The organism is Colwellia sp., from assembly GCF_013214175.1.
In the GTDB taxonomy this organism is placed as follows: Bacteria; Pseudomonadota; Gammaproteobacteria; order Enterobacterales; family Alteromonadaceae; genus Colwellia.
Genome location: NZ_JABSPA010000011.1, coordinates 1 through 57671 on the forward strand (window position 1 = coordinate 1; position 57671 = coordinate 57671).

General features: G+C 38.9%; 44 protein-coding genes and 1 pseudogene (1 of these 45 running past the window's edge). 13 read left to right on the forward strand and 32 right to left on the reverse strand.

The window, feature by feature from the left end; translation table 11 throughout:
* The 9 genes from HRT55_RS19330 to lrp form a co-directional block, all read right to left on the reverse strand.
* On the reverse strand, window positions 1-365 hold a 365-nt coding region (locus HRT55_RS19330; RefSeq protein WP_291623907.1), incomplete at its 3' end, for a transposase zinc-binding domain-containing protein.
* Window positions 366-594: 229 nt separating this feature from the next.
* The gene (locus HRT55_RS19335) at window positions 595-1059 is read right to left on the reverse strand and encodes a GyrI-like domain-containing protein (protein WP_291623909.1); all 465 of its coding nucleotides are present in this window, start codon (window positions 1057-1059) and stop codon (window positions 595-597) included.
* A gap of 126 nt (window positions 1060-1185) precedes the next feature.
* A complete protein-coding gene (locus tag HRT55_RS19340; RefSeq protein WP_291623911.1) occupies window positions 1186-1470 on the reverse strand; it encodes a hypothetical protein in 285 nt (94 codons plus the stop codon).
* A gap of 377 nt (window positions 1471-1847) precedes the next feature.
* Complete coding sequence (serS, locus tag HRT55_RS19345; protein ID WP_291623913.1) at window positions 1848-3128, reverse strand: serine--tRNA ligase; 1281 nt, start codon at window positions 3126-3128, stop codon at window positions 1848-1850.
* Between the two features lie 136 nt (window positions 3129-3264).
* On the reverse strand, window positions 3265-3666 hold the full coding sequence (gene crcB / locus HRT55_RS19350; RefSeq protein WP_291623915.1) for a fluoride efflux transporter CrcB: 402 nt from the start codon (window positions 3664-3666) through the stop codon (window positions 3265-3267).
* A complete protein-coding gene (locus tag HRT55_RS19355) occupies window positions 3650-5029 on the reverse strand; it encodes a replication-associated recombination protein A (RefSeq protein WP_291624086.1) in 1380 nt (459 codons plus the stop codon). The genes crcB and HRT55_RS19355 overlap by 17 nt, the downstream gene beginning before the upstream one ends.
* A 157-nt stretch (window positions 5030-5186) precedes the next feature.
* Complete coding sequence (gene lolA, locus HRT55_RS19360; RefSeq protein ID WP_291623917.1) at window positions 5187-5990, reverse strand: outer membrane lipoprotein chaperone LolA; 804 nt, start codon at window positions 5988-5990, stop codon at window positions 5187-5189.
* A gap of 75 nt (window positions 5991-6065) precedes the next feature.
* Window positions 6066-8699 carry a DNA translocase FtsK gene (locus tag HRT55_RS19365; protein ID WP_291623919.1) on the reverse strand — a complete coding sequence of 878 codons (2634 nt, stop codon included), beginning with the start codon at window positions 8697-8699 and terminating at the stop codon, window positions 6066-6068.
* A 182-nt stretch (window positions 8700-8881) separates the two neighbouring features.
* Complete coding sequence (gene lrp, locus HRT55_RS19370; protein ID WP_291615966.1) at window positions 8882-9358, reverse strand: leucine-responsive transcriptional regulator Lrp; 477 nt, start codon at window positions 9356-9358, stop codon at window positions 8882-8884.
* 157 nt (window positions 9359-9515) lie between these two features.
* On the opposite strand from lrp, the gene ald reads away from it, so the two are divergent.
* The 5 genes from ald (at window position 9516) to infA (ending at window position 14073) form a co-directional block, all read left to right on the forward strand.
* Entirely contained in the window at window positions 9516-10634 is a 1119-nt protein-coding gene (gene ald / locus HRT55_RS19375; RefSeq protein ID WP_291615968.1) for an alanine dehydrogenase, read from the forward strand.
* A 260-nt stretch (window positions 10635-10894) separates the two neighbouring features.
* Window positions 10895-11845 carry a thioredoxin-disulfide reductase gene (gene trxB / locus HRT55_RS19380; protein ID WP_291623920.1) on the forward strand — a complete coding sequence of 317 codons (951 nt, stop codon included), beginning with the start codon at window positions 10895-10897 and terminating at the stop codon, window positions 11843-11845.
* Window positions 11846-12184: 339 nt separating this feature from the next.
* Window positions 12185-12910: a leucyl/phenylalanyl-tRNA--protein transferase gene (gene aat, locus HRT55_RS19385; RefSeq protein ID WP_291623922.1), complete on the forward strand. Its 726-nt coding sequence runs from the start codon at window positions 12185-12187 to the stop codon at window positions 12908-12910.
* A 52-nt stretch (window positions 12911-12962) separates the two neighbouring features.
* Window positions 12963-13724 (forward strand): arginyltransferase, encoded by a 762-nt coding sequence (locus HRT55_RS19390; RefSeq protein ID WP_291623924.1) that lies wholly within the window; start codon window positions 12963-12965, stop codon window positions 13722-13724.
* Window positions 13725-13854: 130 nt separating this feature from the next.
* Window positions 13855-14073 carry a translation initiation factor IF-1 gene (infA, locus tag HRT55_RS19395; RefSeq protein ID WP_291623926.1) on the forward strand — a complete coding sequence of 73 codons (219 nt, stop codon included), beginning with the start codon at window positions 13855-13857 and terminating at the stop codon, window positions 14071-14073.
* A 133-nt stretch (window positions 14074-14206) separates the two neighbouring features.
* Here the strand turns inward: infA and HRT55_RS19400 are convergent, their stop codons facing one another.
* From HRT55_RS19400 to recC, 5 genes are all read right to left on the reverse strand, one after another.
* Window positions 14207-14593: a VOC family protein gene (locus HRT55_RS19400; protein WP_291623928.1), complete on the reverse strand. Its 387-nt coding sequence runs from the start codon at window positions 14591-14593 to the stop codon at window positions 14207-14209.
* Window positions 14594-14717: 124 nt separating this feature from the next.
* Entirely contained in the window at window positions 14718-15287 is a 570-nt protein-coding gene (locus HRT55_RS19405; protein WP_291623929.1) for a DUF3087 family protein, read from the reverse strand.
* A gap of 85 nt (window positions 15288-15372) precedes the next feature.
* A complete protein-coding gene (gene recD / locus HRT55_RS19410; protein WP_291623932.1) occupies window positions 15373-17466 on the reverse strand; it encodes an exodeoxyribonuclease V subunit alpha in 2094 nt (697 codons plus the stop codon).
* A 25-nt stretch (window positions 17467-17491) separates the two neighbouring features.
* Window positions 17492-21544 carry a UvrD-helicase domain-containing protein gene (locus tag HRT55_RS19415; protein WP_291623934.1) on the reverse strand — a complete coding sequence of 1351 codons (4053 nt, stop codon included), beginning with the start codon at window positions 21542-21544 and terminating at the stop codon, window positions 17492-17494.
* The gene (recC, locus tag HRT55_RS19420; RefSeq protein WP_291623936.1) at window positions 21544-25179 is read right to left on the reverse strand and encodes an exodeoxyribonuclease V subunit gamma; all 3636 of its coding nucleotides are present in this window, start codon (window positions 25177-25179) and stop codon (window positions 21544-21546) included. Before recC ends, HRT55_RS19415 begins: the two co-directional genes overlap by 1 nt.
* 288 nt (window positions 25180-25467) lie before the next feature.
* On the opposite strand from recC, the gene HRT55_RS19425 reads away from it, so the two are divergent.
* The 4 genes from HRT55_RS19425 to msbA are packed head-to-tail and all read left to right on the forward strand — an operon-like array spanning window position 25468 to window position 30287.
* Window positions 25468-27303, forward strand: a complete 1836-nt coding sequence (locus HRT55_RS19425; RefSeq protein ID WP_291623938.1) for an AMP-binding protein — start codon at window positions 25468-25470, stop codon at window positions 27301-27303.
* Complete coding sequence (locus HRT55_RS19430; RefSeq protein WP_291611308.1) at window positions 27303-27533, forward strand: hypothetical protein; 231 nt, start codon at window positions 27303-27305, stop codon at window positions 27531-27533. The genes HRT55_RS19425 and HRT55_RS19430 overlap by 1 nt, the downstream gene beginning before the upstream one ends.
* On the forward strand, window positions 27523-28470 hold the full coding sequence (locus HRT55_RS19435; RefSeq protein ID WP_291623940.1) for a lysophospholipid acyltransferase family protein: 948 nt from the start codon (window positions 27523-27525) through the stop codon (window positions 28468-28470). Before HRT55_RS19430 ends, HRT55_RS19435 begins: the two co-directional genes overlap by 11 nt.
* Window positions 28467-30287 carry a lipid A export permease/ATP-binding protein MsbA gene (gene msbA / locus HRT55_RS19440; protein WP_291623942.1) on the forward strand — a complete coding sequence of 607 codons (1821 nt, stop codon included), beginning with the start codon at window positions 28467-28469 and terminating at the stop codon, window positions 30285-30287. Before HRT55_RS19435 ends, msbA begins: the two co-directional genes overlap by 4 nt.
* Window positions 30288-30818: 531 nt before the next feature.
* On the opposite strand, the gene HRT55_RS19445 is transcribed toward msbA, so the two are convergent.
* The 11 genes and pseudogenes from HRT55_RS19445 to HRT55_RS19495 form a co-directional block, all read right to left on the reverse strand.
* Window positions 30819-31844 (reverse strand): hypothetical protein, encoded by a 1026-nt coding sequence (locus HRT55_RS19445; protein WP_291623944.1) that lies wholly within the window; start codon window positions 31842-31844, stop codon window positions 30819-30821.
* 115 nt (window positions 31845-31959) lie between these two features.
* Window positions 31960-32865: a GyrI-like domain-containing protein gene (locus tag HRT55_RS19450; RefSeq protein WP_287205408.1), complete on the reverse strand. Its 906-nt coding sequence runs from the start codon at window positions 32863-32865 to the stop codon at window positions 31960-31962.
* A 510-nt stretch (window positions 32866-33375) separates the two neighbouring features.
* Window positions 33376-34386 (reverse strand): hypothetical protein, encoded by a 1011-nt coding sequence (locus HRT55_RS19455; RefSeq protein ID WP_287205410.1) that lies wholly within the window; start codon window positions 34384-34386, stop codon window positions 33376-33378.
* 108 nt (window positions 34387-34494) lie between these two features.
* Window positions 34495-35193: a hypothetical protein gene (locus tag HRT55_RS19460; protein ID WP_287205413.1), complete on the reverse strand. Its 699-nt coding sequence runs from the start codon at window positions 35191-35193 to the stop codon at window positions 34495-34497.
* 12 nt (window positions 35194-35205) lie between these two features.
* Window positions 35206-35814 (reverse strand): hypothetical protein, encoded by a 609-nt coding sequence (locus tag HRT55_RS19465; RefSeq protein ID WP_287205415.1) that lies wholly within the window; start codon window positions 35812-35814, stop codon window positions 35206-35208.
* Between the two features lie 123 nt (window positions 35815-35937).
* Window positions 35938-36816, reverse strand: a complete 879-nt coding sequence (locus HRT55_RS19470; RefSeq protein WP_287205418.1) for a hypothetical protein — start codon at window positions 36814-36816, stop codon at window positions 35938-35940.
* Between the two features lie 879 nt (window positions 36817-37695).
* On the reverse strand, window positions 37696-37854 hold the full coding sequence (locus HRT55_RS19475; RefSeq protein ID WP_287205419.1) for a hypothetical protein: 159 nt from the start codon (window positions 37852-37854) through the stop codon (window positions 37696-37698).
* Window positions 37855-37924: 70 nt separating this feature from the next.
* Window positions 37925-38494, reverse strand: coding sequence for a hypothetical protein (locus HRT55_RS19480; protein WP_287205420.1), 570 nt, complete (start codon window positions 38492-38494; stop codon window positions 37925-37927).
* A 363-nt stretch (window positions 38495-38857) separates the two neighbouring features.
* Window positions 38858-39655 (reverse strand): annotated as a pseudogene (locus tag HRT55_RS19485) (galactose mutarotase); the annotation flags it as partial.
* A gap of 361 nt (window positions 39656-40016) precedes the next feature.
* Window positions 40017-41297, reverse strand: a complete 1281-nt coding sequence (locus HRT55_RS19490; protein WP_291623949.1) for an FAD-binding oxidoreductase — start codon at window positions 41295-41297, stop codon at window positions 40017-40019.
* 272 nt (window positions 41298-41569) lie between these two features.
* Window positions 41570-42289: a FadR/GntR family transcriptional regulator gene (locus HRT55_RS19495; protein WP_291623951.1), complete on the reverse strand. Its 720-nt coding sequence runs from the start codon at window positions 42287-42289 to the stop codon at window positions 41570-41572.
* A 290-nt stretch (window positions 42290-42579) separates the two neighbouring features.
* On the opposite strand from HRT55_RS19495, the gene HRT55_RS19500 reads away from it, so the two are divergent.
* Both HRT55_RS19500 and HRT55_RS19505 read left to right on the forward strand, forming a co-directional pair.
* Entirely contained in the window at window positions 42580-43173 is a 594-nt protein-coding gene (locus HRT55_RS19500) for a sugar-binding domain-containing protein (RefSeq protein WP_291623954.1), read from the forward strand.
* A gap of 134 nt (window positions 43174-43307) precedes the next feature.
* Window positions 43308-45662 carry an aminotransferase class III-fold pyridoxal phosphate-dependent enzyme gene (locus HRT55_RS19505; protein WP_291623955.1) on the forward strand — a complete coding sequence of 785 codons (2355 nt, stop codon included), beginning with the start codon at window positions 43308-43310 and terminating at the stop codon, window positions 45660-45662.
* Window positions 45663-45746: 84 nt separating this feature from the next.
* On the opposite strand, the gene nhaC is transcribed toward HRT55_RS19505, so the two are convergent.
* The 3 genes from nhaC to HRT55_RS19520 form a co-directional block, all read right to left on the reverse strand.
* The gene (nhaC, locus tag HRT55_RS19510) at window positions 45747-47237 is read right to left on the reverse strand and encodes a Na+/H+ antiporter NhaC (RefSeq protein ID WP_291623957.1); all 1491 of its coding nucleotides are present in this window, start codon (window positions 47235-47237) and stop codon (window positions 45747-45749) included.
* A gap of 92 nt (window positions 47238-47329) precedes the next feature.
* Window positions 47330-48490 carry a saccharopine dehydrogenase family protein gene (locus HRT55_RS19515; RefSeq protein ID WP_291623960.1) on the reverse strand — a complete coding sequence of 387 codons (1161 nt, stop codon included), beginning with the start codon at window positions 48488-48490 and terminating at the stop codon, window positions 47330-47332.
* A gap of 10 nt (window positions 48491-48500) precedes the next feature.
* Entirely contained in the window at window positions 48501-49577 is a 1077-nt protein-coding gene (locus HRT55_RS19520; RefSeq protein WP_291623962.1) for a saccharopine dehydrogenase, read from the reverse strand.
* Window positions 49578-50004: 427 nt separating this feature from the next.
* On the opposite strand from HRT55_RS19520, the gene HRT55_RS19525 reads away from it, so the two are divergent.
* Window positions 50005-50847: a trehalase family glycosidase gene (locus tag HRT55_RS19525; RefSeq protein WP_291623964.1), complete on the forward strand. Its 843-nt coding sequence runs from the start codon at window positions 50005-50007 to the stop codon at window positions 50845-50847.
* Between the two features lie 381 nt (window positions 50848-51228).
* Here the strand turns inward: HRT55_RS19525 and HRT55_RS19530 are convergent, their stop codons facing one another.
* Window positions 51229-51612 carry an STAS/SEC14 domain-containing protein gene (locus tag HRT55_RS19530; RefSeq protein WP_291623966.1) on the reverse strand — a complete coding sequence of 128 codons (384 nt, stop codon included), beginning with the start codon at window positions 51610-51612 and terminating at the stop codon, window positions 51229-51231.
* 459 nt (window positions 51613-52071) lie between these two features.
* On the opposite strand from HRT55_RS19530, the gene HRT55_RS19535 reads away from it, so the two are divergent.
* Entirely contained in the window at window positions 52072-53550 is a 1479-nt protein-coding gene (locus HRT55_RS19535; RefSeq protein ID WP_291623968.1) for an NAD(P)/FAD-dependent oxidoreductase, read from the forward strand.
* A 607-nt stretch (window positions 53551-54157) separates the two neighbouring features.
* Here HRT55_RS19535 and HRT55_RS19540 read toward each other — a convergent pair.
* The 3 genes from HRT55_RS19540 to HRT55_RS19550 all read right to left on the reverse strand — a co-directional run.
* The gene (locus tag HRT55_RS19540) at window positions 54158-54517 is read right to left on the reverse strand and encodes a hypothetical protein (RefSeq protein WP_291623970.1); all 360 of its coding nucleotides are present in this window, start codon (window positions 54515-54517) and stop codon (window positions 54158-54160) included.
* A gap of 193 nt (window positions 54518-54710) precedes the next feature.
* Entirely contained in the window at window positions 54711-56987 is a 2277-nt protein-coding gene (locus HRT55_RS19545; protein WP_291623972.1) for a DUF3488 and transglutaminase-like domain-containing protein, read from the reverse strand.
* Window positions 56984-57671, reverse strand: partial view of a DUF58 domain-containing protein gene (locus tag HRT55_RS19550; RefSeq protein ID WP_291623977.1) — the 3' portion only. Its footprint extends 335 nt past the window's final position; only the last 688 of its 1023 coding nucleotides appear in the window; its start codon lies off the right edge, out of view; it ends in the stop codon at window positions 56984-56986. The genes HRT55_RS19545 and HRT55_RS19550 overlap by 4 nt, the downstream gene beginning before the upstream one ends.

The following is a 57671-nucleotide window of genomic DNA, read 5'->3' on the forward strand; positions in this document are numbered from 1 at the left end:
CTTACCGCCGTAAATAGCAGTTGTTGACAGAAGGCGCGGTTAAACCGCCAAATAGCATGTAAATCATGAGGTAAGGTGAAAACCCAGTGGTGATGTTTACTGTTGAGTAAGAGCGCTTCAACGCGTTGTTGCCATTGCTCTGCTTTGAGTGCGCTACATTGCGGGCAGCTACGGTGTTTACAACTGTTGTACCACACGCCATTTAAGTGACCATCTTCACAATAAACACTGTGACCACCTAAAGATTCGGTTCGACAACGCATTAATTGCTCTGCGGCTTTGATTTGATAAAGCGGTAGCGCATGATTTCTTTGGTAGTGAGTAAAACTCGCTTGTAGAAAGCCTTGCACTGTCGGTTTTTTCATGGAATTAACAGTAGGACGATAACGCTAAATTAGCTAATCAGATAAGAGGGATTGCTGTTAAATTTGAGTGCCAACAAGAGTAAATTGTGATTCTCCGAGCTTGCTCGGCAAATTTAACGCCTGCTTAAGCGGAAAAATTTAGTTGGCTAAAATATTGAACGGAGTGAAAATAGCCAACTGTATTTTTTCCGTTTAAAGCCCTTGTTAGGCTTTTGTACTCTAAACTAAATTACATAATTGGTAGATACACATCTGTGACCATTTCAGATTCTTTAACTTGAGGGCCTACATTAACATAGTGAAAAAAAATGGGAAAATCAGTTAGTTTTTCACCACTATTCGGTAGCCATGTTTTGTATAAATCTCTAGCTGTTGTCATATTTTCACGAGAGCCTATATAACGAACTTTTGCACAACGTAAAGCTGGAATTGTTTTAGCTAAAACATCATAGGTGTTTTCGGCAACCACATGTTCAATTGAAACACATAAATCTACGCGATAATCTGCTGGTAAAACCACATTAGGATCATTGTAATGAATTCCATAACTACGGTGTATATCCGAAGGTGGTAATTTATTTTCTTTACGCCATTCGATAAGTTTATTGATAGATTCATTTTCAAGCAAAGGTGAGCCGTGATGCTCAACAACCGCAACTTTTGTTTTAGGAAAATTGATTATTTCAACGTCCATTTACACTCCTAACTAAAGAAAAGCCTAACGCCTAATTAACAGGCAAAAAATTGTTGGCTAAAATAAGTGAACGTAGTGAACAAAAAGCCAACTGTTTTTTGTCCTTGTTGAATTTCCTTGTTAGGTTTAATCTTGGTCATAAATACAAGTAAAAGTAAGCTCGGCATTTAAAGGAGTCCAGCCACGAGCACCATGAGTTTCCCATTCTCCTTCTTTCATATAAGCTCCTTTAGTTTTACAGAACTCATTTGCTTTTTTTAGTGATAATCCCTTAACATCAGACCAACTTGGAAATTGTCCTCCCATCTCAGAACTGACCCTATAAGTGTCTTTACCAACAGGTGCAACGTTACTAACTGATGAACAGCCTACAAAAAATAGGCTACAAATTGAAATCGCAAGAATTCGCATAATACTCCTTAAACCTAACAGTTTATTAAGAGGCAAAATCCCTTCTTTCTACAAGATGAGATTAATCGTCCCTAATTTTATAATGCTAAGAGATTACTAGATTGTTATCGGTAGATCAATGAGTTAAAAATACTCACTTAACTGGTAGATGTGTGAAAGGCGGAAATATTCCCGCTTTCTTGTAGAAAGAAGGAATTAAGCCAGCACTAGATCTATATACAGTATTATTAATATATTTATTAAGATTATTTTGCTATTAAAACATTTTTAATAGAACTATATGAATAACTCATGGGCAAGATCAAAAAACGCGACTAAGTTTCCTAAGTCGCGCTTTGGCTTTATATCACTTACGTAAGTTACATACTAAAGGTGTATTAACCTATGTTAGTAACACCAGCCATATATGGTTGTAACACCGTTGGTATATTAATGCTGCCATCGGCTTGTTGATAGTTTTCTAAAATAGCAACTAAAGTACGCCCTACTGCTAAGCCTGAGCCGTTAAGTGTGTGCAACAATTCTGGTTTGTTGCTTTCACTATTTCTAAAACGTGCTTGCATACGACGAGCTTGGAAAGCGCCCATATTTGAACACGATGAAATTTCACGGTAAGTATCTTGTGCCGGTAACCAAACTTCTAAATCAAAGGTTTTCATGGCACTAAAACCAACATCACCACTACATAATTGTACTGTGCGGTAAGGCAGTTCAAGTTTCTCTAGAATAATTTCAGCATGACGCGTTAATTCATCAAGTGCTGACATTGAATTTTCTGGTTTAACTATTTGCACCATTTCAACTTTATCAAATTGATGTTGGCGAATAAGACCACGAATATCACGACCACCCGAGCCTGCTTCACTTCTGAAACATGGTGTATGTGCAGTCATTTTAATCGGTAATTCAGCTTCATCAACAATTTCGTCACGCACTAAGTTAGTCAGTGGCACTTCTGATGTTGGAATTAAAGAAAGCTTTTTGTTCGATAAGTCTGTGTGGAATAAGTCTTCACCAAACTTAGGCAATTGTCCGGTACCGAATAATGACGTGGGATTAACTAAATACGGCACGTACATTTCTAGGTAACCATGCTCTTCTGTATGTGTATCAAGCATGAACTGGGCAATAGCGCGGTGTAACTTAGCAATTTTGCCACGCATAACCACAAATCGTGTTCCCGCAAGTTTAGCGCCGCTTTCAAAATCTAAGCCTTTATCAACGGCAAAGCCTAAATCAACATGATCTTTAACGTCAAAATCAAACTCACGTGGTGTACCCCAACGCTTTATCTCAACATTATCATCTTCGTCTTTACCGTCTGGCACAGAGTCATCAAGTAGATTTGGCAGAGCACTAGCAATGGCCTCAATTTTAGCTAAAACTTCATCTTGCTCAGCCTTCGCGGCATCAAGTGAGTCACCCAGTTGGCTAACATGTGCAAGTAATGGAGCAATGTCTTCGCCACGCGCTTTCGCTTGACCAATAGACTTTGAACGAGAGTTACGTTCACTTTGAAACTCTTGAGTTTTCACTTGGATAGCTTTACGTTGCTCTTCTAACGCGCTTAACGCAGCGGTATCTAATACGAAGCCTCGTTTGGCAAGTTGTTGAGCGATATTATCTAAATCAGTTCTAAGCAGTTTTGCATCAAGCATAATTGTTCACATTCTTGTTTATAAAGTTATTAAAATTGTATTTTTTTGTTCAGTACAAAGTACGTTTATTCAATCTAAATTGCGCTTTCTATCTAAGCTTGCTTTATTCTACCTGCGTTACTGTCGTAATCAGCAGCTATTTTGCTAAAGCCGATACCATAAACATTCCCAGCGCTGCAGCACCAATACACAGTGAAACATTCAGTAAAATATTTATCGCGGCTTTTAACACTTCGCCTTGTTGCAATAATAACAAGGAGTCTAATGAAAATGTAGAAAAGGTGGTAAATGCACCTAAAAAACCTATGCCGATTAAGGTTCTATGAACATTAATATCGAGAATTTCATGTTCGATCAGCTGATATAGCAAACCCATAATAAATGAGCCGATGATATTAACCATCAACGTAGCAAAAGGGAAACCTTTTCCTAGCCAATTGAGAACTAATTGCGAAATATAAAAGCGTAAGCTTGCCCCACAGGCACCGCCGAGGGCAACAAAAGCATATAAAGTAACGTTACTAATAGCGCTGCTCATGGCTATTCCTATTAAGCTGGTTTAAGTAATCGAGTTTTTCTTTGAGTTTTTTCTCTAGTCCGCGTTCAGTTGGTTGATACAAACTGGTGTGTGAGCTATCTGCTTTGGCTAACGCTTCAGGGAAATAATTCTCTCCTGCGGCAAAGGCGTTTACTTCGTCATGAGCATAGCGATATTCGCTGCCATGACCAAGCTCTTTGGTGATGCTACTGGTGGCATTTTTCAAGTGCAAAGGTACATCTAAATCACAGGTTTGCTGCGCTAATACTTTTGCTTTATTAAAGGCTTGGTAAACAGCATTACTCTTTGGAGCAAGTGCCATATATACCGTAGCTTGAGCAATAGCCCGTTCGCCTTCACTTGGTCCAACACGATGGAATGTATCCCAAGCGTTAATAGCCAGTTGCATAGCGCGTGGGTCAGCATTACCAATATCTTCACTGGCAATGGCCAGTAAACGTCTGGCTACATAAAGCGCATCGCCACCAGCGGTCAGAATTCTGGCATACCAATATAAGGCAGCATCAGGGCTAGAACCACGCACTGATTTATGAAAAGCACTGATTAAATCGTAAAAAGCATCGCCACCTTTATCATAAAGGGCAATTTTGCTACCTGCGACTTGGGCTATAAGCTCAACGGTAATCGTTTTAACATTAACGTTAGCACCCTGTTCGTTTTGCTTATCTATCGGCTTGCTTACACGTATTGCGGTGGTACTATCAAGACAGTTTTCTAATAAATTAAGTAACCGTCTGGCGTCGCCATCACTGCGATTAAGTAAGCTTTGTTTAGCGTCATCACTCAGTTTAATCACAAGTGATTGTCCGTTTTCACCCTCACTTTCACATAGCGTAATAGCACGTTGTAATACTTGTGCTAAATCATCTCCCGTTAATTTCTTTAAGGTATACAAACGGGCGCGTGACAATAACGCTTGGTTTAATTCAAAAGCGGGATTTTCTGTGGTCGCGCCAATAAATATAATGGTGCCATCTTCAATATGCGGTAAAAACGCATCTTGCTGTGATTTATTAAAGCGATGCACTTCATCAACAAAAAGTACCGTACGACGCTTATTACTGCCCTCACCTTGCGCGCGTAATTTTGCTTTTTCAATGGCGCTACGAATTTCTTTTATACCCGAGGTAACCGCAGACACGCGCTCAATTTCAGCATTAGCATGCTGAGCAATAATTTCAGCCAAGGTAGTTTTACCACTACCAGGCGGGCCCCAAAAGATAAGCGAATGACAATGCCCTTGTGCAATTGCTTGCGCTAAGGGTGAGTTATTACCAAGAATATGCTCTTGTCCGACATAATCGGCTAAAGTTTTCGGGCGCATTTTAGCGGCCAACGGCATAAAGCTATTCGCGGCAGACAAAGTAGTATCCGCAGCGGCTAGACCACTCTCTTCCGGGGAAAGATCAAACAGTGAGCTTTGTTGCCCTTCGCTACCACTTTCACTATCACCTCCCTCTGAAGGTGCCTTGCCTGAAGGTAAGTTTCCTTTAGGTAAATTATCGCTGGTCTTCAAGTCTCACGCCCTGAGGTAAGGTAAAGGTAAATAAAGACGCGTCTGGTTTATCTTTACTATTAAAGTGACTTAAATTGATTTGGCTAATTTGTCCGGTGGCATCTTTAAATGAAAACTCAGTTAACTGGCTATCTATTGCACCGACATCAGCGCTTACAGAATTGCTATGAGAAAAACTTAATGTTAACTGCTTAATTTGGCTATTTTTATCTTTTGGCGTAACAATGAAGCGCATGCCTGCTTCAACATTACTCTCTTGAGAAACATCGTACTGCTGCCAAAGTTGTGGTTCATCACTGGTTAACAGCAAAATGGGTGTGTTATGAATTGATTTCGCTAGGCTATAAGCACTGGCTTGTTCAATGAAAGGGTCATAAAACCACAAGGTATTACCATCACTGACAATTAAGGTTTCATCCGGCGTGATGGTCTGCCAATTCACTAGATTGGGCTTACTAATAGCAAGCGTACCTGAGCCTTCTTGTAATACTTGACCTTGTCCATTAATAATTTTCTGAGTGAACTGAGCACTGAAAAAAGCCAGTTTACCCAGCTTAGTCATTAAGCGTTGTTTCGCTTCACTTACTTGCTCTGGTGCCGCTTTAGTGCTTACAGCGTTTACTTTAGCCATAGGCTCGACTGCATAAGCAGTAGCTTGGGAAAAGTGCAGTACCGGCAATAATAAACCGGTTAACGCGAGTGTACGGATAAAAGGCTTTGTAGTTTGCTTATTTGGCTTAGCTGGCTTATTTTTCATAACAATATTTGGCATTAAATTGATTTGCATAGTTTTACTTCTAATAAGATGAACTATGGCAGCGTTTAACTGCCACAGTGAAAATAGTAAGTGCTAAATGATAAGTTATAACGTATCACGTACAGGTGGTGGTGCTAATACTTCTCTTGCGCCATTATTACCTGGGGTTGAGACAATGCCTTGCACTTCCATCTGCTCTACAATACGCGCCGAGCGGTTGTAACCGATTCTGAATTGTCTTTGCACACTCGAAATCGACACACGACGCTTTTCAGTAACGAAATTTACCGCTTCATCAAATAGGATATCAACCTCTTCAGCATCGCTACCTTCGGCTTGTTCACCTGGTAATAAAATATCTTGTTCGTTTTCACCCGATAGAATTTCATCTACGTAGTTAGGCGCACCACGAGCTTTCCAATCTTTCACTACCGCATGAACTTCATGATCATCAACAAAAGCGCCATGCACACGTGTTGGTACAGCTGTACCCGGTGGTAAATAAAGCATATCACCCATACCGAGTAACTGCTCTGCCCCTTGTTGATCTAAAATAGTACGAGAGTTTAAACCTGACGATACCTGAAATGCCATACGCGTAGGTATATTGGCTTTAATCAATCCTGTAATAACATCAACCGATGGACGCTGTGTAGCCAATATCAAATGAATACCTGCCGCACGGGCTTTTTGTGCAATACGGGCAATCAACTCTTCAACTTTTTTACCGACAATCATCATCATATCGGCAAATTCATCAACGATAACAACAATGCTTGGTAATTTTTCTAACAGTGGTGGTGTTTGATCCATACCATCATTAGGCTGCCACGTAGGGTCAATTAACGGCTCACCAGCAGCAATAGCCTCAAGCACTTTCTTGTTGTACCCCTTTAAATTACGTACACCAACAGCAGACATTACTTTATAACGACGCTCCATTTCACCAACACACCAACGCAATGCATTAGCGGCATCTTTCATATCGGTAACCACTTCTGACAGTAAATGTGGAATGCCTTCATACACTGACAACTCAAGCATTTTTGGGTCAATCATAATCATACGCACATCTTCAGGCGTTGATTTATACAATAAGCTGACAATCATGGTATTTACACCAACAGACTTACCCGAGCCAGTAGTACCCGCAACCAGTAAGTGTGGCATTTTACCTAAATCGACTACCACAGGGTCGCCAGCAATATCCTTACCTAATACCATGGCAAGTGGCGATGTTGACTCTTCAAAAGCAGGACAGCCAATCACCTCACTTAAATAAACTATTTCTCTATGTTTGTTGGGTAATTCTAGGCCGATAACCGATTTACCTGGAATAACTTCAACCACACGCACGCTAATGGCTGATAAGGCACGGGCTAAATCTTTCGACAAGCTAGTAATTTTATTTACTTTAACCCCTGGCGCTAAGTCTAATTCAAAGCGAGTGATAACTGGGCCTGGGTATACCGAAACCACTTGCGCTTGTACACCAAAGTCCAGTAGTTTTGCTTCAACAAGGCGGCTAACTTGGTCTAATTCGTCTTGATTTATTGGGTTTTTCGCCTTATCAGGTCTATCAAGTAAATCGATAGACGGCATACCCTTAAAGTTACTATCAGCAACAGCAACTAAATTAACCTGGCCATTATCATCGCTTAAGGTTTGCTCAACAGCAGATAAACTTGCGGGTACCGGCATTAGCGCCTGTTTAGGTGATTGAATATCATCCGCAACATTAGGCTTATCTACCTCGGCAAAAGCCGCGGTAATTTCTTTCTCACTGACATGGTCTTGAATATTGCCAACACTGGGCTCACTCATTAACTCTGCAATATCAATGAAAGGTTCGCTTTTAACCGGCTTAGCATGTTTAGTAGTGGCTGGCTCGTCTTCAAAATTGAAGAACTCAGGCAATTCAATAGTGGCTGTTTTGGCATTAATACCTGAAGGTAGCTCTGTTGAAGGTACGGGTTCTGAAGGTAAATGCTCTGTCTTGGCTTTTCCTTCTTTGACGCTAGCTTTAGTTTCAACTAAACGGCTTTTAACATTGCCTAACTCTGTATCGTCAACACCATCACTGGTACCAAAGTGTGTTTTAATCAATTTAGGAGCATTTGCTAGCCACAGCGCGCCAACAATGGCGTATTGACCAACACAGTCAATAAACTTAAGCCAAGAAAAACCCGTTAACAACACAAAACCTGCACAGGTAAATAGTAGGAATAATAAGGTAGAACCAACAAAAGAAAAATATGGCAGTAAAGTTTCACTCAGTACATCGCCTAAAATACCACCGGCAGAAAAGTAAAAAATGTCATCAAAATTCATGCTTGCCAGTGAGGTAACACCTAAGTAAAACATGAAAAAACCAATCAGTTTTAAGCCTAGTGTTAAGTAATCAAGGGTGAGCAAGACATGAAAGCGTTGAAACAACAACCAACCGACGATAGCAATAACAAAGGGTAAGCTATAAGCGATAAGTCCAAAAAGGTTTAAAAATAAATCTGAGAGATAAGCACCAACTGAGCCGCCTAAGTTGCGCACTTCAGTTTGATAACCCGTTTGCGCCCAGCCGGGATCGGCGGGATCAAAACTAAATAAGGCCAACATCATAAACATAGCAAAGACAGTGAAAAACAATAACCCAGCCTCAAGCAGACGTTGTACGCCAGTGAGTTGTTTATTGGTCAATGTATCAAGCGAAACATCGGGATTTTCGATAAGATCTGAAGACAATTAAAAGTACCATTGGAAATAAAATAGGTAAAATCACCCATTACAAAGCTAAAGTATCAAATTCGCGCTTAGTTGGCAGCAACAAATTGCCATTACTGTATATTATTTCAGTAAAAGGGCTAAAACTTAGCTACGCGTTGTCAATTCTCTTCAATATCCACAGTAAAACTTGCTCTGTAGCACTAGCGTTTAATGGGCAGGAGGTTAGTCGATTTAATTTCATCCATAACCACGTATGTTCTACTCTCACTAACCGCAGGTAAACGCAACAAGGTATCACCGAGTAGTTCCCGATATGCCAGCATATCTTTTACTCGAGTTTTAAGTAAGAAGTCAAAATCACCAGAAACCAAATGACATTCTTGAATAACATCAAGTTCACCGACGGCTTTAGCAAAATCATCAAAAACATCGGGACTGGTTTTAGTTAGCGTTATCTCTACAAACACTAATAAGGCAGCATCAAGCTTAAGCGGATTTAATATCGCTTTATAACCACTAATGTACTGCTCTTTTTCTAAGCGTTTTACCCTTTCTAAACAGGGTGTTGGACTTAACCCTACCCGCTTAGACAGCTCAACATTCGATAAACGACCATTTTTTTGTAGCTCAAGAAGAATATTTTTATCGATACGATCAATGGTTTTATTAAGGCTCATTTATATAACTCTGTGTTTTATGCTGTTTGTAGCATTATATATCGCATTATGGTAAATAACGACAGGTTATTCTAATAAGTTACTACTATACTAGTCGCATATATTACAAGCACAGACAAAAGTGCCTTCCAACAAGCTTCGCTTAAGAGAGAGAAATATGATTATTGGTGTACCTAAAGAAATTAAAAACCACGAGTACCGTATTGGCTTAACACCTGCAGGTGTTAAAGAATTGATCGTCAATGGTCACCAAGTAATTGTTGAAAATAATGGCGGCGCATCCATTGGTTTTGATAATGAACAATATATCACTGCTGGTGCAAAAATAATTGATAGCGCGGCAGAAATTTTTGCCACTGCCGATATGATCATCAAGGTGAAAGAGCCACAGCCGGTTGAATGTAATATGCTTCGCCCAGGTCAAATCTTATTCACTTACTTACATTTGGCACCAGATCCTAAGCAAACTGAGTTATTAGTTGCTTCTGGCGCAATTTGTATTGCTTATGAAACAGTTACCGCTGCAGCAGGTGGTTTACCTTTGTTAGCGCCTATGTCTGAAGTTGCTGGTCGTATGTCTATTCAAGCCGGTGCCCATGCTTTAGAAAAAGCACAGGGTGGTTTAGGTGCTTTATTAGGTGGCGTTCCAGGTGTTGCTCCAGCTAAAGTATTAATAATTGGTGGTGGTGTTGTTGGTACTCAAGCAGCACGTATGGCTGTAGGTATGGGCGCAGACGTGACTATTTTAGACCGTTCTTTACCGCGTTTACGTCAATTAGACACTGAATTTGATGGCCGTTTGAAAACTGTTTATTCAACTGCTGATGCCATGGACCACTTAATTGTTGAAGCTGACTTAGTGATTGGTGCGGTATTAATTCCTGGTGCTGCGGCTCCTAAATTAGTGACTAGAGCACACATAAAGTCGATGAAGAAAGGTGCTGTTGTTGTTGATGTTGCTATCGACCAAGGTGGCTGTTTTGAAACTTCAAAAGCAACTACGCATCAAGAGCCAACTTATGTTGTTGATGATGTAGTGCATTACTGTGTTGCTAACATGCCAGGTGGCGTAGCGCGTACATCTACTATGGCGTTAACGAATGCAACTATGCCATTTGCAGTTACCATAGCAAACAAAGGTGCTAAGCAAGCTTTATTAGATGATGAGCATTTAATGGCAGGCTTAAACGTAGCCGCTGGTAAAATCACTTACAAGCCAGTTGCCGATGTTTTAGGTTATGAATATGTTGAGCCAGCTGTTGCCTTAAACGCATAAAGCTGAACTTACGCCTAAGCTAAACAAAGAAACAACTCAATAACGCGGTAAACATGACGACAGTCTTTTCGCAAGATTAGTCTTTTACCGCAAATAGCGCACTTTTGCTTACAGATAGGCGAAAGTGCGTTTTTTTTTATTTATCATATAACGAAGTAATTATTTACCCCCTTGCTTTATTTCCTTATCATCCCAATTAATAAATGATAGGTAGTTAAAGGTTAACTACTTCGAAGTAATCAATTTTTCTTGGAGAACCCATGAGCGACGTAAGACACTGTCCCCTACTAATTTTAGGCTCAGGCCCTGCTGGTTATACTGCTGCAGTTTATGCAGCCCGCGCAAATTTAAAGCCGGTAATGATCACAGGTATGCAACAAGGTGGTCAATTAACCACTACCACTGAGGTAGAAAACTGGCCGGGCGATGCTGATGATTTAACCGGTCCAGCATTAATGGAACGTATGCAAAAACATGCGGAAAAATTTGATACTGAAATCATCTTTGATCACATCAATAAGGTAGATTTTTCTAAACGCCCTTTCACTCTAACGGGTGATAATGGGGTATTCACTTGTGATGCCTTAATTATTTGTACTGGCGCTTCAGCACAATACTTAGGTTTACCTTCAGAAGAAGCCTTTATGGGCCGTGGTGTTTCAGCTTGTGCTACTTGTGATGGTTTCTTCTATAAAAACCAAAAAGTTGCTGTTGTTGGTGGTGGTAATACCGCGGTTGAAGAAGCGCTGTATTTATCAAACATTGCCAGTGAAGTTCATTTAATTCACCGCCGAGATACCTTCCGTAGCGAAAAGATTTTAACGGATCGTTTACATGCCAAAGTGGCTAACGGTAATATCATTTTACACACCCACCGTACTTTAGACGAAGTATTGGGTGATAACATGGGTGTTACTGGTTTACGTTTAAAAGAAACTCAGTCTGATAAAACCGAAGACCTTGATGTCGCTGGTGTGTTTATTGCCATTGGCCACAAGCCAAACACTGATATCTTTAAAGACCAACTAGAAATGAAAAATGGTTATTTAACCATAGAAAGTGGCACGCAAGGTAACGCAACACAAACCAGTGTTGAAGGTATCTTTGCTGCTGGTGATGTTGCTGATCATATTTACCGTCAAGCAATCACTTCTGCAGGTGCCGGTTGTATGGCAGCATTAGATGCTGAGCGTTACTTAGACGCGCAATAAGTAGATGCATTAAAGTAAACTGTTGCTAAGGTTATTTGGCACTGTATTTACTTGTTGGATATCTTGTTAGACATATTAGTGCCACATTTATAAACCACTTGAGCTTAAGCCGTTTAAGTGGTTTATTTGTTTTCATGCCTATGTAGTTTACTCAGGAACTCTTTGTAAACGTCATCTTCGAAGTCTCTGATCGAAACGTAGCATGGATGCTACTTATTAGACAATGCAGGACGCATATTGTCCTGTTCCATTGCTCTTTATACACTGGAGCCAAGTGCATAGACATGTTTGTTTTAGCCATTTCATAATGAATTACATCAATTCTCTTGGGAATATTATATGAGTCAACTACTGTATCAACTAGATGATGCCAGTGTAGCTTTCCCACCGATAAGCTGCGCACTAAGCGAGCCAAATGGTTTGCTGGCACTCGGTGGTGATTTATCTAGTGCTAGGTTACTTAGCGCCTATTCCCAAGGTATTTTCCCTTGGTATAGCGAAGAGGACCCACTAATGTGGTGGTCACCTGATCCAAGGGCAATTATCGCTATTGAGCAATTACGTATAAACCGTACTTTGGCTAAAGCGATACGTAAAGCACCTTATACCATTACCCTAAATCAAGACTTTACTCAGGTTATACAACTTTGTGCCGATGCACCCTTTCGCACTGATGAAACTTGGATACTTGATGATATGCAAGCAGCTTACATTGACTTGCATCAACAAGGGCATGCGCATTCTATTGAAATATGGCATCAGGATGGTGAAGGTAACAAAGCATTAGTCGGCGGCCTGTATGGCGTCGCTATTAATGGATTTTTCTCAGGTGAATCAATGTTTTATAAACAAAGTAACGCCTCAAAATTTGCCTTGCTTGCACTAGGTCAGTTACTCAAGAGCATTGATATTAACTTTATCGATTGTCAGTTACTTAACCCTTTCCTCGAAGACATGGGCGCTAAAGAAATCAGCCGTACTGAATTTCTCTTAAAACAACAAAAGGCTATAACTAAGCAAGTGCCAGATGATTTTTGGCAAGCTAGGACATTAACGCTACTCTAATGAAATTAGTTATAATTAACCTTGAGAGTTATCAAAAATTGGCAAATTATCAATGAATGAAATTTCTTATAAACTGGGTATAAGCAAAATATTTCCCTGTAATTATTTACCTGATAAAGAAGAGCGGCTGCTTATTGCTGTTGATGAACGTCTAGCCAACAGCGAAAGTTATGGCTGGCTTATGACACAAGGGTTTCGTCGTAGCGGTGAACAAAGTTATCGACCACACTGCCCTAACTGCAACGCTTGTCAGTCAATTCGTGTATTAAGCAACGATTTTACTCCATCAAAAAGCCAAAAACGCTCAAAGAAGCGCAATAGCCACTTCATTATTAAACAATCTTCACAGTTAAAAGATAGCTATTACCCTTTATTTGAATCGTATATCAACACCTTTCATCAAGATGGCAGTATGTACCCCGCTAGCTTCCAACAGTTTCAAAGCTTTTTAAGCTGTAAGTTAACCAAACAATTGTTTATTGAAACCTGGGCGCCAGCAAATGAACAGAATGGCCTCAAAGAAGAGACACTGGTATGTGTTGCCGTAACCGATGTGTTAAGTAATGGCCTATCCGCCGTTTATACCTTTTACCATCCAGAATTCAAAGCCCATGGTTTAGGGGTGTTTTCTATTCTCACCCAACTAAGCTTTTGCCAACAAATGTCTTTGCCTTATTTATATTTGGGTTATCAAATAGATGATTGTCAGAAGATGAATTATAAGAACAGATATTTCCCCTTCGAGCGCTTTATCGATGGACAATGGCACTTAAATGACAAGACTACTGCTATTAAGGCGGAAATTGCTAAATAAATAGCAGCAAGCCTTTACATTGGCCGAGCAATTAGGCATGATTCGCGCAGCTTTTTTATCTGCCAGAACATATTACTATTACAGAGTAAATTCTTGGCTAATTTGCACAACATTAGAGGTTTAGCGCCCCATGGCGAAAGAAGAAAACATTGAAATGCAAGGTACTGTTATTGATACTTTACCTAACACTATGTTCCGAGTTGAACTTGAGAATGGTCACATCGTAACGGCACATATTTCTGGAAAAATGCGTAAGAACTACATACGTATTTTAACGGGTGATAAAGTAACGGTTGAATTGACACCTTACGACTTATCAAAAGGTCGCATTACTTTCCGCGCTAGATAAGCCAGTAAATAGTCTTAGACTATTTCAAACCAATTAAAAAAACCAGCATGCTTTTAGCACACTGGTTTTTTATTGTCTAACTTTTAAGTTTAAGTTCTAAATTTGAGCTCAGCCTCGCTAAGAGCGCCTTACGTTAACCCTCTGGCATTTCCAGATGGAAGGCATTGAGTTTATTACCGTCTAAGTCGCGGAAGTAAGCCGCGTAAAAACCAGCCATCTCACTACGTGGTCCAGGGCCTCCTTCACAAGTAGCGCCTAAGCTAAGCGCTTTGTCATAAAAGCTTTTCACTTGATCATTTGAGTCAAGCATAATGGCGATCATAGTGCCATTACCGACGGTAGCGGGCTCACCATTAAAAGGTTTAGTGATGGAAAAACCTGCGTGTTCCATACCTGTTGACCAAGCAACAAATTGCTCGGTTTCTAAAAATCGACCTGCCCCGATACTACTAAAAAGCTCATCATAAAAGCCGACCGCTTTTTCGAAATCATTAGTACCCAGTGTGATGTAACCTATCATGTTTCTTCCTTAGAATAAGATGTGTGGCCTATACCAATTCCAATAAGTTTCTTCCCTCTCAGCGAGAACTAACTTAATGGACTTGGTATTATGTTTGGCTAAAAATAGAGACGTAACTTTATCTCTAATAAGAAGCTAGCAGACTTTTTTCAAATTGGGCAGCATTTATTGTTAAACCGCTTGTCGCAATCATGTCGTTAACTTTCGCTAAGTGCTTTTCAATACTGGATAAGGTAATAGTATTATCATCAAGGTTATATATTTGAATTTGGCTCTGATAGTAAAAAGATAAAATGATCAAAGCGTTTTCCTCGCCCTCTTTAGCAGCAAGTTTAATTTTTTTAAGTTTACGGTAAACAAGGTTTTGTAATTGCTTTACCTGCCAAACATAATAAATCTCAGTAAAATACTCACTATTTTTAATGCTGTGTAAAATGGCCGCATTGGCAAGTAATGCCAGGATAACGCCAAGTAAATTGTAGCTAAAATTAGACTCTGGCTCAGCTTGTACTCCATCAACAATGATGTCACTTGCGCCTTTAACTAGCTCATTCACATCGCCAACATTAGAAAATAGACTTATAAGCACAGTGCCAAAAAGCAGTGACATCACTAATAATGAGCTGATAAAGCCGACAATGGTAATATTTAGGTGTTTTCTATAACGAGCTTTGTTTATATCAATTAATTGCATGGTTTACTAAAATCCTTGGATAGTTATTAGAAGTAGAAATCAAAAATAAAAGGTAAAATAAAAACGAATACTGAGCGCTATGTTATCATTTTTCGCGCTTAGCGCATAAAACTAAGCCAGAATGGCGTTTAACTTGTCCGCTAACACCTTGTTGCCAAACCCCTTTGTTAGCGGCTATGGTCAGTTGTTTTTTCGCCCGAGTAATACCGGTGTAAAGTAGCTCTCGCGATAATAACTTACTGCCTCTTTGCTGCTTGTTTAGCTGCTCACTTTCTGAGGCAGAAAGAACCAAAGCAACATGAGAAAACTCACTACCTTGGGTTTTATGAATGGTCATGGCATAAACACTTTCAAATTTCGGTAAACGTGACGGCAGTATTTGTCTTATCGCTTGCTGGCCACCTTCAGTGCTCTCACCTGTTTTACTTTCAAGGGCTGTTTTCTCAAGGTTACTGTCTTCAAAACACGCCATAAGATGAGTTTTACCTGCTTGGTCGACAATACGCCACAAAATGCCAATATCACCATTGTATAAACCTAAGCGGTAGTCATTTTCATTAATCATAATAGGCTGACCATGATAAAGCGTTTGCTGGTTTTGCTGATAAGGGGCGTTATGTTTTCCTAGATAGCTTTTGATCACTTCATTTAGACGCTCAACACCATAATCACCTTGCCTAGTAGCACATAGCACTCTAAATTGTGCTAATAAGGCAAAGGCCTCGCTAACATGACTACAAGACTCAATCGGTTGGTAATACTGTTTCACCAAAGGTGCTAACCAACTAGCAAGCTCACCTTGAGCCAGCACTAACTGGCCAGGCTCTTGATTATGAGCATCTTTTAGTAGCTGCCAACTACGGTTAACATCGCCTTTAATAACGCTATTGGCAATTAAACCAATACCACCTTTGCCATCAAATCGTCTTGATTTAACCAGAAAAGATAGATAATCAACATTGCTGCTATTAGTATCACTATGAGTATTAGCGCTATGACTATTCGTACTGCTTAGTTGGCTTTGCTCACTTTGTTTATTTGCTGAAAAATACAGATTTAGTTGCTCTGCTTCGAGCTGGCACACTTGTGTTAAATATTGTTCATTGCCAAGGCTATAACCGCCGTGTGGGCGCGGTGCTATATCCGCTAAGACACTACCTGCAGCGACAGAGGGCAATTGATCAGCATCACCTAATAATATGACTTTAGCGCTGTCTTTTAGACCTCGAAATATTCGGGTCATTAACGGTAAATCAACCATAGATACTTCATCTATCAGCACAATGTCATAGGCTAAGCGATTATCTTCTTGGTGTTTGAAATTAGGCGAATTGGGTAATACTCCTAATAGGCGATGAACGGTTTGTGCTTGGGTCGGGATTTCAGCCAACACCTTGGCATCGATTAAGTCTTTAAAACCACTAATTGCGTCAATAATAGATTCTGACAAGCGTTGTGCCGCTTTACCTGTGGGTGCTACTAGAGCAATGTTCAGCGCCTGTGCGCCCTGTTCACTTGCTTGTTGCAACATAACGAGTGCGGCTAACAGTTTAGTAACGGTATAAGTTTTACCTGTTCCTGGTCCGCCGGCAATCACACTAAAGTTTTTATTAATGGCATTAGCAACCGCAACCTTTTGCCAATCAATCTCTAGGGCCGGCTCATCCGGGAATATAGCCGAAAGACATTGTTGAATTAGTTCATTATCATACTGACATTGCTGCTCTAGGCGCATATTAATGGCATGGCCTAAGTCACTTTCAAAGTTAAAATAGCGGCGCAAATATAAATTATCATTGTGCAGCACCAGTAATTGTTGATCTGCTGCTTGGATATTTAGCCCACTTAAAAGTGTTTTCAGCGCTGTTAATGAGGTAAAAATAAAGCCGCTATGGCTAAATTCACTTTTATCAATATTTTTTACAGGTACACCTTTGCCCCAATGTTGTTCGGCTATTTCACTTAACGGCAGACAACTGTGCCCGGCACGTAAACTGGCGCTTAAGGCTAAAAACACATGGTATAAATTTTCTTGATTACTTTCCTGAAGACTTTGTTCTACAACCTGGTCTGTACTTAAGGCTGTTAGCATCTCTTTAGCAAAGAAATAATCAATGGCTTCAACACCTTGGATAGCTTCTTTGACTTGATTAAAATGGTTATATACTTGTTTATTCATATTCTCTACTCTGTTTGCAACCATATTAAGCTTCCTCTTGATTTAACTGCGTAGGAACAGCCTGCTGACAAGTATTTTCCGAGGAAAACAGTGCATCAAGAGCATTGATTTCTTGCTCAGTAATTTTACGATAATAAACACCTGCACCTTGATGTTCGGGCGCTGTCGTCATACCACGTAAATATAGATAATAAACACCACCAAAATGTTCACTGACATCATAATCCACCAGTGTTTGTTTTAAATAACGATGTAGTGCTAGGCAGTAAATTAGATACTGTAAGTCATAATAATTTTTCTCAACATTATCGAGCAAAGCATCAAATTGATAGTCTTGAAAGTTATCACCTAAATGACTCGACTTATAATCACACAGGTAATATTTTCCTTGGTGTTCAAAAATCAAATCAATAAAACCGTGCATCATGCCGCTAAGCTTTTTATAACTAGGTAACATCACTGGATACTTTAAAGTTAGAGTTGAGCTGTTAGTTGAAGTGTTAGTTGATGTACTAGTTGAGCCGCTATTGCCACTACGCTGAGCACTATTTCGGTGATCGGTTAGCAATTTAGCTAACGCGTTAGTGCCCTCACCTTGCATGGGAAAATAAAACTCACTTTCACGTAAGGTTTTATTATGCTCAAGCTCAGCAAGACTAGTGATTTTCTCGTTATCATTAGTGCTAGTAATAAAAGGCGCGCTTAGTACTTGCTCTAACCAGGCAATTAATTCATCTTCAGTAAATGAAGTATTGTCAGTGCCAGTTACTCCGCCACCAGTTAACTCTCCATAGACGAGCATCGGCTTTTCTAGACTATCTTGCCAATTAGGCGCAGAAAAATCCGTTTGCTCTAAAATATCATGTAATAAGTTACCGGTATGTGCACCCTTAGCTAATTTAAAGCAAATCTGTTCGGTACTGCTTAACTCGGCATTACTTAGTTCGGTATTGCTTAACTCGATACTGCTTAACTCGGCAGTGCTTAGCTGAGTACGAGTGTTATCAGTATCTCGATCAGGATTAGAAACACCCGCATGACGAATATTGCGACTTAGGGCGGTAAATGAACTCAACCACCAATCTCGCTCTATTTTACCGTTAAATTTACTGACCACAGCATTTACTAGCTCGACACTATTATTTTCACTTGGCTGGTGCGCTGGCTCATACTCATCACTCTCACCATCTAAGAAACACTCTAGTGATACCTCACGAATACCAATGGCATGCTCGGCACTTGCTTTAAGTGTTTGCAAGCCCATAAGAATGCTGTCTTGCTCTTGTAGTTGTAGTGTTTTACCTAAAGGCGATAAATGATAGCCATCAAAAGCACAACACAGCACATAACATCTACGCTCAGCCCTTGTTACTGCCACGTAAAGTAAACGAATACTCTCTGCATACGCTTCATTACTCATAGCTTTCTTAGCTTCTTTGGAGCCATCTAGACTCAAGCATAAATCACCTTTTTTATCATGGTATTCAAGGTAACTTACCGATTTATTGCCAAATTTAAGTGGGTCTTTATGACGACAAGCAAAAGGGATAAAGACATAAGGGTATTCCATGCCTTTTGAACCATGTTGGGTGATCAAACGAATGAGATCGCCGTCACTCTCTAACCGCAATTCGGCTTCAACATCATTAGTCTCGGCATGACATTGCTGCTCAAACCAATGTAACAGCTCCTGCCCCTGACTTAAGCGCACGCTAGCCGCTTGTAATATTTCAAATAGGTGCAATATATTGGTTAAACAACGGTCTTTGTTATGTTGCGGGACATCAAGCAGATTGTGCATCAAATTAATGGCCATGGTAATAAAACCTTGGCGTTGCCATTGATTTCGGTAGTCGACAAAAGCAAATTTCATGGTTTGATAGGCCAGTTCATCTTGCTGTAGTTGAGCTAACTTTTGTGCATCAAAGCCTAACAATCCACATGACAGCGCGGCAACAAACAAACGTTCATTTTCAGCTAACAGTACCCCTTTAAGTAAAGACAATAATTGCTTGGCTTGTTGAGAGTGAAATAAATTGGCTCGGTCAGATAAGAAAACACTATCAAGACCCGCTTGCTCTAACGCATGTTTAATATCACGTGCTTCAGCGCCGTCTCTGACTAAGATGGCAATGTCTTTTGGCTTTACTGAGCTAGTGGCTGATTCCTCGTTCGAGGTTAACAAGGTCACTATTTCATTGGCACACCAGTTAGCCAACATAGGACGAGACCCTTGGCTAACCTTGTCTTTTTTCTGGTCACTTTCGCCATTATCGTCAGTGAAGTGAATAAATTGCAACGCTTTATCACTGTCTGGTAATACTTGCTCGTTGGCCGGGATTTCTGGGCTAGCGTTAGTCGGTTTTTTGCCGGCCAGTACCGGTAAATAAGGAATACCAAAACCAAAGACACTCTCACCCTGTGGTTTTTTGACTAATTTCGCGGCTGTAGGTTCATTACCTATATCACTAACGGATTGCTTGCTGACGGTGCCTTCAGCAGTGGCTTCATTAGCGTTTTTATCAAATAGTCGATTATAGCCAGCAATCATTTCGGGCGTGGATCGCCAATTGGTATCCATCAACCAATGATAATCACAGCCACTGCGGGCATTTAAGTAGGCAAAAATATCACCACCACGAAAACCGTAAATAGCTTGCTTAGGATCACCAATGAGAAACAAGCCGGCATTCGCTTTGACCGCGCTATTGCCATAATAGATAGCTTGTAAAATACCAAACTGTTTAGGGTCGGTATCTTGAAACTCATCAATTAATGCCACAGGGTATTGTGCCAGTAACTGCTTAGCTAATTGGTTCGAATCCTCATGGCTTGAGCTTTCATCGTTTGATCTCTCATTATTGGCACTTTCGTCATTTGTACTTTCATCACTTAAACAAGCTGGGCTAAGACAATATGCTAAGGTATTAATCAGGTCATCAAAATCGAGTAAATTAAGCGCTTGTTTTTGTTCAATCACTTGCTGCCTGATACTGTAAATAGCCGATTTAACAATGGTATAGGCTTTAGCTTTATTAATATTATTGGCTAATTTCTTAACTTGCTCTTTAACTTCTTTTACCGCTGCAAACGCCTCAAGTAGCTCCGTTTTATAAGTGGATCTGGCATAGCGTTTACCATCAAAAAAACCATCGGGCATTTTTACTTTGCCCTGACCTACATCCATCAGAGATATTTCTTCACTGATAATGCTTTCAAGCCATGATTGTAGCTGAGCTAGTTCGCTGCGCCTTTTATCTTGCTCTGCGCCCTTTTTCACCAATATTAAGGCATTTTCAAATAAATCACTGTTCGCCGTTAAGTTCTGCTGTGCAAGACGTACCCGCGCGATAAATTCAGCGCCAATACTTTCAACATCAACAACAGATAATGTACTGGTGTGTCCTATAGCCTTGCTAAAACTGGATAGAAAGCTTTGGGGTGTTGCCCAAAAACTCGCCAGTAACATAAAGCTGTCATCATCTGACTTGGCTAAACTACGATACCAATCTTGGCAAACTTGTAAGATTATCTCAGTAGAGTTTGCCGCCATGTTGGCATTAAAAGGTAAACCACTGGTAAAGGCATATTGATTTAAAACCCGTTGACAAAAACCATGGATAGTAAAAATTGCTGCTTCATCTAAAAAAAGTAATGCGCGTTTTAATAAAAACTCTCGTTTTAATAAAAACTCACCTTTGTTTGCTTCAATGTATTCATCAAGAGAGGCAAAATAGGAGTCTTCTTCACACAATCTATGCCAGTCACTCAGCGCTAAACGAATAAAGGTATCAATGCGCCCACGTAACTCTTGTGTGGCATCTTTGGTGAAGGTCATTACCAATATTTGCTCAACCGTTAATTCACGCTCGAGCAGCAAACGTAAATAGATACGGGTGATATTATAAGTTTTGCCGGTTCCTGCACTGGCTTCAATAAGGTGCTTACCATTTAATGGTATGCTAGCTGCATCAAGGTTTTTCAGCATGAGTGCTTCGCTAACTACCTTGTTATCTAGGTTATTAACTACCTGTTTATTAGATATTTGGTTAGCATCAGGAGTATTAACTTGTGTCATTATTTTTTCTCCTGAGCAGCTTTAGCAGCTGTTTTTTTAGCTGCTGGTTTACTTGGTTTTTTGGCTGCCTGTTTAACGACCACTTGATATAAATCCTGATAAATAAATTCAAGGTCAGCTTGATGCATAGCGTACTGCGGGCACTCTGGCCAAAAGTAACTCAGATAATCATCATCACTTAAACCGCGTGTACTCATATCCCCTAACCAAATACCTTCAAAACGAGCTTGTGTCATTTCGGTTAGTTGACCTCGTTTTTTAGTAAACACCTTCTCTGCCAATTCGCCGTTTAACAACAAGGGTTGTTGTTGGCCTTTAAAAAACATCGTTATAAGGTTAACCAGCTTTGTTTTTGCATCATTAATATTAGCGACAGCAAACTGCTCTACTTTCTGCACTTTGGTATTAAAATATAAGCCAATAGTTTCAGTGACTTGTTGTAATTTTTTCGAGTCGCTGTCGGCAACGCAGTTATCTTTGGGACTCGTTAGTTCATTAGCAATAAGTTGATCTTGCCAAACCTGTACCACGAGTTGATTGAAGTACATGGTGAATTTATCTTTAGCTTTAGCACTGGAACTACGATAGTGCACCAACAAATTATGCTTAACGGCTAATTGGCAGGTTAAAGTGACAGTTACTCTATCGCTACCTATGCCATCAACAGTAAGGTCTAAAGTACAGTTAATGATCTCTGGGTTATCACAACTTAGTTTGTTTATTTCAGCGCTAAATTGCTGCACATCTTGCTGATAATCATTAAATAGGGTTGCTGTTGTCGGTAAATCGGGGAATTTACCCGATAACTGCGCCCGGGTTAATGCCTCAGCAGATTCATCGCCTTCTAATTCGGCTTTGAGTAAGTCTTGTCGTAATAAGTAGCTTTGCAAGTGATTAACACTAAAAGGCTCAACATCTTCGAGCAAACTATGATCATTATCGAAATATAAATTAAACTGCTGTTGAGCAAACATTTTTGTCGGGTGCTGATAAAAACGTATTAATTGCTGGCCAGACAAACTCAGCTCTGTCGGTCTTTCTGGTGCTTGCATGGCTAGTGGTGCAGAATCATTGCTTGAGCTATGATTAACAGCCGAACTGTCTTTATCAGCTTTGCTTTGTCCAAGTGCTAACCAATTGGCATCAAAACTTGGCCATTTACCTTGATAGTTGTCGACACTAAATGCTTGCATGGCTAATTGGTAGATACCCTGGGGCTGAACACCGCCATCACTACTGTTGTCTGACTTGTCGGCATTTTCGGTATTGCCTTCTGAGAAATTCCAACCGTAGCCTTGGGCTAAATATTCCATCAACTCTTTTACTACCAGTGACGGTTGTTTCTCACTATTATTTTTGATATTTCGCCCTTGATAGCTTAGGTATAACGAATTTCTAGCGGAAATAATCGCTTCTAAAAATAAGTACCTGTCATCACCGCGGCGTGACCTATCGCCCAATTGAGCCTTAGAAAGCGACATAAGATCAAAGCCTAACGCTTGGCGTTGCCGAGGAAAGTGACCATCATTTAAACCTAATACCGCGATAACTTTAAAAGGAATACTGCGCATAGGTAACATAGAGCAAAAAGTCACCTGACCGACCATAAACTGCTTACTGGCATCACCTTGACTAAAGTGTTGGCTTAAATAATCAACGACAATTAATAAAGAGATGTCATCTTCAAAATGCGCATGGTGACAATGTTCAACCAGACCAGCAATGGCTTGTTCAATCACCATCAGGCTATTTTCATTGCTAACGTTGTCGACATCAACTCGACTAAATAAGCTACTCATCTGCTCAAGTAAAAAGCTTTGCCATTGTATAGCGGTGCGAGAGCGCTGCAGGTTCTCACTAAAATAATGTAATTGCTCGATAAAGAGCATCAACTGACCCAGTAACACGCCATCACTGCCTTCAACATTACTCAGCAACAATTGTTCTTGATAAATTTGTTCACTGTCGGCATAAGCAAAGCCACGTAATAAACGTGACAAACCTTGTTGCCAAGTAAAAGCAGCGTTGGCTTGTGGTCCCAGCAATGATTGCTTGTGAGTTAAATCTAAACCCCAATGAACCGTTGCTTGCTCTAGCCAAGCAGTGATCTTAACTAAGTCTTCCCCGTTAATAGCAAAGTTGCTCGCCATGGCTGGTAAGCGTAAAAACGCTAACAATTGTGAAACACCAAATCGGCTGTCGGGTAAGCTTAGTAACTCAGTAAAAGCGGCAACTAAAGGATCGCTATCTTTAGCGCTGCGATCAGCAATGGAACAAGGCAATGGCGGTACTTCGCCCGCTATATCTTGCCAACCACGAGTAAAGACAGCGTTTACATAAGGGGCGTATTCTTCAATTTGTGGGCACATCACCAAAATATCTTTGGGTGTTAAGCTTTTATCGTCGTTAAATTGATGTAATAAGTAGTCGTGTAGTGCTTGGACTTCCCGTAAGGCGCTATGACAGCTAGTGATAACAATGGAGTCGTCTTGGCCAGTAGTTCTCTTGGCTTCATTTTCATCATTTTCGGCGTAAATCCGAGCATCAGAGAGTGAGAGAATATCATTTTGCAGCTGATGTAAAACACTGGTCGTTTCTGCAAGTTCATTACTTGCTTGAGCACTCGGCTGAGCACTTTTAGCTTGCTCAAATAAATCAATATCTATAGTACTGTAATTTTGCAGCATTGAGATAAATTCACGACCCTGCTGGCCTAAATTAGCCAATAGTGGATTACCGACAAAGTTTTGTACATCACTCTCATCTGCTGAAACACCATCCGACCATTGTGATAACTTATTCAACGCATGCTTTTCAGTCATTGCTTGTTTATCGGTAATGATGTCTCCCCAATAAGAGAAACACGGATTAAGGTGAAAAAAGTGGACTTCAACATGTTCACTCAAGGCATTAAGAAAATCTAACCACATTGGTGCCATGGTATTAAGACCAAAGAAACTAATACGTGGCGGAATAAGGTCTTTTTTGTTGGCAATATTAGCTATGGCATCATTGAGTAATTCAACCGGATTATAAGCTAGCTGGTCAATTAACAAGCGCCATAATTTGCCTTGCCATTTATGTTCGCTGCTCGCTATTTTTTCTAGCCCTTCAAGTTCAAAATTACCTTTTTGCCAATTGTCTAACCACTGAGGTCTAAAAATTAAATACTGCTCATACAAATCGGCTAATTGTGTGGCTAATTGATAGCGTTTTAACTGGGCATGTTTACTTTCTTTATTTGCAGTATTATCACTAGTCTCTGCTGAGTCTTCACCACGCCAATAGTGGGTGGCTTGACTGAAATCTTCATCCTCAACCACACAATCTAAGGCTAAAAGTGCATGAATACGCCAACAAAGCACCTCTCTTGAGTAAGGTGACTGATCAGGCACCTTGTCTTCGCTAGCTAGCGAGCGTATTAACTTCCATAAAAATTGCGCAGGTAACGCGTAACGCATATTCATGCTAATACCCCGATCTTTGGCGATAGCTAAGTTAAGCCAATGCTGCATACCGGCATTTTGCACAACAATGACTTCTTGATTAAATACACCTAGGGGGGAAAGTTGCGATATTTTGTTGAGCAAGAGCAACAAATTTTCCATTTTGTTGGCAGGATAAAGATGGATCAAGATAATGCCTTAATTGTAAATGACTCTGCTTGCCTGTTGCTAAAAACCCTCATTACGACATGAGAAAACAAGCAATTAAATTACCTTAAATTTAACCATAAGGCGTTAAAGAATACGAGGAAAATTAGTTATATATCTAAGTATTCAGCCACTTTTATTTCGCGCCAGATTACACTTTTTAACAAAATCACACACTGTTTCGACATTTTGTTAACAAAACAGTCACCGAAGAAAATACGCTTATTGGTTACATTAGCTTTCATCAAATCTGCTGCCAAACGACAACTAATGAATTTATATCAAGCAAGCTTTGCAACATCCGCAAAGCAGTTCCCCAATAATATCGCACTTTATGTTGAATCAAGCGCAACAATAAAGAACAAGGTAAAAAGCAAAACTTTTACTTACCAAGCTTTATTTGAACTCAGTCAACAATGGGCAAAAAGCATTAGTTATTTTAATAATGGACATTGCCCAGTGGCTATTTATGGTGGCCGACAATGGCATATGTACGCCGGCATACTAGCCATTCTTGCGAGTGATAACGCCTATGTTCCGCTAAATATCAAACAACCGGCTAAGCGAAATAACAAGGTATTATCTGAAATTAATAGCCAAGTACTTTTGGTTGCTGATAACGAAGACCCAACCGAGATATTGCAACAGATTGAACAGCCATTAGTTGTGCTTTATTTAGGAACAGATACACCTAGTTGGCTAACTAATAACAAACATTATCAGTGTTTTAATATTGGCGATGCTAACTTAATCACAGCCAACTCAATGACACCTTCTTCAGCAATAGGTACTTCTATGCCTACTGCCATCAACACCACTGATATAAGCCCGATTACCTCTGCAGCAACTGAATCAACTGAATCAACGAATGGGAAAAATACGCTATTAACTCAGAGCTCTGATGCTTATATCTTATTTACTTCTGGCAGTACCGGAACACCAAAAGGCATTGCCGTTAGTCATCAAAATATTATCAATCATCTTCATCGCCTCGATAAGTTATTAAAGTTAACAGCAAAAGATAAAGTCAGTCAGTTTTTTGAATTAACCTTTGATTTATCCGTGCATGATATGTTCAGTTGTTGGCACAAAGGTGCTGCACTCTATATTATTCCAGCAGAGCAGCTTATCTGTCCTATGGCATTTATTCAAAAACACCAATTAACTGTTTTTTCTGCCGTTGCTTCAGCTTTATCTTTTATGGATAAAATGCGCTTACTAAAACCACAGCAGTTACCTAGCCTAAGACTAAGCTGCTTTGGTGGTGAAAAACTGCTAACCAACCAGGCGCTAAAGTGGCAGGCATGTGCCCATAAAAGCCGAGTAATTAATCTTTATGGACCAACAGAGTGCACAATTACCGCCACTTACTTTGAATTAACGGATAAGAAAACAATCACCTCAGCGTCGGTACCCATAGGTCAAGCGCTGCCTGGATTAACGGCGATATTGGTAACTGACAACAAAAAGATCACTACCAGCAATACCTTAGCCGAGTTGTACCTAGCTGGAGATCAACTTGTTAGTGGCTATTACCAAAACAAAGAGAAAACAGTACAAGCTTTTATCACTCTATCAAGCCCGTTAACTCAGACACCAACACGTTTCTACCGTACCGGCGACATAGTCTATTATGACGAGCAAAAAAACATTGTTTTTCATGGCCGTAACGATCACCAATTTAAAGTATCAGGTCACCGTGTCGAAGCCGCCGAGATTGAGGCTGCCATAGTTAGTTTTTCCAACGATATTTCTTGGTGTGTTGTTTCTGCACAAACTGAACAGAGCGGTAATACCAAGATCATAGCTTTCATTGAATACAAGCAACACTCATCCTCTTGTTCAGCTTCTACTTCAGGTTCAGGTTCAGGTTCAAACTTAGGCTTAGGCAATCACCAAGACACTATTAGCGCACTAAGAAAACATTGTTTACAGCATTTACCCGCTTATATGGTGCCTGATGAGTTTAATCTCCAGCAACATTTACCCCGTAATATCAGTGGCAAAGTGGATATCAAAGCACTACTGAGTGGTACCCATAGTGATAGTAATAATTACAACAATAGTGACAGCATTAAAAGCAGCAAGAATAAGGAGACAATATAATGTCAATACAACAAAGTATCATTCAGTTCATTGAAGAAAAGACCCATAGCCCGTTAATAGATCTAACTGACAACTTACTTGGCACAATAAAATCATTCGATTTCATGATGCTTATGCTGGAACTCGAACAGAAATTCAAGCTGAAATTGCCCTTTGAGCAGGCACTTAGCACTAATTTAAGACAAATAGATGAGTTTATCTGCTGGGTTGAGTTGCACCATGAAAGTTAACAACGCCAGCAAGTCTCCATCCACAGATATAACAAACTCAAAACGAAGCTTAATAAAGCAGAAAACAATTAGTCTTGGCATAAGATTATTAGTGAGTACTTTATTGAAGTTAACTAGAAACAGAAGAAAAAAATTGGTCCAAAATATTGGTAAAACAATATTACGTTTTGCCAATAAAACCAGAAAACGAGCGATAAACAATATTATTAACGCCATGCCTGAACTCAGTATCAAAGAAGCTACTGACTTGGCCTTTGACGCTTATGGGAATTGTGCCTATGGCGTTGCCGAATCATTTTGGTTATCACAAGTTGAACCAGATATTTTTTGTGATGAAGAAACCTTACAAATTTTACAATCAGGCACAGGTGCTTGCATTGCTACCATGCATATAGGCTGCTACGAAGCAGTTCCGCTTGCGGTGGCTAAATTTGCTAAACAATCCGTTACCTTAACTAACATCCCTGATTTTTTAGCGGATACAATGGACTTTTATTCTGAGGTAAATATTACCGCCATCAACAAAAAGTCTGAAAATGCTTTTAGCGAGTTAGTAACAAGGGCAGGAAATAATGCGTATATTTCTTTGCATTGCGATCTTTATGCCAACCAAACTGAAGTAACCTTTTTTGGACAAAAAACTAAAGCCCCCTCAGGCGTCGTTTTACTCGCAAAGTTGACTAAAAAACCATTATTACTTGCCTATGCGGTCTATCAAGACGATGGCCAAGTACAAGTTTTTTTTGAAACGTTAACAAGTGATAAATTGGCCGAACAAAATACTGAGCAAAAAGCCGAGCAAGAAACAACGCAAGAAAGTGAGCAAACTGTTGAGCAAGTGATGGCACAAATTTACCAACGCTTCGAGCAGATAATTAGACAATACCCAAGTCAATGGTATTGGTCATATAACCGATGGAAAAACTACTCATCATGATAAGCAATATAAATAGTTTAGAGCAATCATCAAATAAGTCTGCAAGCAACACTGTAAATACTATTTCAAGTAAGGCTTCAAATAAGGCAGAAAAAAAAAGCGCTATATTATATCGCCGATTACTGTCTTATTATCTAGTACATAAAAAGCTTATTTTCATTGCCTTGCTGGCCTTGTGTTTATTTAGCTTGGTTGATGCTGGCATGATTTATTTCATCAAACCTCTAATTGATCAAGGCTTAGGAAAAGCCGATAGTAATACCTTACAACTAGGCGCTTTATTAGTCATAGGCATTTTTTTGTTACGTGGTTTGGCAAGTTTTAGCTCTAACTATGCAATTGCCTATGTCAGCAGCAAGGTGACTTATCAAATAAGGCAACAAGCTTTTAATAAATTATTATATTTACCCAGAGCATTTTTTGATAACAATAGCCGTGGCAGTCTTATTGCCAAATTAATCTATGATAGTGAGCAACTAGCTCAAGCGTTTTCCAGTGCTGTAGTTATTGTCATCCGAGAGTCTGTCATTATCTTAGTATTATTAACTATGATGTTTTACAACAGTTGGCAATTATCGCTAACTTTCCTTGTTATAGCCCCGATAATCGCGTTGATTATTAAGAAGGTATCCAAGCGTTTTAAAATAATTAGCCGCAGATTACAGAGCAGTATGGGAGAAGTCAGTAAAGCAACAGAGCAAGCAATTGTAAACCAACAAGAAATAATACTATTAAATACTAGCGGTCAAATAAGCAGTCAATTTGAGAAAACAAATAATCATAACCGCCAACAAAACATGAAGTTACAAGCGACAACTGCAGTAAGTAACCCGGTAATTCAACTTATTGCCTCGTTTGCTATTGCTGCGGTACTACTACTTGCCAGTAATGAGCAAGTACTTAATCAATTATCCCCTGGCACGTTTACCCTCGTTTTAATTGCCATGGCTTCATTGCTCAAACCATTAAAGCAATTAAGTAATATTAATCAACACTTGCAAAAAGGTTTAACTGCAGCAAGCAGCTTATTCAATTTTCTAGATGAAAAAGAAGAAAATGATACTGGCAGCACGCCATTATTAGCACCATGTTCAAACATCACTTTCAAGAATGTATCTTTCACCTATAAAGGTAAAAATCAACCGGCATTAAAACAGTTTTCAGTAAATATAAAAGGCGGTACCCGTGTTGCCTTTGTTGGTGAATCTGGCAGCGGTAAAAGCACCCTAGCCCGCTTATTATTACGTCTATATCAATCTCCCCAGCAAAGCATTTTCATCAATGGTATTGCCATTGAAAAATATAGCTTAGCTTCACTTAGAGCACAGTTTGCTTTTGTATCACAAGATATTGTTTTAATAGACGACACCCTAGCAAACAATATCCGTTTTGGCTGTAATCGCCAGGTATCAAACGAAGAAGTTGAGCAAGCCGCAAGAGATGCAAATGTGACAGAATTTGCTGAAGAGCTTGCCTTAGGGATGAATACACCCATAGGAGAAAATGGTCGCAATTTATCGGGCGGGCAACGACAGCGTATTGCCATAGCTCGTGCGTTTTTACGTGATGCTAGCATTATCATCTTAGATGAAGCGACTTCTGCCTTAGACAACCATAGTGAACAACATATACAACAAGCTTTTACTCGTCTTAGTAAAGGCAAAACCTTACTGATTATTGCTCATAAGTTATCAAGCATCAAAAGTGCCGATGAAATTGTTGTGCTCAACAAAGGGGAATTAGTGGAACAAGGCACTCATATAGAGCTACTCGCTAAAGCAGGCTATTACCAAGCCTTGCACCAGAAAAATGATTGAGTTAGGTATTACTGTACAAGCTAAATAAAGATGGAAACTGACAATTTTATGTATTAAACGAAAATTATCTTTCTTTAGATCAACTGATCGCTAAAAGAAGATATTGATAGGTGAATTTTAATTCCTACTTTTTCTTGCAAGAGCTAACTTCAAGCTAATGTCTGCTATCTGCAAAGATGGCTGACATTAGCTTATATGCTCTAAGGCGCTAACGCCCCCCTTTCCGAGATAGTTCTAACAGTCACTATTACCACAAAGAAGACATTAGCAGTTTTATGGAAATTAGGTTTCAAATTAGATTTTGTATCGATAACGCTCACTTAAGCGGACAAAAATTATTGGCTATACTTGTTGAGGTACGAAACAAAGCCAACTGTTTTTGTTCCGACTTAAAGTGCTTGTATGCATTAATTCAAAAATTATTATTAGTTCTGTTTTTACTTCAAATAATCAGAAACATTCAGAAGATTGTTGCTCTGCTAAACAAAAAAGGCGAGTTTTTAACATCACCTTTTTCGAACTTTATGGTTTTTAGCTAAAACCATTTCTATAAATAAAGCCAAATACATGCTCGAGTATTTGTTTCTGTATTGCCTTGCGATCTACACCTTCTCTATCCTTACACAAAGATACGCCTTTGACTTCCCGTTCAGAGTCGCATTCGTCGATGTACACAAAGTGACCAGCGTTTTGTTCAATACCTACTAAATTTGCACCTTGAATATGGTTTGCATAATATTTGGAATGTACGGTGTACGGCAGGAAGTCATTTTCTAAAGAACCCAGAATTAGAGCTGGAACCTTAATACTTTCTAGGCTCTGTTCGCTAACCGCATGACCTAAGGCCGGATCTAAAGCGATAACAGCTACAACTCGCTCGTCTCGCATTTGTTCTTGTAGCAAACCAATTTTCTTTAACATTGCCTCACTCATTGGCTTACGTTTACTTTGCTGGCCATAGCCACAGCCTTTATCATCTTTTGCCTTTTCTGACACGCAATAGGCTTCCGACTTACCCGCTTCTAAATTAGCTCCCGCCATTGCTAAGGACGTAAATCCGCCTGAAGAATGACCAAGCATTATTATCTTGTCCGTTTTAAGCGAGGTATTAAACAGCCCCTCGTCAGATAAGCTATCGATCGCAAAGCTTACATCTTGTGGGCGCTGCCAGAAGCGCATAGCCGAACTGGGGTCGATATTCTCAGCTCCATAAACCCAGGACTCACCAAAATGAGCTACCCCAGCAACAACCCAGCCTTGCGAGGCTAATGCATAGCCCAGCCAGTTCATTTCACGAGGAGAGCCAAAGGCTCCATGAGAGATAATAGCAACTCGATGACTACTTTGCTTCGGTGATAAGCAAATCGTCGCTTCACAAGGTTCTGCACCACCTTGATACCAAAACTTGATTTTAGTTGGTCGATTCACTTGCTGATTAATAAAGTCGACTTCTGTTGTCTTCAGTTTCATTGCACCGCTAGAGAAAGCTTGAGCACTGACAAAAAGAGTAAGTAACGTAAGACAAGTACAGCAAAGTTTAGTTATTATGTGGTTCATAGTTCTCTCTATTTATTTTCATTGAACATTCTATGCTGCAAATATACATGCATTATTATGATTGAGCTGTGCAGAAAGTGCGTTTCGTGAGAAAGGTGTCACTTCAGGCAGAATTTTAAGCTTTCTCTTCTGCGGCAATGTCTTCTATTGCGAAACCTTCAACTGCAAAATATAACTCCGTTTTAAGTGCTTCAGGCTCAGTTTTCATGGGGTTATTCAGATATAGCTGCACAATTTGTTGGTCTTTAAGCTTGATGTTATTAGGTAGGACCCATTGCGCATAAACCTGAGAAATAGTTTGCCACATGCAATTGTGCGGACCTGTATGCGTGAAACAGGCCCATCGGCCGGCCCGCCATTTAAAAGCTACCAGTTTTTCATGGTGAGCGGACAGACCTTCAACAAAGCCAGCAAAAAAACGGCTTTCAGTTTGCTCTCCGGTCCACGGGTTATCAACAGAAACGCCAATAGGCTGTAACGCCCCATAACTTAGCGGCTCGGCCATAGCGGCTAGACGGCCGTATAACTCTCCAGCCACCGCGGAAAATGATTGCTCATTAAAACCTTTGCCATAGAAACCGTACACGTTTTGCTCAGGTAACGTTTTCCAAACAGGTTCCAATTTTTGGTCTTTTAGTATTTTTCTAGGTTTTAGGCTGCCAGCACGATCATTGATCGGCAAATTACCTTGAACTACGTCGCTTGGTGTAACAGAGAAGTTCTTTTTAAACGCCCTAGAAAAAGATGAAGGGGAATCATAGCCGACGCTAAGAGCGACATCGATAATATTGTGATTTCCCTGTTTAATTAAGTGCAGTGCCTTTTCCAGTTTTTGCCGCTGGATGAACTCACCCAACTGGTAACCCGTCGCTGCAAAAAATATGCGGTTAAAATGGTACTTGGAAAAGCCTGTATAATTTGCCAGGTCGTCCAAGCTGATAGTCCAGTCGCTATGGTCATAAATATACTGCCCGACCTGGCTAATGATTTTTGCGTTATTATTGTATAAAGTATCTACCATGGGTTTTTATCTAACTTCCACAATGTATATTTCCACCTGCCATATTACTTACCTGTATGCATAACAATTAAGCATTTATTATGTAGACGTCTCAGTAATCCCCATCTACTCGATTGCATTATAATCTATCGTAAAACTCTTTAATTTCAAACTCTTAATTTTTGTTTTTGCTGTTATTTTAACCATTATTGAATATTACTGAGAAATATCAGTAATATTATAAAAAAACATTAGAAAATATATGGCAAAAAACTAAATACTAATGTCAGCTAAGCGCACCAAGAAGCCCTTAAAAAAAGGGCTAATTAATTTGGAATTCACTAATTTTTTTAAAATGAGATGTTAAGGGCGGTTAGTACCACATTGCTGACATTAGCAATTACAGATAATTAGACAGGTTGGATTAGATTTTGTATCGATAACGCCTCATTAAGAGGCAAATAATTGTTGGCTAAAATAAGCGACGCAGGAGCAAAAGCCAACGGTTATTTGTCCTGCTGTAATGACTTGTTAGTTGCCCTGTACACAATTTACCAATTTGATCTGCAACAGCTCTTTAACTGCCATTAGATATCGTTCATAGCGTTCTGAAGTAATATCCTTCATTTTCCCCATATGCATGTACTTATTCCTCCTGTCAAATAGGGAGGATAGCTCGTTTTTCAATGGATTAAATTTAACTTTATCCTCTGGTCCTAAGGCGTTTTTGAAAAAACGGTTTAAGTATTGATTTATATTTGCTTCCTCAATAAATTGAACAAAATCGTCCATTAAATTTTGTGGGATAAGTTCAAATACTGAATACCTTAAATAATTTTCACTACATAAAGCTAGTTCTACTGTGGCTCGATGTATATTGCCAGATCGTATGGACACATGAGCATCATGTAGAAACTTAATATACATTGGAAGTTCTGCCTGGTTTTGAACTCGATTAAGAGTCAAACACCAGTTTTCATCAGTTACGAGAGCAGTTCTTTGAACCGTAATACGGTTTGTGCTCGAATACACTCGATTGTTAGTATGAGGGTCGATTAGATATGTTCCCCAACCAGACAGGTTAGATGATGGTGAACCGACTCCAAGCAATGGGGCATTTGAAGACCACTGCAATATTTCCAACCAATAAGTAAATGCTCGATTAGCAATCAATTCATATCTATCAGAAACTTTATCTAGAAGTTCGCGTTTCTCTTTGTCATAAATACTGGAGTCTACGTTACTGGTATTTGACGCTTCTTCTGGAATATTTTGAAGTTCTTTCACTTCAATATTTAGATCAACTTTATGGACTTCGTACTCTAAAGGTATTTTAATTCCTTCATCTTCTCTCCAACAACCTAAATATGCGACCTGATCAAAACCTTCATCACGATTAGCTGAATCTTCTGGTGGTATGTTTATGGTGATGTTAAATGATTCAAATTCAAACTCATGCTTTGTTCCCATTACCTTGGGAACAACAGTAAAATTTGCAGTTGTATACCTATTCCATGTATTGACTTTAATTTCGCGCAACATAACTCCGATGTATAATTTGGGCAACTAACGCCTTGCTAAGCGGATAAAAATGGTTGGCTATAATCGCGAAGCGATGGCCAACTGTTTTTATTCCGTTTAAGCAACTTGTTAGGTGCTTTTTCGTTTAATTAAAATATAGGATAATAATAATGAAATTAATCCAACAAATAAAAGCTCTATGAGTAATACACGCCAATTATCAATCGAACGTATTAATGATTCCTCCCAAGAGTTCCCTTGTTTTTTGATTGATTCCCAATCATTAAGGAGTTGCTCAATTTCATACTTGCCTTCATCTATTTTTACTTTGTTTTTTTGTAATTGTAGAATTTTTTGATTTGCATTTTCTAAACTTGATTCAAGTTTATCTACTTCAGTTTTTAACTCTTCGATACGGTTAGAAATGGCTATTTCACCCTCAGACTGAATAAGAATAATTGCTTTTTCTGACTCTAACTTAATTAATTTTAACCCATTACTTATTATTGGAAGTGATTTGGCTTTTAGACTTTCTACTTCTATATTCTCAGCAATACTTATATTTCGGAGTGATGTTTGCTTAGCTTTATTAATACTACTCTTTGCATCATCTGAAACTAATTTTATGTGTGAAATAGATCTATCTAACGCTTCTTTTCCTTGTTTATCTATATCTATTGCTAATGATTGGAATTTAATTGTGCCAAACGCAAAAAATATTATTGATAAAAAGAATAATGCTCCTGCGATCCAAATTATTGGATGCCGTAGTAAACGATAATCAAGTGCATATTTTATTTGCTCGTGTATATACTTTGTTGTTTCCATACGTACTCTCGGTTAGTATTCTTCCTGCATGATTGCTAATTCTCTATCAATTACAGCCGAGAACGAATCGTCCATCACTTTTATTAAAAATTCAGACAGAAGATTACAAATGCTAACTACTGTTTCTGGCAATACTTCATTTGCGTTTGGTGTTAATTGGCCATGAGAAAATATATGACGTATCGCAGAAGCTAGGTACTGTGGGTTGCAAGGGTCTGAGTTAAAGTATTTATCTAGTTCTGTTTTATGTTTCTTATTCACGCGTTCGTAAATAAACTGGTAAAACTTGTTATCGCTGTCTAATTCTTTAATCTTGGTTGCCAAACCGTTGGAATCGTATTTTGACAATAAAGTAGCTGTGTTATTTGGCTTTAACCCCATAAGTGGTAAGAAAATCTCATAGACAGACCAACATAAAAACACTCTACAGAGAGCACTGTAACCATTTTCTGTAGGTTCTTTGTAACCATCTAACTCAAGGCTTTTAAAAGACGAAGCTAACCTGAATCTAGATCCAAATCGATTTATATCACCCTCACCACCAACAAAATCAAATCGACTGTATGCATGAGCTTTTACAAAGCCATCATAGTTGCCCCACTGCCTAGGATAATGTTCCACTAATGTACCTCCAAATGTTCACTAGAATACTAACGCCGTTTTAAGCGGCAAATTGCAGTTGGCTAAAATAAGTGAGGCACGAACAAAAAGCCAACTGTAATTTGTCCGACTTGAAAACCCTTGTTAGGTGCTTTCACCTGCCAATATCTCGTGATTAAGCTGACTATTGCGATCTGCTATTTCTTTCAGTTTGTTTATGAGCAGCTCAATTTTTTCTAGATATGATATAAGTATGTTGATTAGTTCGGCCGCCCCTCCCGCGGATAAGTCCAACTCTCGTTCGCCCAAAGCATTTCGCAACTTCTTTACGTAACGAGGAAATTTGTGTATCGGGGATTCTTCCTCTATGACAATCGTTATCATCTCTTGAACGATCTTAAGAAACTCCTTCCATAATGCCTTCTCGGTTTCATCCTTTGCGTCTGTTCCTGCTCCTTTTACCAAATCTTCAAATACTTGGCTGATTGGCTTACTTAGTTTCTCTCCTGAAAACTCTCTAATTAATTGAGTATGCAACTCCTTTGCTCTCAGCGATGTTTCTAACACCCTAGCAATTGATCTTGAAACTCTAATCGAATTCAAGTCGTACGATTGAGAAATATCATCCAGGCTGGCTTCTAAATCATCTTCTGATTTACCAGGCATATTTCCTAAGATCCTGTCGTTGACTGAGTCAAGATAATTGGAAAAATTTTCCATGGTCTTTTCTAGGGTATCAGCGACAACTCCAGTGGCTGAAAGTTCGAACTCCAACATCGATGAGGCTACAGTAATGACAGTCGCGGATACATCAGAGTTAACTGTAAATATCTTTTCTTTTGCCTCCTTCGCATCTCTAACCGTTTTGTCTGAATACTTGCCGTTTGACGATTTGATAATTGGCGACAACAATTCTTCTTTGATTTTCTTTATCTCTTCATCAACACTATCATCAAGAGATAATAGATACCGTTTTTTGAGTTCCTTAATTTCCTGCTCTAATTCCTTCAGTTCAGATTCCATGATTTCCTCGCATGTGTACTCTCGACCTTGATCGGGCACCTAACGCTTATATTAAGCGGCTAAGTACATTTTGCTAAACTGCGCGGAGCGCGAGCAAACTGTACGTGTCCGTTTGAATTTTCTTGTTATTTGATGGTAGCGGAAAACTACCAACGAAAACAAGAGCTTTTACTAATTTGGCAGCCCGACCGTAGAAGCAAAAAGTGCCCAGCGCCACGACTAACCAAACAGTGAATTTTGAGCAAAACACAAAAGCTAATTTAGCTAATGGCTTTACAACAAATAATGTCTAAAACAGTAAAGCCTATTAGCGGCTTTAACCTAACTGATCAGGCGAAAACTGAGGCGTAACTCACTAAACCATTTTAGAAAACACCGCTCTTACACATAAATATTAACGTGATTTCGTGGTGCCAAATAACAGCTTATTAGAAGGGTGAAACCAATGTTTAAACACGGGTTAATCCCTTCTTTCATTTTTGTAAAAAATCACAGTAACCTATAACGAATGTTAAATCAATAAGTTACCAGCCACTACTGAACTGATTGATGTGTAAAATACAGGTTTATGCCTTCTTTCACGAAAACTAACAAAAACACTAAGGACTGTATAAATAAACAAGCCCGTACTGAAATAGTATTAGATTAGTTTTATCTAATAAATAAAACCTTTAACTTATAAGATTATATAAAGCATTCTAATTATCCATATAGTAACAATACATTTGTTTGGGTGCTGCTAAAAACGACCGAGTTATACCTCGTAATACTGACATGACTTTTAACCGATACATTAGAAAATATATGGAAAAAAATCATAGCCTAACGTCCCCAATGCGCACCAAGAAGTCCTTAGCGGTATATTGTTTTGCCCGTTTTCTATTCGTCGACTATCTGAAATCTTCGATCAAAATAGGTTGCAGCCATAACATTAAAAACCCCATTTTTAAGAAAAGTTACATAACCATTTTCCTGTATCTCTACCTCGGATATTTCTACTAAAATATTATCATTATCAATATCTATATATTCATCCATTTTCCGTTTCCTATCTCAGTAATTCGATTTAATTGAGTTGTTAATGTTAACTCTTACCACATTGCATACATTAAAATTTAATTACGGGGTTAATATATGATTTCTTATAAGGGTTACACTTACAATTATCATGAAAAGATTTTAAAACCTGAGTTGTTAGTCGCATTTCCTGATCAAATTTTGACAAACAAAATTTACAATGTTCATTAGTACCAGCATTCTTTAAAACAAAGCTATTCACAAAATTACTCTCTAGTGCTTTGATAAATTGGTCATCCCAAGATTTTTCACAAGAAGCCTTATTGTAAATATCAGCCAAAACCCCTTTTGGGTATTTAAGCTTTAGGCCTTCCTCAGTTAGTACCGCTACTAGTTCTTTCGTTATAGCTTGACGAGGGTTGATACCAATGGATTTTTTCTCTTCAGCTGTTAGTTTGTTGTCTGTTTTTATCAAACTCAATTCATGAGACAGGTGTTTAATTACTATGCTATGACATTCTTTTTTGATAAATGGGCATAAATCAAGTTCCTCTTGAAAGTACTCTGTAACAGATTTTTTCTCAATCGCAGGGGCACTTGATGATGAGGCATCAATCTCGTTCTCTTTTCTTGAAAACAGCGACTTCAATATCTTAAGCATGATTCCTCGCTTACATAAAAAATGGGGTCAGATACACATTAATATCACTATTGGGTCATAAATACGTTTTACAACACATTAGAATATATATGGCAAATAATTTGAGGCAAGCGTCCGCAATGCGCACCAAGAAGTCCTTAACAAAAGAGCTACTTCATTTGGAATTTACTAATTTATTAAAGTGAGTTGTTAAGGGCAGTAGCTACCACAAAGCGGTCTTAATAATTAGAACAACAAACTCCATTTTTATGTCAGCTATCTTCAAGGGTAGCTGACATTAGAATAATTTGTCTATCTCGCTTTCACCCCCCAAAGTGCCATAGGAATATTTTTATGTAAAAATTATTATTGTCAAATAGCTATTTATTGAGCTACGTTAGACCGATAATTATTAAACTCATCTATGGAGGAAAATCCAAAGATGACCTTTCGTTGATATAGATGATTTGGCTTCAAAACATTGCTAGGGAAATGTTTATTGTTTTCTGCATCGGTATAATTTTGCGCCTCCAAGCGTAAGCCTTGATATGACTTAAAATGACCACTTAAATAAAAGCCACTATATAGTTGTATTGCTAGCTGATCCGTATAAACAGATAAGCTAACTTGGTTCTTTATTGACTTAAGGATCACTTTTGGTTGTTCAAACAGCGCGTTATGTAAAATAAAACAGTGATCAAAACCGTTTTTTTGTTTAAGAGACTTATCTTTTGTATATTGTTGTCGATTACCAATTGAGTCAGGTTTTAGAAAATTATAATCTGTCTTTGAAACGGCAACTACCTTACCTGTTGGAATATTATTATCATCTATCTCAAGAAATGCCGATGACATCATCTGTAGCTGTAATGATTGGCAGTCATTTTCGCCTAGATTAAAGTAAGAGTGATTGGTCAAATTGATGGCCGTGGTCAAGTCAGTATTAGCAAGATATTGAATGCTTAATTTATTATCCGCACTTAACTGGTAACAGACAGATAAACTTAATTCACCTGGAAAACCTTGATCGCCATAGGGAGAAATAAGGGATAATGTGACGGAAGTGTTAGTAAGGTTTGCTTTGTCTATTTTCCATAAACGAATAGAAAAACTGTCATATCCACCATGTAAAAAATTATCACCGTCGTTTAAGGGCAATTGATATTGCTTATCGTCGAGTTGAAATTTACCACCCTAAATACGATTACATACCCTGCCACAGGTTGCCCCTAAATAAAATTCATCATTTAGATATTCTTTTGCAGACTCATAGCCCAGTATCATTTGGGTTGGTTTGGAGTTTATCGGAAATTTAATCGATTAAATTCTGGCACCAAAATTAATAATTTCAACTGACATGCCATAGTCATTAATCTTGTTTCCAACGTTGTTTTAGTTATCAAGCTAAGTACCTTATCTGATTGTCTGATTGCTAGTACCAGTTATCTTCTATCATTTTATTTAGGCGTATACTTTTATAATCGGCAATTTCAGTAACCAATACCTTCATTTAGCCTAATTATATAAAAATGAAAATTGTATGCTAAAAAAAACTAGTGGATCCATGAATTGCCGTTGCACCAAACTCATAAAATGCGCCTTTTAACTTTGTAAATTTTTCCGTATATGACCTCATCGGTGTTATGGGTAAATATGACAAATCACCAGAAAGAATATACTCCGCAACGGCACTACCAAAAACGGTTCCTGGAGCAATCCCCCTACCACTGTAGCCAAAAATACTGATTGCATTAGGCCCAAACTCTACGATGTGGGGTAAATGGTCATTTGAATAGGCGATACGACCATGCCATGCATGTTCAAACTCAATATCACCTAAATAAGGGTATAGCTTTTTCAGTCTATGTTGGGCCCAGTTATAATGAATATACCCTGAAGGTAAATCAAGAGAGCCAACAGCGCCTAGAATTAGCCTTCCCGCTTGGTCTCGGCGAATAGAAGACATTATCATTGCAGTGTCCCAGCAACCTTGCTGCTCAGGGATGATTTTTTTTAATAATGCTTCATCAAGCGGTTTAGTTGCCGTTTGAAAGTAATGTACAGGTGTATAAATAGGGGCTGCACTAACATGTAAATGTTGATGGTAAGCATTAGTAGCCAATATAACCGCTTCAGCTTTAATGACGTGCTCAAACGTTTTTATTTCCCAAGTTTCATTATTGCGAGCAATTGCGGTAACAGGAGTCATTTGATGAATAGATGCTCCGGCAGATACTGCTGCACAGGCTAAGCCTCGAAGATAAGAAAGCGGCTGAATAGTGCCAGCCCCCCTAAAATGAAGAGCACCTTTATAGAATGGCGTACCTAGTTTGTTTTCGGTTTCAGCTTTAGACAACAGGTCAACATTCAGCCCTCTAAGTCGGTATTGCCGTAGTCTTTCTTTTAAATTTTCAAGCCCCCTATTTGAATGAGCACAATGAAGGGTACCCGTTTGGGTTAATTCACAATCAATATCGTACTTATCAATATTGGAAAAAACAAATTCAGGGCCACGAGCAAGCATTTGGTTAAGCTTTATTCCTGCTACTTGCCCAAGCAACTTTTCGACTTTATCTGGCTCCATCCAAAGCCCAGAATTAACTAAGCCTACGTTTCTTCCTGAACCGCCATCACCAATATGTCCAGCCTCTAAAAGTAAAACATTACTGCCTTTTTCTGCAAGCCGCAACGCACATGAGACGCCGGTATATCCGCCCCCAATAACAACAACATCGACTGACTTATCTTTATTTAAACGGTTTGTTTTCAATAATTTTTTTGACGTTGCATGCCAGAGGTTACTGCCAATAATTCCAAGAGGCATTCCTTTACTCCATTGATATTAAGATGGTTTATGATCAAGTCCTATAAAAATAAAAGAATAACAACACCCGTGGCTGCAATATTAAATGATCTTTCATTTCAAAATCGGACATTACTAATGAGCACTAATCGACAATAATAGTTTCAGATATTAGTATAATACTATTTATAATACAATGGTGTATTGGCAAAATTATTACATCATAGAAATGCAAAAAACCACTCACCAGTTAAGAAGCTGAATGGCTTTTAAATTGACTTAACAAGCTGATACTAGAGTGCCTTATTTTCCAGCACAGAGATTTGTTCATTTACAATAGCTAAAGTTGCTCTTTGTGTGATCATCGCGGCATCAAAGGCAGCTTGAGGTTTTTTATTTTTTATAAGTTCAAAAATATCAACATGGGCTTGATATTCAGCAACCGTTACTGGGATCATTCTGTTAGTAAAACGTATATTGACTTTAAGGGCTGTGGTAATAAAGTTTTTTAATTGAATGAAAAATGGATTGTTACTAGCCGATAACACACTTTGATGAAACTCTATATCCGCTTCATGGGTATCATCTTGACCATTAGTAGCATCCTTCATTCTTGCTAAAGCATTTTCAATAGCAGTTAATTCATCTTCTTGAGCATATTGCGCTGCTAAATATGCAGCTTCAGGCTCTATACCCAAACGAAGCTGTAAAAAATGCCTTAAGAGATATAAATCTGGCTTACCTAATAGGATCCAGTTAAGTACATCAACATCAAATAAGTTCCAGTGCTTTGAATCAACAACTTTAATACCTTGTCTCGGTCTAGAGCTGATTAAACCTTTAGCAGTTAACATCTTAACTGCTTCTCGAGTTGCCGTTCTACTTATATCGAACTGGGTACACAGATCCGCTTCAGAAGGTAAACTATCACCGACTTTATAACTTCCTTCCATTATTTTTCTACCCAATTCGTGAACAACTTGTTGGGTTAAATTACGATGTGATGATTCCATGTTATGGATATACTCTTTTTTACATTAAGTTTTAGGCAACTGAGTGCTAAATAATTTAATTATATACAATAATTGTTATTTGTATGATAAATGAGTTCGCTTGAATACTCTAGTTTATTTTACCCCATCAAACATTTATTCAGCGTCCTCCGCTGCATAAATGTTATGAGATTTGGCCTATTTAGTTTTAGAAAAAGTAATATTACGTAACTTTCATCAGAAAGCACTTGCTTCTACCCTTTTTAATTGTATTATAAATACTATTGTATATAATTTAAGATGTTTTCTTTATGATAAAGTCATTACTAGTTGTTAATATAGCATTGGCCTCGTTGTTGTTATTTAGTTCTGATACCCAGAGCCAAACACGTGAGCCTTGGGAAGATAATAAAATATTTTCCATTAACAAAGAAGCACCACATGCATCATTGTTTCCATTTCAATCACGTGATGCTGCGCTTGCTGATAGCAAGGAACAAAGTAATAATTATCTACTTCTTAATGGCTTATGGAAATTTAATTGGCAACGTTCACCAAAAAACAAACCTAATGCCTTTGAAACAGCTAACTTAAATGATAGTAAATGGCAGCAAATCCCTGTTCCTGGAAACTGGGAAGCAGATGGTTTTGGTTACCCTATTTATTTAGATGAACGTTTCCCATTCACTACCACTTGGCCTGATGCGCCAAAAGAATATAATCCTATTGGCTCTTATCGTAAGTCCTTCGCTTTGCCTAAATCATGGAAGAACAAACAAGTTTTCCTTCATGTTGGCGGTGATACTTCTTGGGGACGTTTAGTACATGAACAATATACAATACCCGCTAAAAGTTATCAGTACGGTTTTACTTTAGTCCATTTTCGTTTATCAAGTTCAGTTTAAACAACCGTAAAAGTGCCGGAACTGGCACGTACAGTTAACGTAAAATAATATAAAACACACCTATATAACCTGATATAAAGCTATATAAATAAACCTGAGTGCTAACACTCAGGTTAAATTTTAAAGAGGCAACAATGACTACCGTTAAAACGCCAACGTTTTCTGACAATGAGATAATTAAATTATTAGCTCAGCAGTACCAATTATCAGGGCAGCTAAAAAACTTACCCGGATATTGTGATCAAAACTTATTACTGACAACTAAGAGTAATGAGCAATACATTGTAAAAATTGCTAATTCAGCTGAGCCAAAACTTGAGCTAGCAATGCAAAATGCGGCAATGGCTCATTTAACACAAAAAGAATGTGATGTTCCTCATGCAATAAACAATCACATAGGCGAAAGCATCACAACAATAAGAAATGCACATCAAGCAAGCTTTTGTTTACGAGTATTAACTTTTATACCAGGGCAGTTTTATGCCGATGCCAACCCTCTAACTCACAACAAAGCCCTTTGGTCTGACTTAGGCCAATTTATTGCCAATATTGATATTGCCCTAACAGACTTTAATCACCCCGGTGCTTTTCGCTATTTAGACTGGGATTTAGCGCAAGGTTATCGTGTCTGTATGAGTAAAAAGCATTTACTTAAAGAAGAAAAAGCCAGTATTGTCGAGAAATTTCTAACGCTATATCAAACGCAAACCATGCCGGTTTTATCCCAATTGCCACAAGGCGTTATTCACAACGATGCCAATGACTACAACTTGTTAGTGGACAACATCGAAACTCCCAAAAGAATATCGGGCATTATTGACTTTGGCGATATGGTGCATAGCCATATTATTAATGAGTTAGCGATAACCTGTGCTTATGCTTTGATGGGTGAAAAAAAGGCTCAAGAGGATATCCTTAGTACCTTCAAAACCATCGTAGCTGGTTATCATAAGATTAGACCACTACTTGATATCGAATTAGAAGTACTCTATTCATTAGTTGCTTTGCGTTTATGTACCACGGTTTGTAATTCTGCATTAGCGATTGAACAACAGCCCGATAATGAGTATTTATTAGTCTCAGTAAAACCCGCATGGCAGTTACTTGAACAGCTCGTTACGTTAAATCCTTATGCGGTGTTGTGCCAATTACGTCAAGCGTGTCAACTGCCAGTTGATAGCGGTAATAAAGCTGAAGATATTATTAGTTATCGTAAAAAACATTTAGGTAAAACATTAAGTTTAAGTTACCAAGAGCCCTTGAAAATGGTGCGTGGCCAAGGTGCTTATTTGTTCACCGAACAAGGGACGCCTTATTTAGATATGGTCAACAATGTTTGTCATGTGGGTCATTGTCATCCTAAAGTGGTTGCGGCAGGCCAAGCACAACTTGCTAAGTTAAATACCAATACTCGTTATTTGCATGACAATATTGTTAATTACGCTGACAAATTGCTCGCTACTATGCCAGAAGAATTATCGGTATGTATGCTGGTAAATTCTGGTAGTGAAGCCAACGAACTCGCTTTCCGTTTAGCTAGAAGCTACACCAAAGGCACCGAATTACTAGTGGTTGATGGTGCTTATCACGGTAATACCAATGCTTGTATTGAAGCCAGTCCTTATAAATTTGATGGACCTGGCGGCGAAGGTGCAAAGCCATATGTGCATAAAGTGACCTTACCTGATCCTTACCGTGGTGAATTTCAAGGTAATAGTGCTGAATCTGCTCAAGGTTATGCGAACAGCGTTAAAGACACCCTTGCTCAATTAGCTCAAGCAGGTAAGAAGCCTAGTGCATTTATCTGTGAATCACTGCAAGGTGTTGCTGGGCAAATAATTATGCCTGACGGCTATTTATCTTCAGTATATCAACAAGTTCGTGACGCCGGTGGTGTTTGTATTGCTGATGAAGTACAAGTTGGCTTTGGCCGTGTTGGTACACATATGTGGGCATTTGAAACTCAAGACGTCGTTCCTGATATCGTCACCTTAGGAAAACCTATTGGCAATGGTCACCCAATGGCAGCAGTTATTACCACACAAGCTATTGCTGATGCTTTTGTTAATGGCATGGAATACTTTAATACTTTTGGTGGTAATCCAGTTTCTTGTGCTATAGGTATGGCGGTACTTGATGTTATTGAACAAGAGCAGCTTCAAGTTCATGCCTTAGCAACTGGGAAACATTTCCAAGATAAACTAAAAGAACTAAAACAACGTTTTGAATTAATTGGTGATGTTCGTGGTTTAGGTTTGTTCATTGGCGTTGAATTAGTCGAAAACCGCACAACAAAACAACCTGCCACCGAAAAAACCTCATGGTTAGTGGAGTTCTTCAAGCAACATCACATTTTACTCAGTACAGAAGGCCCATTTTATAACATTCTCAAAATTAAGCCGCCGTTAGCTTTTAATGAAGCTGACACTGATAAGTTTATCAAAGTGCTTGAATTGGGCTTAACTAAGCTAGTAAAAACTAACGTATAAAACATTAAAGAACACTAGTGAGCTAAACCTTTAACGATTAAGACGCTAGTGTTTTACCCAAAAAGCCATTTTTCAACGTTCAAGTTAATTGGTATTTACCAATGAATCACTTAACACCGCGCCATCATTCGGCTTTTTTACCAATAATGCTTTAACTTTAAACCCCGCAAACGCGCAAATAATACCGATAATAGGTGATAACCAATTAAAGAAACAAAATACCGCATATTCCAATGGATTGATCAGTAACACCGACTGCATATAAGCACCACAAGTATTCCAAGGGATAAGTGGTGAAGTTACCGTGCCTCCATCTTCCAGCGCACGTGATAAGTTTTCAGGTGCTAGTTCTCGTCGCTTGTATTCGTCTTTAAACATTCTACCCGGCATAACAATAGCAATATATTGATCCGCTGCAACACAGTTAGTGCCAAAAGCAGTGATTATTGTGGTTGAAATTAATGAGCCTACGCTGTTTGTTACCCCGATTAAACTTTCAACCACGCGCTTTAATAGCCCTACTGTCTCCATGATTGAACCAAAAGTCATGGCTGATATGATTAGCCAAATAGTATTAAGCATAGAGCCCATACCGCCGCCGCTGAGTAAATCATCAATGACTTTATTGCCAGTATCAAGTGATACGCCGGAGTACATCACTTGCCACACCACCATGATATTGGCTTCAACGGTTGTTAAGCCATCGTTGGCATAAGAAATAATTAGGTCTTGCTGAAATAGCACCGCCCATACAGCGCCAGCAATAGCACCAATGCCGATGGCAGGAAATGCTGGCATTTTTTTAACCGCTAAAAAAAGCGTGATAACCAAAGGAAGCAGTAAATACCATGCAATAAAGAATTCACTTTCTAAACTCAATAGCAGTTGATCAATTTGTGTATTTGATGATTGCGCGGCACTATTTAATCCTAAAAAGAAAAAGATGATCAAGGTAATGGCAAAACTGGGTACAGTACTCCACAACATATTTTTAATATGAATGAACAACTCAGTCCCAGCAATAGCTGGCGCAAGATTGGTAGTATCAGACAAGGGTGATAGTTTGTCACCAAAATAGGCTCCGCTGATAATTGCCCCTGCGGTCATAGGACCCGATGCATCCAAACCTGAAGAAACGCCCATTAACGCCACACCTATAGTGGCAGCTACCGTCCAACTACTGCCGATACACAACGCCACTAATGCACAAAGGACACAACAACTAACATAAAAATACTCTGGCGCTAAAATTTGTAAACCAAAGTAAATCATAGTGGGTACAGTACCCGCTAATAACCAAGTGCCGATGAGCGAACCAACAGCCAACAAAATTAAAATAGCCCCTAAAGTTAAGCTAATACCTTTGGTAATACCTGCTTCAATTTCGTGACGTTTATTGCCATTTTTTAAACCAATAAGACAAGCAACACCTGCGCATAACATCAAGGCTATTTGGTTAGGCCCTGAGGAAGAGTCATCACCAAAAAAGTAAACAGCTAAAACAAGCAAACACACTAATATAGCAATAGGAAATAAGGCATCGAGTAATGTCGGTTTCTGTTTATTTTCTATCATGTTTATCCCTGTTTTTATTTTTATTTATTTATTTTAAGTTGCTTAAACAAAAACGCCGATTAAATAGTTAATCGGCGTTTTTGTTAATTCACTTATTTATCTAAATGATTATGATGACCTATTGAATCTCCATTAGCCGTCAGCGCTGATAACCATTGGTTAATACGTTCAGGCTCTTCTGGCGCAGCACTCACACCTGTAGGTATTTGATTATTAAGTACCGACTCAATAGCAAAACTTACTGGCAACGACACTAAACGAGCCATGGCTTGTCCTTGTGCATTTCCTTGGCTATCTAGATAATAACTTTGATGCCAAACAACGTTGCCAGCCTGACGAACTTCTAACTCTACGCACATCACTACGCGATCGGCTTCATTGTCGTCATAAAGATATTTTTGCTCAAGCTCTCGACTAATTTCCAGTAAACGCTGTTCGCCACTACGGCCTTCTAACGTAGCTATTTCATCAAATAATGGTTGCCATGCTGTTGACCAGCCATTGAGGCGTAACGTGCCACGAACAAACTCTTGCACATCCCAATCATCTTGAAAATTATACTGCTTGATAAATGGCAGTGAGTCTCTATTAGGATACGCTTGAAAAGTTTCACTATGATCAGATAACTTCGCTTGATATTCACTTAGTGCTTCCCATGGAGCATTTGAGGTTTTAACCATACCATCTGCTTGCCATTGTGCTTTTGAGCGCAATGCTTTGAGTACACCTAATGGTGACCAGCTAAATTTATATTTAAAATCATTGGCAACTTTAGGGAAACCACCACAGTAAGAGCGGAAGTAATGCTGATTGCTAGATGAACATTGCTCACTGTTTTGGTAACTATCAACCAGTAAATGCGCGAGTAAATGATCAATACCTGGATCTAAACCCACCTCATTAACAAAACATAGCTCCAAGTCCTTTGCCTGTGAATTTAATTCAGCCATTTCTGGTGCTATATAGCTGCTAGAAACAAAGTGAGCTTTATGCTTCAAACAAAACTGTGCAACAGTTAAATGCAAGGTTGCTGGTAACATAGAAACCAGTACATCACCGGGTTTAACTATTTCAGTTAATACATCCCAGTCTAATTCACGTACATCAATCTGCACCTCATCATTTTTCAGTGCTTGTTCTGCTTTTACTAAACTGCGATTCCAAACAATAAGGGGTGTAGATTTCTTCGCTAGTTCAATAATACCAGGTGCAGAAGATAATCCTGCTCCTAGCCAATGTATGGTATTTGTCATGTTCATCCTTTTAAAGATCTTTAGTTTTGCTGTTAAATAGAGCGAGTGCAGTAGGCCAAACGCCTTGAGATTTATCATCAAGCGTTAATAAATGGGTTAATAGTTGTTGTCCATAATCTTCACTACTTTCCTTAGGTAAAAGTGAAGGTAGATGATCTATGGCAATAATGTCGAGCACTTTAGTTTGATCAATACGTAAACAAGGGACTTTAAAGGTAGTGCATTGCTGATAAATAGGTAACGGATTGTAGCTACCATACGGATCACAACTCACATCGACGATAACGGATAGTTTTCTTTCGTCTTTGCTGAGTAACTCTTTGGTGATAAAAGGAGGTAAGTCTTTATTAATTAATACACAATTAATAAAGATGTCAGCGTGGATAATTTCCTCAAAAGGTCCACCTTTTTTAGTTTCTGCTAAGTCCCATTCAAGTACTTCGAGTGAAAGCGCTTTTGCTAAGTCTACCGCACCTTTGCCACTGCGCCCTTTAGCGCCAATGACTAATAACTTAGGTTTAATTACAATATTGTTTGTTTGCTCAAGTGCTTGTTCAAGTGCTACCAGTAGCTGCTGCTTGTCTTGATAGGATGAAATATCAGCTAATGGCGGAGTAATATTTTGTTGTTGGTTCGCCCAGGCTAAAACCGATAGGGCCGCGCCAGCAAAACCAGCCCAATAGCCAAAAGCAGCGATTCTTCTTTGTTGTGCATCCACGAGATATTCTAGGTCAAACAGCTCACCACCACCTTGCTTAAAGCGTGATAACAAAGCTTGCCAGCCAGCTTGTTCTTTATATACGTGAGCAAAATAAATATGTTGATGAACCAGAGGGAAATCATCTTCAGGTAGCTCTTTTAGCCCCAAGATAATCGCGTCTTTAGGCGCATTAACCCAACTACCTTGAGCAACTAAGTCAGCATTAACTTGATGGTATAAATCATCATTGAAAATATTTTGTGATGAACATTCAACCGTCACTTTAAATCCAGCATCAATTAATACTTTTGCACCTTGTGGAGAAAGTGCTGTGCGTTGTTCATGTGGTTTTGTTTCTGCTCTAAGCCAAAGATGTACTTTACTCATAATATAAATTTTCAGTTCTATTAGTTAAAAAGGGAGTTAGGGTGATCTACGAGTGGCCATAGAATATGGCGAACAATTACAATTAATTTATATAGCGTATGCTGTAACATAAACTTATTTTTTATAGGTTCGTCATACACATAGAATCAAAATACTGCAAACATTTCATAGCTACCATTTATCGCTATACCCTTACTTTACTTTTGGCTGTCTTCTTAATCAGCTTACTCACACTATAATAGTAATAATAATAATTGCAACATTTATCATACAAATAATACTATATTAAATATCGTATAATATATTTTCATTTTTCATTATTTGGAAGAAACAGAAAACGCCTTCTTCATTAGGAATAAATAGTTGGATAACAATCAGGTACGTAATTTTTCATGATAGAAACTTCAATTTTATTGAGAGCAAGTTTTTGCCTTTCAGTATTTTTTCATTAGCAATATTTGCAAAACCTCCTTCGAATACTGAGATAACAGCTAACCATCCCATTGCCAGAAATGCCATTGATCGCACCGGGACACCAGAGCAACATAAAGATTACGACAAATACCAAAATCAGAAATTTAATCCCTTTTTCGATTTAGGTGCTTGGCATGGTTTCTTGTTGCCTGATAATAAAAGCAGTTACGGGGTTTTTACTGGCCCGATGATAATTGCTCAAGAATCTGTTGAGCTAAATACTTATCTAGCACACGAAAAAACACTACTTGCGAATATGGCTGAGGTAATGAATCAGCCAGAGCTGGCAAAGCATTATAGGAAAGCAGCAAAACTATTAGCGTCGAAAATTAACCAGTGTTTTTTCGATGACGAAACTGGTTTTTATTATGATCGAAAAATATTAAATACAGGGCAAGATTCAACAAAACCCTATGCAGGTGAATTACTCACAAAGCAAGGTAGAGGCCCTGAAGGCTGGAGCCCATTATGGGCAAATATTGCTGATAAAGATAAAGCCGCTCGTGTTAAAGATATGATGCTCAATGAAAAAGAATTCAATACAAAAGTTCCTTTAGGTACAGCAGCATTATCAAACCCTGCCTATGATGCAAATATTTATTGGCGCGGTCGTGTTTGGCTTGACCAAGTCTATTTTGGTTTGATCGCTTTAGACAATTATGGTTACCACTTTGCAGCAAAAAGTTTAGCTAAAAAACTGGTGAAAAATGCAGAAGGATTAAGTGAAAACGGCGCGATAAGGGAGAATTACAACCCTAAAACAGGCGTAGTACAAGGGGCTAATAATTTCAGTTAGAGTGCTGCTCATTTATTGATGCTTTTTCATGAGTTTTTTTCAACTGATGCTAGATACTCATGCGTAAAATTCTATGGCGCTAAGTGCCCCTTAACGCCATAGAAGTAGAAATTTATGTCCGCTATAATGATCGGAAAGTTGACCTTAACATTGAGTAAGTCTTTATGTCTCGAATGCGTACCAAGAAGTCATTAGAGGTGAACTGTTTTTAATAGTTCATTGGTTAAAAGCTAAGGCTCACTTCTACCACAAAAGAGACATCAGCAATTAGCCTACATTATTGATTTGGATTAGGTTTTGTATCGATAACGCCCTAATAATGGGTAAGAACTGTTGACTGATATTAGCAACGAGGGAGAATACTTGTTTAACAGTTTGTTATTAGAGAGTTTTGAGCCAATTCATAGCAGTACCTTTATCTTCAAAATTTTTTGATTTTTGCAAGTTTCTTGCTGGCGTTCTACTTTCTAAAATAGCTAAATGGATTGATGAATTTATGACTACAGCTTTGGCTACCATATTCTGACTATTTAACCAGATATTACATTCGTTAATTTTATCAAAAACATCAGGGGTTCCACCTTCAGCTTGGGTGTAGTCAATCAACAACTTAAACTTTTTTTGATTAAAGCTTTCAATGGCTGACTTCAGTTCCTCAATTGATTGGAGCATCCCTTCTTTGTTAAAAGCACCAGTAACTTTAACTGCAATTAGATCGCCATCAACTGAAACATAACTTTTACCATGCTCAAGCTCTACATTCATAATTTATCTCCGAAGTCATAACCGTATGTTATGGATACGTGCCTGTCATCCCCCCTAAAAAGTATAGACCAATTGATTTCCCCTCAGGAAGTTACTATTTAAATCCTACTAGTTGTTGAGACGTCTCAGTAACATAACTTGAATGATTTATTAGTAAATGTATGGAAAACATTTTTATGTTAACTTCCGCTTAACGCACCAAAAAGCGTTTAACAAAAGAGCTACTTCATTCGGAATTCACTAATTCAGTTGATGACCGATATAGGTTATGAGTTCAACCTTAGCCCTATCTTTGAACCACTGAAATGTAATTAACTTTTTAACAAGTTAACTTAGCCTAAAAGTAATATAAATCATATCCACAATATTACAATTAGGCTAGCATCCACTGTATCGGTTAAAATACCCCTTATAGATTGTGACTGAGTTATCTCTGGCGAAACCAAAAGGTAAAAAAAATTGGAAAACACACAGCATCATTGGACTACTTGTCAGGAATGTCAGGGACGCGGCAAAAAAACGAGAAGGCTGCGCAAAAAAGTGAAACTCAGCTTTCAAAGAGCCTTAGCGCACTTTGAAGAAATGAATGGCGAAGGCACGCCCCCCGTTCGACCGAAAGGTCACCTCTATGATTGTTTGAACTGTAGCGGCTCTGGCTTAGTTCAATCAGCTAGTCATCCTATAGCCGATACAGAAAACTACCCACATGTTGCTATTATTGGTGGTGGCATAGGTGGAGTAGCTTTGGCTGTAGCATGTAAACACCGCGGTATTCCTTTTACACTTTATGAACGTGATAGCGGCTTTGGTGCTCGCTCTCAAGGTTATGGCCTCACGTTGCAGCAGGCAAGTAAAGCAATCGAAGGATTAGGCATTTTTTCACTAAAGCATGGCGTAATTTCTACAAGACATGTGGTACACACCACTGATGGCAAAGAGATTGGAGAATGGGGCATAAGAAAGTGGTTGCCGTCGGAGTTAAAGACCTCGGTGAAACGCACAAATGTACATATCGCCCGACAATCTTTACGCTTTGCTTTGCTTGAGCAACTTGGTGGTCATGATGCTGTTAAGTGGGATCACCAATTCGTCGATTTTAAGGAAACTCAAGGTGCACCCGTTAACCTGAGCTTTAAAGTTAACACTAAAGGAAAGAACAAAAATGAGAGCAGCTCAGAAATAAAGCATGTTAAGGCCGACCTTGTTGTGGGTGCCGATGGTATCCGCAGTTCGGTACAAAAATTATTGATTGGTGATGAGTTAAGACCGCTACAATACCTAGGTTGTATTGTGATTTTAGGTATCTGTCCTTTGGCTGATCTCAACGGGCTTGAAAGCCCTTTGCTCGACTCGGCTACGGTATTTCAAACTGCCAATGGCCATGAACGAATCTACATCATGCCTTATGATTCAGAGTCGGTAATGTGGCAACTTAGCTTCCCTATACCAGAAGAAGAGGCTAAGGCGTTGAGCGCTAAAGGTCCTCAAGCACTTAAAGAAGAAGCCTCTAAAAGGTGTCAGTGGCATGATCCCATTCCTCAAATTTTATCGGCTACTAAGTCATCGCTAGTTTCTGGTTACCCGGCTTATGACCGTGAATTACTCAGTACAGAATTGTTGGAAAAATCAGATAAAGTAACCTTGATCGGTGATGCAGCCCACCCGATGAGTCCATTTAAAGGGCAAGGGGCAAATCAAGCGCTGTTAGACGCGCTATCATTGGCTCGGGGCATATCAATAGGGTGTAGACCTATGTCTCAATGGCGAGAAACGGGTGTGAGAGCAAGTGTATTAACTGAGTTTGAAGCAGAAATGTTGACCCGCAGTGCTTCTAAAGTAAAAGGCTCAGCAGAGGCTGCACAGTTCCTACATTCCGATGTGGTACTTCATGAAGGTGATGAGCCAAGAGGACGATGCTTACTGAGAGAAGAATCATGATATCAAACAAGCTGCATATTATTACTTGTTTGGCCATGAATTGACAGATTGGCTATCTCGCTAAGTGCCTCATCCCGCCAAAGAAGTGTGAAGTAAATGTCCATTTTTATGGGGCAAGATCAGTGTGTTCATAAAGCAGACTTTAATTTCATCTAATTCGTTATGACACCAGAACAAATTAAGTCTTAAAATTGATTTGTATTAACGTCAGATTGCGTACCAAAATGATCTATCCTGAGGTCGTTATTTCGATTTAGAGAGGGTCTACTCTGTAGTAGGTCAGCTCGTCTAAACGGCAGTGAACGGCCATATGTTTTATGAAATTAATTACTGGAATATTATTGCGAGTTTCCAACTTTATTTTGATTTTTTTTTGCACCTTTTAAATAGACAAAGCTCATTGTGAAATTTGTTTCTATCTTTATTTAGCTTCTACAATTACAAGCCTATAAAGTTAACTGGGTATTGCTTGATTTATAAGATTACAGTAAGGCTAAGAGCTTAGGGCAACAAGCTAATTCCCCTACGCTCTTTGGGATCTGATTGCCTCTAAGTTGTGCCAACAGAATAGTCGTTTAGAATAAATTCATGTTGGCAAATGATAGAATCACTTAATAAAGTCTAAATATTGTTGATACAAATCACCCAATAAAGGAACTTTGTATTCTTGTCCTCTAATCGCACCATAGAGTCCAACTACCCATGCCAATAAGACTCCAACATTGAGTATCCAACCCACTAAGGGAATTAATGACAGGATAGCACCGGTGATGATAAGGCCTAACGATTGGCGCAGGTGAAAGCTGGCTAAGGAGGATTGATGTTTATCATAGATAACCATGGCAACCACCCAACCAATTAAGGTGAAGTAACTGATAACGGCAACGAGCGTTGCCATTCTTTGTCGCTCGGTCCAACTCATTTTCTTTTCAAAAATATTTTCATAATCACTTGGAATATGTGGCATAACAAGCACTCCGTAATGAATAACTATTCTATTGATGATAATGCAGCCAAGTATTTCGCATCAATTCTAACTTGGTATTACATTAAATTTAGGAAAAATAATTCCATTCAACAAGGACTTTTTATTCTCTAGTGTTTAAGATAACGGCTAATTGTTTCAAATTTATGAATAAAGACGAAGTGATTTTTTATCGCTATTTTTTTAATACTTGAATAAAGTGTTGATATTGTTGCTGCATTGATAGCGTTAATTTTTCTTGTTCATTTGTTGATAACATTTGGTAGCACAATCGATTATAACTAACACTGAGTCGAGTAAAAGCTATCGCTAATTCTGGGCATTGCTGGCGAACCTCTTTGGCGAAGTCATTAACGGTCATACTAGGAGGTTTATCCATGCCCTGCTTTGCCAATTTCGCCATGGATTTTTGGTAAAGTATTTGCCACTTAGTTAATGATTGTGGTTTTGTTTTACTACGATTCAGTAGGTGTAAAAACAACATCAGCATGGACATGCTAATGACTAAGGAAACAGCAATAATCAAGGCTAATTTCCAAGAAACCATCTTGCCAAACCAGTTTTTAAATAAATCATACTGCTGCTTACTGGTAAAACCAATAACCCAGCGGGTCCATTGATAATCAAGGGCATCAAATTGTAGGCGCAAGGCATTTAGCCAAGCAATATTCTTCATGCGATATAAGCTAAATAAATCATTATTAAGCTCCGATTGCTGTTGTAATAACTGAGTTGACCAACCTGAATTTACTCGCTCTGGGTCTACCGCACTGGTTGGATCAACACGTAACCATCCTTTACCCTCTACCCAAATTTCAGACCAAGCATGTGCATCATATTGATAAATACTTAAATGACCTTTGTTAGCTAATTGCCCGGTATTATCACCTGTATTAGTCACGCCATTATATTCACCACCTAAGTAGCCAGTAACCATACGTGCCGGGATGCCTGAAGCGCGCATGACAAAAGTAAAAACACTAGCATAATGTACACAAAATCCTGCTTGGGTATCGAAAAAGAACTGATCTAAGCTGTTATTGTCTAATAATGGTGGCTGTAAAGTATAAGAGTAATTTTCTTTATTAATAATGTTTAATACCGCTTGGGCCCTCGCCTGCACATCAACATAATTATGCTGTAGTTGCAGCGCTAATTGTTCAAGCCTTGGATTACTGCCTTGTGGGTAGCTCAAGTTTAGTTGCCGGCTTTGCTTTGTTAGCTCTAGTGTTAGCGGCGCAGTTAAATAGCTAGTTAAACGATAAGATTTAGCCTGGCTAATTATTTTGGAATTATTAAAGGTGTGATCGGCTTGTGCTTGGATACCCTTTGCATCACCAGTCACTACCGCTGGTGCTAAGGCAAATAAATATTTTTGGAAACTCGGCTCAACAATAACCTGATAGCTTAAGGGTGAAATCTCCGTTGCACTGTTATCAAAACTAAAGTTTTTAGCCGCTACTGCAATTTTATTTCGAGTGGACTTATGTTGTCTGCTCCACTGCCTACCATCGTATTCTTCTAGTACCATGGCGCGCCAATATAGCTGTGAATAGTTAGGTATTTTCTGTTGACCAAAATCAGCGCGAAAGGCCAACTTGGTCGAGCGGGTTAAATTGGCAATATCACCGAGTTTAACCGTATCTGACAAGCCTGTTTCTGCCGACTTTGCTAACGGAACTTGCCAAAAAGGCGATAATCGAGGAAAGACTAAGAACAGTACAATTGCCAAAATCGCACTTTGGCCAAGTAAAACAATCACCACTTTGATGTTAGTAACAAAAGCTTTTTCGAAGGAGAAAAACTGCAGTAATACCGCTAAATTAAGCACCAGTAAGGCGAAAGTTATTAAGGAAAAGGCTAGATCTTGTCTAAATATGAGTGAGGCCGCTAAGACAAATAATCCTAACAGCTGTAATTGATAAAAATCACTACGCGAGCGTAATTCAAAGCCCTTCAGAGCATAAGAAAAACAAAGCAAATGCAACATACTAGCTAGAATACCGACCTGTTTTGCGGTAATAACGATGGCCACACAGCCTAATAAAGCAAATATGCCCAAAACTATAGGTGAGACATTAGTAGCTTGTTGTTTTTTCTTGCGCGTATTTTGTCCAATACTTTGTCGATAACTGTGCTGATGATCTTGTCGACTATTGTTCCGATGAGTGTGACCAGTAGCGGTTTTGTTTTTCGAACGGTTGTTATCCGTGTCTCGTCCTTGATGTAATAGTAATGCTTGCCATGCCAATGACAAAGCAATAATCGCTAGCATCCAAGTACTTAATTCCAACGCAATTACTGAGATATTCAAACATTGACACAGCCAAAGTAGCCAAGCATTTTTTCGGCTTAGGTAAAAGTTGCTTTTGGCTTTACTATTGGTGTGCCTGTTAACGCTGCCGACAGTACCTGCTGACACTTTTTTAGTTTTATTATTGAATAAAATCATGAATATAAAGCCAGTGCAGTCAAACAGGCTTGTTGGTGATGAAGGCCTGAATTTGGTGATATGTTCATTGACTGATTGCTAAGTTCAGCGGAAAGCTGTAAACCAAAGCTTTGATTCGACGCCGTCAGCTCACCAATTAGGAAACTTAAATAGGCCAATTGTATTTCGACATCATTACTGGGCATTTCGCTCAGTTTTAGCCATTGTAATTGACTCTGCTCTGCTTGATAGTGTTTTGAGTAATGTCCTTGTCCTTTTGCCAGTTGTTTCCAAGCCGTTCTGGCTTTTGATTCACCGCGAACAAAGCTCTTTAATTCGGAAAAATCATCAGTGCCAACACTATTTGTACTTTGATAACTATCTAGACTCGGCTCATCGGCTTGCCCAGATAATTGATATTGACCGGAAATTAGGCTTTTCGCTTTAGGATAGATTATAGCGTAATGGCCAAAATCCAAAATTGATTTACTTTTAAAAAGGCCTAAGGAATATTCACTAAAAACAGTGACTCTGCCTAGCCAGTGTTTACCACGCTGCAATGTTCTATAGACTAGCCTGAGCTCATGACTGCCCTGCTGGCACAGTTCTATTTTCTCTACTTGGCTGTTTAACGCCTTATCAGTAAAATGAGCATTGATATCATAATGCGTTTTTTCAGTGGTTATTTTAATGACAAAATATAAC

Coding starts and splice junctions, on each gene's coding strand:
- recD (WP_291623932.1), bottom strand. CDS start 17,466: ATGAATAAACAAGTATATAACCATTTTAATCAAGTCAAAGAAGCTATC.
- HRT55_RS19470 (WP_287205418.1), bottom strand. CDS start 36,816: ATGGAATCTGAACTGAAGGAATTAGAGCAGGAAATTAAGGAACTCAAA.
- HRT55_RS19520 (WP_291623962.1), bottom strand. CDS start 49,577: ATGAGTAAAGTACATCTTTGGCTTAGAGCAGAAACAAAACCACATGAA.
- HRT55_RS19355 (WP_291624086.1), bottom strand. CDS start 5,029: ATGCCGTTGGCCGCTAAAATGCGCCCGAAAACTTTAGCCGATTATGTC.
- HRT55_RS19495 (WP_291623951.1), bottom strand. CDS start 42,289: ATGGAATCATCACATCGTAATTTAACCCAACAAGTTGTTCACGAATTG.
- HRT55_RS19530 (WP_291623966.1), bottom strand. CDS start 51,612: ATGAATGTAGAGCTTGAGCATGGTAAAAGTTATGTTTCAGTTGATGGC.
- infA (WP_291623926.1), top strand. CDS start 13,855: ATGGCGAAAGAAGAAAACATTGAAATGCAAGGTACTGTTATTGATACT.
- HRT55_RS19460 (WP_287205413.1), bottom strand. CDS start 35,193: ATGGAAACAACAAAGTATATACACGAGCAAATAAAATATGCACTTGAT.
- lrp (WP_291615966.1), bottom strand. CDS start 9,358: ATGAGCCTTAATAAAACCATTGATCGTATCGATAAAAATATTCTTCTT.
- serS (WP_291623913.1), bottom strand. CDS start 3,128: ATGCTTGATGCAAAACTGCTTAGAACTGATTTAGATAATATCGCTCAA.
- HRT55_RS19515 (WP_291623960.1), bottom strand. CDS start 48,490: ATGACAAATACCATACATTGGCTAGGAGCAGGATTATCTTCTGCACCT.
- HRT55_RS19475 (WP_287205419.1), bottom strand. CDS start 37,854: ATGGATGAATATATAGATATTGATAATGATAATATTTTAGTAGAAATA.
- HRT55_RS19400 (WP_291623928.1), bottom strand. CDS start 14,593: ATGATAGGTTACATCACACTGGGTACTAATGATTTCGAAAAAGCGGTC.
- HRT55_RS19545 (WP_291623972.1), bottom strand. CDS start 56,987: ATGATTTTATTCAATAATAAAACTAAAAAAGTGTCAGCAGGTACTGTC.
- aat (WP_291623922.1), top strand. CDS start 12,185: ATGAGTCAACTACTGTATCAACTAGATGATGCCAGTGTAGCTTTCCCA.
- HRT55_RS19335 (WP_291623909.1), bottom strand. CDS start 1,059: ATGGACGTTGAAATAATCAATTTTCCTAAAACAAAAGTTGCGGTTGTT.
- lolA (WP_291623917.1), bottom strand. CDS start 5,990: ATGCAAATCAATTTAATGCCAAATATTGTTATGAAAAATAAGCCAGCT.
- nhaC (WP_291623957.1), bottom strand. CDS start 47,237: ATGATAGAAAATAAACAGAAACCGACATTACTCGATGCCTTATTTCCT.
- HRT55_RS19455 (WP_287205410.1), bottom strand. CDS start 34,386: ATGTTGCGCGAAATTAAAGTCAATACATGGAATAGGTATACAACTGCA.
- HRT55_RS19540 (WP_291623970.1), bottom strand. CDS start 54,517: ATGCCACATATTCCAAGTGATTATGAAAATATTTTTGAAAAGAAAATG.
- trxB (WP_291623920.1), top strand. CDS start 10,895: ATGAGCGACGTAAGACACTGTCCCCTACTAATTTTAGGCTCAGGCCCT.
- HRT55_RS19405 (WP_291623929.1), bottom strand. CDS start 15,287: ATGCAATTAATTGATATAAACAAAGCTCGTTATAGAAAACACCTAAAT.
- crcB (WP_291623915.1), bottom strand. CDS start 3,666: ATGAGCAGCGCTATTAGTAACGTTACTTTATATGCTTTTGTTGCCCTC.
- HRT55_RS19490 (WP_291623949.1), bottom strand. CDS start 41,297: ATGCCTCTTGGAATTATTGGCAGTAACCTCTGGCATGCAACGTCAAAA.
- HRT55_RS19450 (WP_287205408.1), bottom strand. CDS start 32,865: ATGGTAGATACTTTATACAATAATAACGCAAAAATCATTAGCCAGGTC.
- HRT55_RS19340 (WP_291623911.1), bottom strand. CDS start 1,470: ATGCGAATTCTTGCGATTTCAATTTGTAGCCTATTTTTTGTAGGCTGT.
- HRT55_RS19435 (WP_291623940.1), top strand. CDS start 27,523: ATGAAAGTTAACAACGCCAGCAAGTCTCCATCCACAGATATAACAAAC.
- HRT55_RS19425 (WP_291623938.1), top strand. CDS start 25,468: ATGAATTTATATCAAGCAAGCTTTGCAACATCCGCAAAGCAGTTCCCC.
- HRT55_RS19480 (WP_287205420.1), bottom strand. CDS start 38,494: ATGCTTAAGATATTGAAGTCGCTGTTTTCAAGAAAAGAGAACGAGATT.
- HRT55_RS19415 (WP_291623934.1), bottom strand. CDS start 21,544: ATGACACAAGTTAATACTCCTGATGCTAACCAAATATCTAATAAACAG.
- HRT55_RS19445 (WP_291623944.1), bottom strand. CDS start 31,844: ATGAACCACATAATAACTAAACTTTGCTGTACTTGTCTTACGTTACTT.
- msbA (WP_291623942.1), top strand. CDS start 28,467: ATGATAAGCAATATAAATAGTTTAGAGCAATCATCAAATAAGTCTGCA.
- HRT55_RS19430 (WP_291611308.1), top strand. CDS start 27,303: ATGTCAATACAACAAAGTATCATTCAGTTCATTGAAGAAAAGACCCAT.
- HRT55_RS19505 (WP_291623955.1), top strand. CDS start 43,308: ATGACTACCGTTAAAACGCCAACGTTTTCTGACAATGAGATAATTAAA.
- HRT55_RS19500 (WP_291623954.1), top strand. CDS start 42,580: ATGATAAAGTCATTACTAGTTGTTAATATAGCATTGGCCTCGTTGTTG.
- ald (WP_291615968.1), top strand. CDS start 9,516: ATGATTATTGGTGTACCTAAAGAAATTAAAAACCACGAGTACCGTATT.
- HRT55_RS19390 (WP_291623924.1), top strand. CDS start 12,963: ATGAATGAAATTTCTTATAAACTGGGTATAAGCAAAATATTTCCCTGT.